Below are 57671 nucleotides of genomic sequence, written 5' to 3'. Positions count from 1 at the left end.
TCTGAGCAATTTAAGGATAAAGCTCTTGATTACTCCTCATGTGTTCTCGAAAGCAGAGCTGAGCACTTTTCTAAGGAAGAAAAGTACCAGCGCTACTTACAATTAAAGGAAAAGCTTAAGAGCGTTCTTTTATAAAGTTTTCAAACAAGTCACATGCTTGGTTAACTGTTTTTATACATCTCTTTCCCTCTTCAAAGTTCTTAGCCTTTAGGATAGAGCAATCGCTAGAGGAGAGAGATGCTTTAAATTCTTCAACGAATTCTCCACACATTGGGATAAAGCCTTCAGTAGCATGTGCTCTTTCCTTAATAAACATTTTTCCTAAGGCTGCTATAGAAGCTGATAGAGCTCCACAGGTAATTCCACAGCCACAGCCTCCGCCAAAGCCTCCAACTAGTAGAAAATCCTCTTCCTTAAGCCCCAAATTATATTCGTCATTAATTACATGTAATAATGTTTCTGCACAGTTTTGATCTTTATCAAAATAATATGATGGTACTTTTTCTTTTAGCATAGGAGAATAATAACACAAAAAGATTATTAAGCTATGGATAAGATTTATATTTTTCTGATACTTTTGAAGTATGCCATAAACTAAATGGGAAGGAGATAAAGATGGTATTTGATAGAAGACCAGATGATATGGTTAGAATCACAACTACTGAGCTTGCAAATCAATTTATCGCAGATCAGGTTGCTGCTCTTAGAGAACAGGTAAAGGATAAGAAGGTTCTTCTTGCTCTCTCTGGTGGTGTTGATTCATCTGTTGTAGCTGCACTTTTAATAAAAGCTATTGGTCAGCAGCTTGTTTGTGTTCATGTTAACCATGGACTTCTTCGTAAAGGAGAACCTGAGCAGGTTATTGAGGTTTTTAGAAACCAGATGAATGCTAACCTAATTTATGTTGATGCGACAGATAGATTCTTAGATAAGCTTAAGGATGTTACAGATCCTGAAACAAAGAGAAAGATAATTGGTGGTGAGTTTATCGAAGTATTTGCTGAGGAAGCAAGAAAGCTTGATGGAATTGAATTCCTAGCTCAAGGTACTATTTGGCCAGATATTTTAGAGAGTGAGCATGGAATTAAAGCACACCATAACGCTGGTGGTCTTCCTGAGGATATGAAATTTGAGCTAGTTGAACCTGTTAAGATTCTTTTTAAGGACGAAGTTAGAGTAGTTGGTAAGGCTTTAGGTCTTCCTGATAACATGGTATTCAGACAGCCATTCCCAGGCCCTGGTCTTGGAGTAAGATGTCCTGGTGCTATTACTAGGGACAGACTAGAGGCAGTTAGGGAATCAGATGCAATTCTAAGAGAGGAATTTGCAAAGAATGGTTTAGAAGGAAAGGTATGGCAATATTTCACAGTTGTTCCAGATTTTAAATCAACTGGAGTTAAAGATGGTAAGAGATCTTTCGAATGGTCTGTTATTATTCGTGCTGTTAATACTTCTGATGCAATGACTGCAGAGGTTGAGAATATACCATTTGCTTTAATGCAACATATTGTAAAAAGAATTACTACTGAGGTTAAGGGTGTTAACAGAGTCTTATATGACTTTACTCCAAAACCAACAGGAACTATTGAGTTTGAATAAAATTCAAAATGACTTGCAGGTGCTTAAAAGAAGAAACTGCAAGTCACTTTTTTTTATAAAAAATGTGTAAAAGAATAAACTGATGTATAGTTATATAGATTCTAATTATTATTTTGATTTAATAAGAGAGTAATGTATGGCATATCCTAAACCTTTATCAAAAAATACAATAGAAAAATGTATCGGCCATTCGCTATTTGGTGTGGGTATAGGGTAAAAAATAGAGAATAAAGACAAAATATGTTAGTCTTCAAATCAGTGAAGGTAAAATAAATCTTGATGAGCTAAAGGCTAAGGCTAAAGAAATGGGTATTAATATTATACTAGATTAAAAGGTGGATTAGCTATGGTATTTAAGGTTTTATATGGAAATGAATTTAAAGAGGATTTAAAAAGCAAATTATAAATCTACTTTAAAAATAGGTAGCTACAGGTTTAGTAAGAAGGCACTTTGTTTCCTTTCTTTCCCAACTGGTGCTAAGTACATTTCTATTTCAGCAATTGATGGAGCTTGGGTTAGAAAAAGTAGACTATCAATTAAAGGTTGTTGTGCAGGTCAAATTCCAGTTTTCATTTTGCACGTGCGATGTGGTACAGATTATTCTAATAACTTAACATTTGATAAAAAGTCAGATGCAAATAGGGCATTAGAACTACTAAAAGAAAATATTTCAAATCTTATAGAAGAACCAAAGGAAAATAATTAATAGTTTTTAATAAATCTATACTACAACAGTTATGCAACATATTATTAGGTATATTAGAAAAAATTGGAGGAGTAGGGATGAAAGCTTTAAAAAAACTACTTTTAATCTTTATAATATTTGCACTATTAATTTCATGTGCAACTAATAAAAGCGTTGATAGTGCTGGCTTAATAGGTATTGCATGGAGAAGTGATACAGATTCTGAGTTTTATACAAATATTACAAAAACCTTAGATAATTTAAATATTCCATATGTTATGGTTGATCAGGTTGTTGATTATAGTCTTTTATATGATGATTGTAATGTTAGTGAATCTTGTATAGACGAAAATGGTATTTTACTTAGTAAGTATGCAGAACTAATAAAAAGTGAAGTATACAGGAACTCAAATATTGAAGAAGTAATCAACAAGAATAACTTTAAAGCAATAATTTTTACAGGAGGAGAAGATATTGCTCCTACTCTGTTAAAGACCCCAGAACCTTGGCATGGAATTGAAGAAGAAAAGGACTATAATGCAACTCGTGATGTCTCTGACTACTTATTAATGTCTTATTGTCTTGATAATAATATCCCTGTAATAGGTTTTTGTCGAGGTTCTCAAATGTTAGGAGTAGTATCGGGTGCTGGTATTATTCAAGACCTAAAAGTTTATTTTAATGAACAAAATGTTGAATATAACGCTGAACATAGAAATGATATAGCATCTGTTGATTCTTATCGTGATTATGCTCCTCATGATGTTAAATTAATTGATGATACTAAAGTTAAGGAAATCTTTGATAGAGATACTTTAAATAATGTTCCATCATGGCATCATCAAGTATTAACAGATTTGGATTGTACAAATTTAATTCTTGCTGGTTACACCGATGTAAATGGAATTACTACAGTTGAAATAATTGAAAGAAGTGATAAGGATTTTGCATTTGGTTTTCAATTTCACCCAGAAGCATCGTATGTAAAACACTTAGAAGATTATCCAAATAAAGATGATTTCTTAAGCCAAGAGGATGCTGCAATTATCTTTAAAGAAATAGGAAAGTTGCTTTAGCTAATTATTAATCCAGCTACAATAATACTTAAGCTTCCTAAAATTCCCCAGAATATTGGAAGAATATCGATTTGAGGAAGTAATAGTTTTCCAAGTAGAGTGCAAATTGGTGCTGCATGTAATTTCACTGACCCTAATAGTGGAAAAACTATATTTTTTTCCTGTATCATTACAGAAATAAAATGAAGTGAAGTAAAGTGAAGTAAATCTACACATCACTTCACTTCGTACTTCACTTGATGTGAACTGAAAGGTATAAATAAGGATTTAGTCAAAACATTAACATTTACTATCGTATTATGTAAAATTTCGAGTTATTATTATCTTGTTTGTTTAAAAAATAACAAAAGAGGTAGACTATGAGTTCTGAAAGAGGATCTTTCTCTGGAAAGATAGGATTTGTACTTGCAGCTGCTGGTGCATCTGTTGGTCTTGGTAATATTTGGCGTTTTCCATATCTTGCTGCAAAATACGGCGGTGGAATGTTTTTGATTATTTATATTTTACTTGTATTAACATTTGGTTTTTCTATGGTGATAGCAGAAACATCAATTGGAAGAATGACCAAAAAGAGCCCTGTGGGTGCATTTAAGACCTTTGGAAATGCAAAGTGGCTTAAAGTTGGTGGTTGGATCAATGTTATTATTCCATTGTTAATTGTTCCATATTACTCTGTAATTGGAGGATGGGTGCTAAAGTATTTAATGGAATACCTCTTTCAAAATGGTTCAACTCTTGCTGATGATGGATACTTTGGCTCATTTATTTCAAATGGATTATCATGTGAAATATACTTTATTTTCTTTGCATTAATTACTTTGTTTATTGTATTTAACGGAGTTAAGAATGGTGTTGAAAAGGTATCAAGGATAATGATGCCAATATTGGTTGTTTTATCAATTTTAATAATGATTTACTCTGTTACTAGACCTGGGGCAATAGAAGGTGTTAAGTATTTGTTAATTCCAAACTTTAAGAATTTCTCATTAATGACAATTGTAGCTGCAATGGGACAAATGTTTTATTCTCTTTCTATTGCTATGGGTATATTAATTACTTATGGTTCATATATAAAGGATGATACCTCGATTGAAGAATCAACAAAGCAGGTGGAAATATTTGATACCTTAATTGCAATTATTGCGGGCTTAATGATTATTCCAGCTGTATTTGCATTTTCAGGCGGAGATGCTGAAAAGCTTCAAGCAGGACCATCTCTAATGTTTATTACTATTCCAAAGGTTTTTGATAGCATGGGATTTGGTAATATCATTGGTATTTTATTCTTTGTTTTAGTCCTATTTGCTGCATTAACAAGTTCAATTGCATTAACAGAGAGTGTAGTAGCAACTATTACTGATGAATTAAAAACTTCGAGGCATAAAGCAACAATAATTACTGGTATTATTACGATAATATTGGGAACTCTATCTGCTCTTTGCTATGGCCCTCTAAGCAATATCAAAATGCTTGGTATGCAATTTTTGGATTTTTTTGATTTTATAACAAATTCAATTATGATGCCTATTTCTGCTATCTTAATTTGTATTTTGACAACCTATGTAATTGGTATTAAAAAAATTGAAAAAGAAGTTTGCTTAAACAATAAAGCATTCAAACAAAAGAAGATATTTGCTTTTATGATTAAGTATTTATGTCCGATTTTTTCAATTATTATTTTAATTAGTAGTATTTTAAATACATTTGGAATAATCCATATGTAAGGTATAGTTAAGGGGATGGCATAGTTTTATCCTCTTAATTTTTTAGTGTTGCAAAAGTATTAGATAATGTTTATTTATAGCTATATGAATTTAAAAAATCTTTTTTCTGATAGACGCTTTAATTCCAAATTATTTCATTTAGCATTACCTATTGCCTTTCAGAACTTTATGCTAGCCTGTGTTGCTGCTTCAGATACAATAATGCTTGGTTCACTAGAGCAAAATGCTATGGCTGCAGTTTCTCTAGCGTCACAAATACAGTTTGTACAAAATGTTACAGTAACAGGTGTAATTGCTGCATTTCAGATATTAGGTGCACAATATGCAGGTAAGAGCGATAAAAAAACAGTTGATAAGCTTTTTTGTATGTCACTTAGAATTTGTGTATTAGTTAGCTTAGTATTTTCTTTTTTATGCTTTTTTATACCAGCAGGAATGATGAAGATATTTACTAATGAAGATGTATTAATTTCTTACGGTGTAAGCTATTTAAAGATTGCAGCTATTTCATATTTAATAACTGGGTTTTCTCAATGTCTCATTGCCTTAATTAAGCTTGGAAAGAATACTGCTGCTGTTGCAAAAATTAGTACTGTAGCTGTTATTTTAAATATAATCTTAAATGCGATATTTATTTTTGGGCTACTCGGAATGCCAAAAATGGGAGTAAATGGTGCTGCTTTAGCAACTGTTATTTCGAGGGTAGTGGAGCTATTTTTAGCTATAATAGTTTGCTCAAAGGATAGCTTTACTAGACCTGATTTAACAAAGCTATTCTATTTCTCAAAAAGACTATCAAGAGATTTTGTAAAACAGCTAATACCATTAATGGGCGCATATTTAGTATGGACTATAGGATTTACCTCCTATTCAGCATTTATGGGACATATGGGCGTTGATGCCGCTGCTGCAAACTCTGTAGCTTCTGTAGTAAGAAGCTTAGTTAGCTGCTTTATGAGGGGCTTAGCTGGAGGAACTGCAATACTAATTGGCTACGAGCTTGGTAGTGGAAAGCTAGATAGAGCTAGAGAGTATGGCGATAAGCTTGTTGTAATATCTATTATTTGTGGCATTATCTCAGCAATATTAACCTTATTAACAGTTTATCCTTCATTAAAAATAGTTAAGCTATCAGAAGGGGCTACTAGAGACTTCTTAGAAATGGCTATAGTGCTTTCTGTATATATGGTTGGCTGCTCACTTAATTCTGTAGTTATTAATGGAATGTTTGCATCTGGTGGAGACACTATGTTTGACTTTTACTCTCTATGTGTAACTATGTGGATGGTAGCTATTCCATTAGCAGCACTAGGTACCTTTGTCTTCTCCTGGCCTGTATTAATTGTATATGGGTGTACCTGTCTTGATGAGGTTGGAAAGATTCCATGGACTATGTACCACTATAAAAAATATAAGTGGGTTAAGGATTTGACGATTTAGCTTTCTTTTCTTATTTTTTCCTCAATGGAGGAAATAATAAATGAATGATTTTGATAAGCTAGTTAAAGAATTTGAAGAAATTGATCCAATTACATACGCAGATATTTTGGTAGAAAAATCAAAAAGGATTTTACCTGTATTAGTTAACTTCTCAGCTGATGGATTAACAGGAGTATCAATCTTTTCATCCTTTATCTTTGCAGCTGTAGCCGCAGATGGAAAGATTTCTGAGGAGGAATATGCACTCCTATATCCAGCTCTCCACGCATTCTTAGGTGATAACCTTGATTACGATAGCTGTGTTAAGGCGTTTAAAGATTTAAGGAAGGAAGGTAAGGAGCTAAAAAGAGTTGTAGACGATATGGTTGATCTTATTGGTCTTTTCTCTGAGGACATTAAAGCCGATATTATAGTTGTTTGCATGTTAATTTGTGCAATAGATGGAAAGATTTCATTTAAAGAAAAGGCTTGGATCAAGCAACTAATTAAATAAACTATAGGCAGGAGTAATCCTGCCTAGTATTTATTAAGTAGTCATTAAATTAAATTCATTTTTAAATTTTCTATAGTTTTCTTCATAGTTATGAGTATGACGGCTCTTAATATCATTTGTATATGTATGTATTCCTAATACACCACCCTCCATTTCAATCATAGTGGCAGCTATATTTGAGCAGTGGTCAGAAATTCTCTCAAAATCACCAACCATATCATTGTAAATGTAACCATTTAACAAAGTACAGCTACCTGCTGTTAAGCGGGCTATATGGTTTGCTTTCATTTTTATGCAGAGCTCATCAATGATCTCCTCTAGAGGCTCTATTTTATATGCAAGCTCTATATCATTATTATTGAAGGCTTCAACTACCATAGCTAGTATACGCTTTAAAGCACCTGTAATATTTCTAATTTCTCTAATAGCATCAGATGTAAAAGTAATGTTCTTATCCTTTATTTCCTTTGCACTTTGAGCAAGATTTAGTGCATGGTCACTAATTCTTTCATAATCTGTAAGAGTGTGTAAAAATTTTGTAACAGAGCGATTTAAATCTGAAGGAAGCTCTCTCACTGCTACCTTAGTAAGGTAGGTACCAATTTTATCTTCATATTTATCAATAATATTTTCTATTCTCTCAACCTCTTTATATCCATCATCACTATAGGACAAAACTAAAAGGTCTAAAGCATCATATATATTTTTGAGAGCTAATTCACCCATCTTCCTTATTGCGAGCTTTGAGTTCTCTACTGCTAATGGAGGATATGAAATAAAGCGTTCCTCTAAGCTATTTATTTCATCAAGCTCTGCTTCACTGCTTACAGCTTCATCCTTAATTAACATAGAAATAATGTTCTCAATAATATTTATTGATGGCATTAGTATTAAAACTATTGCAACTCTAAAGACTGTATTAATTAGTGCTATATTTACACTCCTAAGAGGTGTAGACATAAATGAAAAGTGGAAAAAGAAATTTAGTGAGTAAAATAAAATTGAGAAAATAAGAGAGCCAAGAAAATCGACTACTAAATAGGAAACAGCTGTTCTTTTACCTTCAACTGTTGCGCCAAAGGCTGAAAGTAATACAGGAACTGCAGCTCCAATAGCTATACCCATAATAATAGGTAGTGCAATTTCAAAGGTAATTGCACCTGTAGCAGATAGTGCTTGTAAAATACCAATAGCTGCTGAAGCGCTTTGAATTATTGTTGTAAAAATAAGACCGATTAAAATGCCTAAAAATGGGTTAGTGAATTTAGTGAGTAGGTTGATAAATACCTCAGAGTTTCTTAAATCAGAAACGGAGGAGCTCATGCTCTTCATTCCAAACATCAATATCGAAAAGCCTAGTAGGATATCACCGATGTGTTGCTTATTACGCTCTTTATTAAACATTCTTAAGTAAATGCCAATGATAGCCGTAATTGCAGACAATACCTCTGTGGAGAATAAGCTTAATATTCCACCTCCACCTGAGATATCAGAGAGAGAAATGATCCAACCTGTTACACTAGTTCCTATTATTGCTCCCATAATAATAGAAATAGCTTGATTAATCTTCATCATCCCTGAGTTAACAAATCCAACTACCATTACAGAGGTTGCAGATGATGATTGAATGACTGCTGTAACTCCAGTGCCAAGTAAAATACCTTTTATGGGTGTCCCTGATAGCCTGTAAAGTATTAATTCAAGCTTATTACCAGCAACTAGCTTTAGCGCATCTCCCATTAATGTCATTCCAAATAAGAAAAGAGCAACGCCACCTAATAGGGTTAGTGCATCAACAAAATCCATTTATCTCCTCTTTAGTTTGTACTTTAATTTCAAGTGTAAAATAAAAGTAAAATATTTGTAATAATTATGTGAATTGTTAATGCAATATTTTTATTATTTTCTTAACTTTTTTCTTCAATTTCCTAAAAGTGTCGCTATTTCAGCCTTCCATAGCTCTTCATTTGGAGTTTCCAAGATTAAAGGGATGTTTTGAACTTCCTTTCTCTTTACTATTTGCATGAATGCATCCTTTCCTATTAATCCAAGCCCAATATTGTCATGTCTATCCTTATTAGAGGAAAGAGGGACCTTAGAGTCATTTAGATGCATTCCATATAGCTTATCTGCTCCAAAGATTGAGAAAAAGGAATCGAGGACCTTATCTGGGTCTGCTTTTACATCATATCCAGCACCAAATAGATGTGCTGTATCGAGAGTAAAGCCAACTCTATCTGAGGCGTGAATATTAGAAAGTATTTTCTCAAGCTCCTCAAAGCTTGAGCCTAAAATAGTTCCAGCTCCTGCTGTATTTTCAAGTGCAACCTTAATATTAGGGTGTCTCTCTAGAACCTCATCTAACATAGCAGCACTACGCTTAATACCATCCTCTACAGAGCCTTCCTTATATGCTCCTGGGTGGATATTAATTAATTCAAGCTCAAGCTCATCAATTCTTCTAGCTTCCTCTAAGAATAGATTTAAGGATTTCTCTCTTAGCTCCTCATCTGGAGTTGCTAAATTTATTAAATAACCTGCATGTGGGAGGATAGCAGCCTTTGAGTAGCTATAGCTTTTCATTTTAGCTTTAAAGGAAGCAATGTCCTCATCCTTAAGAGCGGGACTTTTCCACTGTCTTTGATTCTTCGTGAATATAGCAAAGCCTGTAGCTCCTAGCTCTCTTGCTCTATCGAGTGCAAATGAAATAGATCCTGAAATTGATACGTGTGGTCCAATATATAGCATAGCTCTATAATATTTGCAAAAAAATAAGTGTCAATATTATAATTGAATAATGATTTTACAAGATGATAGCAAAGAGAGTGCAGAGAGAATAAGAAATACTCTAAGAAAATATAATAGAGAGTTCTTTACAGATAGTGAAACTATTAATATTTATGAGGAAGATGGTGATAAATTAATTGGTGGTCTTACTGCTACTCGTGATTTTGACTCAATTTATGTTGATTATCTAGTCGTAGATAAGGATTACAGAAAAAAGGGTATTGGACGAAGGCTTATTCTTCAATTAGAGAATATTGCTAGAGAGAAAAAAGTAAAAAGGATAATGCTAAATACATACTCATTTCAAAGTCCAGGGTTCTATGAAAGGATGGGCTTTAAGGCTAACCTAATCATAGATCCTGTCTTCAGTAATTATAAGCATTATCACTTTATAAAAGAAATTTTATAGGTTGAAAACTCCAATCAATAGGACCCAAGCAAGGCCATAGTAGGTTACTATCGCTACTAAATCATTAATAGTTGTGATAAGTGGTCCTGAAGCAACTGCTGGGTCGATCTTTATCTTTTTAAAGAGTAGTGGAACTACAGTTCCTGTGAAGCTTGATAGCACTATTGCAATAATTAATGAAATAGATGCACATGAAGCATAAAGAATTGCGTAATTAATAGGCTGTCCCTTTAAAAGAAATAGGTAAGCAAAAATAATTAATAGCGAAATAATTGATAACAAAAAGCCATTTGCAAAGCCTATCTTAATTTCCTTAAGTACCAAAAGTAGCTTTTGCTTAAAGGAGAGCTTTTCATCCATTAGAACTCTAATTGTTACGGCAAGTGATTGTGTTCCAACGTTACCTGCCATATCTAAGATTAAAGACTGGAAGCTAATAATTATTGTTAACTGTGCAACTACACTTTCAAAAGCACCTACAACAGATGAAACACCAAGGCCTAATGCAAGCAGTATAATAAGCCATGGAAGACGCTTCTTCATACTCATCTTAAGTGGCTCATTAAGCTCCTCCTCTGCAGAGAGACCTGCAAGCTTTGCATAGTCATCACCCATTTCATCATCAATTAATTGACTAAGCTCCTGTCCAGTAAGAGCTCCACATAGCTTATTATCGCTATTTAATACAGGAATTGAGTCCTCTCTATAGTCCTTTAATCTTTCAATACAATCATCGATTAGCTCTGTTGCATAAACATATGGATATGAGGTAACTGTGATTTCATCAAGATTAGTACCTTTTCTAGCTATTATTAAATCCGTTAAATCAATTGCACCCTCAAATAATCCATCGCTATCAACAACATAAATTGTTGAGATGTTATCGTTCTCAGCTGCCTGAGCTATAAGTGAGCTCATAGCCTTCTCAATTGAAATACCCTCTTCAATTTGAATGTAGTTTGTAGTCATCCTACTTCCAATTTCATCTTCATCAAATGAGTTAATTAAGCTTAATTCAGTTTTCCTTTCCTCATCCATGAGATCAATTAGAGTATTTCTTTCCGTTTTAGATAGCCCCTTTAGATATTCAATTGCTAGTGTTGAATCTAAATAGTGAAGAATTTCCTCCTGCTTTTTTAAAGGAAGCTCATCAATATAGATATTTCTATCATCTGTATGAGCGAGAACCTGTGATAGTAATTGTAGTCCAAGTAATGAATATAATCTAAAGCGCTCATCGCTCTTTAGATACTTTAAAGCATCAGCAATATCACTTTCATGATATGTTAATAGCTTTTCCTTCATTAGCTTTGGACTAAGAGTACCTTTAATTAATTGAGAAACCTCAACTGCATAATCAGGGCGTACCTGTAATGTCTTATCCTTGTCGTTCATTTTCTTTTTTCAAGATAAAATGACGCAGAAAAAATGTAAGAGTGATATCACAATAAAGAGACTGTTCTAGATAAAGGAACAGTATCTTCATTTTGTGGCTGTACACTTCTACGACTACTGCCTTCTTCCATCTTTGTCTCCTTATTTTAAAAGTATGTGTTTGGACTAAACACATTTATGATATCGCAATAAATTAAAATATGGTAGCACTTATTTTTACTAATATATTGATAGTGATATAATTTATATTTATTCTTTGAAGAATATGGAGTTTGCTATGGTCAGAGTTGCAAATAAAAGCTTAGATAATTTAGTACTAATTAAGGAAAATGGATATTCAAATACTGTAGAAAAAGAAATTAGACCTTATCTTGATACTATTTGTGATAAAGGCACTATGGTATCAAGCTATGGCCATGAAATTTACTATGAGCACTTTAATAATCCTTCTGCTAAGGGGTGTGTAGTTATCTTACATGGCTTTACTGAAGGTATATTAAAATATAGTGAAATTATCTACACCTTCATTAAGCAGGGCTATGAGGTTTTTATGATAGAGCACTTTGGACATGGTGCTTCTACAAGAAATAAAGAAGTACTCGATGACTTATCAAAGGTTAGTGTAGATGACTTTGAAATATATGTTGATGATGTAATTAGGTTTACTAATACAGTTGTTAAGAAAAGTAAAAAAGCAGAAAAGCTATATTTATTCGGTCACTCTATGGGCGGTGGAATAGCAGCTAGAGTAATAGAAAAGGAGAGCAAGCTATTTGATAAATGTGTCCTCTCTTCTCCAATGATAGGTGTTAATATGGGAGCACTTCCATATCCAATTGGTAGAGCTCTAGCAGCTATTATGGTAAAGCTTGGAAGAAAATATGATTATGTATTAGGACACCATAAATTTTCAGATGATGGTGATTTCGAACACTCTCCAGATAAAAGTAGAGAGCGCTATAACTACTTTGAAAAGATAAAAAGAGAAAATGATAGATATAAAAGTAATGGTGCAACATGGTCATGGGTTAATTCAGCTTTAAAAGCAACCTCCCAGATTGTTAAGGAAGCAAGAAAAATTATAATTCCTACCTTACTTCTACAAGCAGAGGTTGATCACTCAGTTCGAAAGGACTCGCAAGTTAAATTTGCAGCTAAGGTTCCTTCCTGTGATATCGTAGAAATAAAGGGCTCTAAGCATGAAATTATGTTTAGTAGTGATAGTGTAAATCTAATGTTTTGGAGTGAGTTTTTCTCATTTTTGGGTTAACAATTGAAAAAGCTAATTTATTTTTTATTAATTATATTTTTACTTAGCTCCTGTGAGCTTTCAAATGTATATCAAAAGCTTGGAATTGCTCAAAAGGAGAGCTTAAAGATTACTCCAGCTGTAACTAAAGCAGAAATAGAGGAAGGAAAAACCGATATAGTTAGAGGAATGCTTGGTAATGATTTATTTATCCAGTGTAATGTCTCTGTGCCGCAAGACTTTAGCGGATATATACTTCGCTCACAAACTAAAGAGGAGCTTGAAGCATTAACTATAATGATTAATGCAAAATGCTATACAGAAGAAGAGATAGACGCATTTCTCTCTGAAAAGCTAAGTGATAAAGAGAGTATTTTAGCTCTTAAGGGTATGGCAGCGATTTTGAGAGATAGTAAAGATAAAATAGTAAGTTCTATCAAAGCGCTTCTTCCAATAGCTTCTCTAGATAGTGAATTAAGCGATTCAGAAAAAAAATTAAGAGAGCAATATAATAAGCTAGTTGAAAGCATAAATACTTTATTAGATGAAGCTGCAGAAAAGCTTTTTAATCCTATTATAAATATGCTAAATAGTGAAAGCCTTACAAATGGAGATTTAATTAGGTGTCAATTGACTGTTAACCTAATCGATGGCTTAATTTCAAGCATTAATGATATATGTGTATATGTTGTTAAGCAAACTTCTTCTATAAGCTTTGAAAATATTGATATATCTAATATAACAACTGCTCAGCTTGATCAAATGGTAGCTGAAATAGAAAGGGAATTAGAGGAAACTGCTAAGGTTTCAATTTCAGTTCTTTTGAGACACTTGTTATCACCAATAGCTTGCCTTGATAGAATTACATTTAATAATGAGGATGAGGTTGGCCTTCCTAGCTTTGATACTATTTACACATTGCTATCGGAGGTAAATGTATGAAGAAATTAATTTTAATTATTTTAATACTCTCTCTTGTGACATCTATTTTTTCAGCCCCATATATTAGTGAATTAGAGAGTAAAACCTTTAGACCTACCTCCTCAACCTTTATAGCAATGGGCTCAAGTGGTAGAGCTATTGCACTTAGAGAGGATTCTTCCTTTGTAAATCCATCAGCACATGGAGAGGGCTTTAGCTTGATAATCCCTCAGCTTGAGATTTCTATTTCAAATTTAAATTATTTAGTCTCTACAGCTAAGGGAGCAATTAATAGAGATGCAAATCAGCTCCTTGATTCTCTATCTATCTTCTCTGGAAGCTCATATTTTGCAGCATTACAAGCTTCTGGGATGATTTTTATTAATGGCTTTTTCTTAGATGGTGATGCAAGAGCCGGTCTATATACAGATGGTGAAAGTATCTCAGCTTCTATCTCTATTCCAATTGAAGTAGCAATATCCTTGGGCTATTCACACAACTTTGAATTTGAAAATGATTATTCATTAGCAATAGGAGGAGTATCACATTTTAATTATAGAGCATATACAATCCCTGTAGATGTCTCTAGCTTTGTAGATTCCTATATTAATAGAGAAAGGCTTATTGATGGATTAATAAGTGGAAGTAATATTTCCTTTGATCTCGGAGCTACCTTTTATATGCCATATGGTTTTTCAACTGCATTAACAGTTGAGGATTTAGCACTTGATATTAAGTTTAAAGATAGCTTTAGTAATGAATTATGGAACATCTCTATTCCATCATCTGTTTGTATGTCTCTAGGCTATAAGAATAAGCTTGGACCATTAACAATTATGGGTGCTATAGATTTAGTAGATGTGTTTAACATCAAAAATGGTAGTACCCTTTTATACCACTTAAACTTTGGTGGTGGAGTAGAGCTTTGGAAAAATATTGGACTATATGGCGGGCTAAAGGGTGGATATCCTTCATTTGGCTTAAAGCTTAAGCTATTCTTCTTTGAGTGCTTCTTGTCATACAATATTAGTGAGACTAGCCAATATGTTGGATATAATCCAAAGGATAATATTTCTCTTATGATACGATTATTCTTTTGATATTTAATTGACTATTTTTACCTCAAAAATTTGGATTTTAAAGTTATTATCAATTTCTTTCCAAAAAAGGCTTGACCATTGACCCCTCATACTTTATAAGGGTGTTGATTAAATAATTTTTTTAGGTGAGACAAAGTGGGAATTAAGAAGGTCGACAGAGGAAAGTTAGGATACAACTAGTGAGCTTAAAGCTTACCAGGTGTCTTTACATCTCCTTTTTTACTTCTTTTTTTTACAGTGTCATGTGGAGTGAAATGATAGAGATTAAACACTTAAGGAAAGAGTTTGATGATGATACGATTCCTCTAAAGGATATTAACGTAACAATCAACAAGGGAGATATCATATCAATCATCGGACCATCCGGTACTGGTAAGTCTACACTGCTCAGATGTATCAACATGTTGACAGAACCTACTTCCGGTAGCATTATCGTCGATGGCCAGGACATCACAGAAAGAGGCTGTAACCTCAATGAGGTTAGAAAGCACATGGGAATGGTATTCCAGTCCTTTAATCTTTTTGGCCATTTAACAGTTATCGAAAATATTATGAATCCTCAGATAACTCTCTTAAAGAGATCAAGACAAGAGGCTTATGATAAGGCAATGTACTTATTACAATCTGTAGGTCTTGCATCTAAGGTATTTAACTACCCAGATGAGCTCTCTGGTGGTCAGCAGCAGCGTATTGCTATTGCAAGAACATTAGCAATGGATCCTGATATCATTCTTTTCGATGAGCCAACCTCTGCCTTGGACCCAAGTATGATCGGAGAGGTTCAGTCTGTAATTAAGCTCTTAGCTAATACAGGTAGAACAATGATGATCGTTACTCATGAGATGGATTTTGCAAGAAAGATTTCTAATCGTATTTTATTCATGTATGATGGTGAAATATATGAGGAGGGTACTCCTAAAGAGATCTTTGAGAATCCTAAGAAGGAGATGACAAGAAAGTTTATTCAGCGTCTATCCTCTCTTACATATCGTATCGATTCTACAGAGTTTGATATCGAAGCTATGAACGAAGAGCTTCATTCTTATGGTGAAAAGCTCTTAATTGAGGCTGAAAGATTAAGTAAGCTATTACTTGCGCTTGAAGAAATTTGTATCAACAATATTGCTTCATACTCTGATACTCCAGATATTTTGGTTAAAATTGAATACTCTGAAAAGAGCGATATTCTATCTATGACCATTAAATATAATGGTGAGTACTTTGATGTTAATTCATGTGAAAGTAAGCTCTTTAAGCTCTTATTACAGGAGCCTACAACTAGCTTTGCTCAAACAGAGCTAAAGGATGATGAGCTTGGATACCAGCATCAAATTATTATGTCCTTTAAGTGGCAGGAGGAGAGTAAATAATGAAAAAGATATTAATCCTTCTTTTGATGCTTCTATCATTAACATCTCTATTTGCAATCTCATCAATTGATGAGCTCGATGGCAAGAATATTGGTGTTCAAACTGCAGTATTATATGAAGAGCTGATCATGGATCGTCTTCCAAATGCTACATTCCAATATTATACAATGCCTAACGATATGATCCTTGCACTTACATCAGGTAAGGTTGATGCATATTTAATTGAGCAGGTTAGCTTTGGTGTTCAAAAGAAGAACCACCCAGAGCTTACAACCTTAAGTGAGCCTGCAGGATATATCAATGCAACTTGTATTATCGGAAACAATAGCAAAAAGGATCGCTTATTAAGAGAGATTAATGCCTTTATTGCAAAAAGCCGTGCCAATGGAATGCTCGATGAAATCTATGATTATTGGATTGCAGACTTCGACCCTGATACAGATACCTGTGATATTACAGGCTTTACAGGTGAAAATGGAACTATCTCAGTAGCTGTAGAGGGTGGTTATGAGCCATTCTCATTTATCAGCAATGGTAAGATTTCAGGCTTTGACGTTGACTTCATCTGTCGATTCTGCCGTGAATATGGATATACACCAGTATTCTTTGAGGTTCCATTTGAAGCAATCGCTCCAGGCGTTGAGACAGGAAAATATGATGTTGGTATGAATATCGTTGTAAGCGCTGAAAGAAATGAAACAGGCACTTTAACAGATGTTTATTACAAAACACCTATTGAGCTAGTTGTTTTAGGTGAGGATAGCTCAGAGCTAGGCTTCTTTGAAAAGCTCCAAAATAGCTTCTATAAGACATTTATTAAGGAAGATAGATGGAAGCTCTTTGTACAGGGTGCAGGTGAGACTATTTTAATTACTGTAGTATCTATCTTAGCTGGTTCAGCTATTGGCTTTGCAGTTTACATGGCTTGTAGACATGGAAATAAGGTTGCTAATGGTATTACTAACTTTATGCTTTGGTTAATCCATGGAATGCCAACAGTACTACTATTGATGATACTATATTACATAGTATTTGGCTCCTCAAGACTCTCTGGTACATGGGTATCTGTTGTGGGCTTCTCATTGATGTTTGCATGCTCTATGATCGATATGCTAAGAGTAGGGTACAATGCAATTGGTAAGGGACAGCTTGAAGCCTCTATTGCTTTAGGCTATTCAGATCACCAGAGCTTCTTTAAGATTCTACTTCCTCAAGCAGCTCATCACTTCCTACCAATATACAAGAATGAGGTTGTAACACTTATTAAGGAGACCTCTGTTGTAGGTTACATCGCTGTACTCGATTTAACAAAGATAAGTGACTTAGTAAGATCAAGAACCTATGAAGCCTTCTTCCCATTGATCTTAACTGCGATAATGTACTTCGTTATTGCGGCAGTAATGACTAAGTTCGTTGGCTGGGTCGAAAATAGAATTGATCCAAGACGAAGAAGTCAAGAAAAAATCCTTAAGGGTATTAAGGAGTGGGAGTAAGGAATTAAGAGTGCTACTTGCGTGGCACTCTTTTTTTAGCTAACCATATTTCTAACCCAAACTCTTTTCTTAATTAATACGATACCAACAATACAGTTGAAGATGTAGCTCATCTGTACAGTCATAAATAATAGTGGTACAGACATAGCTGTATATCGGCTAAGGATAAATGCTATAGGTACAGGACAAAGCCACATAAATAGTGAGTCTGTTAAGATAGTAATTAATATTTTTCCACCTGAACGAAGTGTAAAATATGATGCATTTCTAAGTGCAAAGAGTGGTAAGAAGCATCCCTGTACGATTAAAAATTGAGTAGCAATTAGTCTTGCTTCTGCTGTTGTGTTATATAGCATTGGGAATATTGGTGATAGTATTATTAAAAGAATACCGGCGCCTAATCCTACCATTATAGAAAAGACTATGAGCTTAACATCTGTCTCTACAGCTTCTTCACTCTTATTTGCACCTAATAATCGACCAATAATAATTCCAATTGCAGAGCCTACTGCTAAAAATGAGCTATTGGCAACCTGTATTAATGTATTTGCTATATTATAACCTGCAACTGCATTGATACCTCTTGTTGAGTAGCACTGAACTAAGGTACTCATAGCAAGTGACCAAAAGGTCTCATTGAGCATTAAAGGAATAGCAGCTTTAAAGATCCTTATAAAAAGAGCTCTTGGAATAATTAAAGTCTTATAAAGACCTTTAAAGTATTCATATCTTTTATGAGCTATAAATATAATAATCATAGCTTCAACATATCTACTAATTACTGTTGCTATAGCTGCACCATTTACTCCGAGCCTTGGAAAGCCAAAGTGTCCAAAAATAAGGAGGTAGTTTAATATTAAATTAGTTAAGATAGCTATTATCCCTGCCTTCATTGGGAGCATAGTCTCTCCACCCTCTCTTAGCGTACTTGCATATATTTGAGAAAGCAAAAAGCCTGGAATTCCTATCGCCATTATCTTTAGATAGTCAAAGCCATAGCTAAGTGTTCTTTCTACACTTTGTAAATCCTTTTCACCAGATAAAAATAGATAAATTAGCTTATCTCCAAAGAATACGAAGCAAATAATTGAGATAGAAATAATTGTAAATCCCACTAGGAGCTTAAATCTTATTGCATTTCTAACACCATTCCAGTCATTTGCTCCAAAGAACTGTGAACAGAAAATTCCGCCTCCAGAGACAGTTCCAAATATACAAAGGTTACACACAAAAATAAGCTGGTTAGATATCGATACACCACTCATTTCAAGAGTACCCATCTGACCTACCATGACGTTATCTAGTAGGTTAACAAAATTAGTAAAACAGTTTTGTATTGCTATTGGAAGAGCTATTGCTAATACAGATAAATAGAACTCTTTACTCCCAAAAAATTTTTTTCTAAAACTTCCCATGGTGGCTATCATATTCAAAAATGATATAATTGAGCAATAATAAAAGAGTATGAGTACTATTTCCTATTATGATTCAAATGCTATTTCCTATGCACATTCAACAGTGAATGTTGACCTAAGTGAGCTATACGATAGATTTCTACCCTTAATAAAGAAAAATGGGCATATCCTTGATGCCGGGTGTGGCTCAGGACGTGATAGTAAATACTTTATAGAAAAGGGCTTTAAGGTTACAGCTATCGATGGCTCTGTAGAGATGTGTAAAATAGCGTCAAGCTATATAGGCCAAGAGGTTAAGCATTTAAGGTTTGAGGATTTTAAAGAAATTAATAAATATGATGGAATTTGGGCGTGTTCTTCGATTTTACATCTAGAAAAAAATACATTAAAAGAAGTATTACTTAACTTATCAAGGGCATTAAAGGATGATGGATATATTTATGCTTCCTTTAAGGTTGGAGATGAAGAAGGCTTTATAGGAGATAGGTATTTTTCTAACTTTACAAAGGAAAGCTTTTCATGCTTTTTAAACGAGATCAAGAACCTAGCTATACATGATGTTTGGATAACTAATGATAAACGCAAAATTCGGTGTGAGGAGCTTTGGCTAAATACTATATTAAAGAAGGTTTAGATATGAAGCAGCTAATTATAAATCCAGGTTCAACATCAACAAAAATATCTCTTTACGAGGGTGAAAGAGAGCTTTTTACAAGAAGTATTTTTCATGATGCTCCACTATTATTGAGCTTTAAAAGTACAAATGACCAGCTTCCAATGAGAAGAGGGGTAATTGAAGAGCTATTAAGGGTATATGGGTATAAGCTTAGTGATATAGATGTATTTATCGGTAGAGGTGGGTGCGCTTATTCACAGCCCTCTGGTGTTATGGTAATAGATGAAAAACTCTACAACGATACGAGAGATGATAGGGGCGGAAGTGACCATAGTGCAAAGCTAGGTGTAATGCTTGCATATATCTTTGCAAAGGAGACTGGTAAAATTGCTTATACTGTTGATCCAACTAATGTAGATGAATTGATAGATGAAGCACGACTTACAGGGATAAAGGGTGTTTATAGAAGAGCTCAATCACATGTGCTAAATCAGAAGGGTGTTGCACGTCTTTGGTGTAAGGAGCATGAAAAGGAATATGAGAAATCAAATATTATAGTTGCTCACATCGATGGTGGCATTACTATAGCAGCCCATGAAAATGGAAGGATGATCGATGGCACTGAGGGCGCAGGTGGTGATGGACCTTTTACTCCAACAAGACTTGGCTCTATACCTGTGCTTGAAGCTGTTAGGTATGCAAAGACTCATAGTGTTGAGGAGGTTGAGGCTATGTGCTCACGCTCAGGAGGCTTTGTTAATCACTTTGGAACCTCTAATTCCGATACAATACATAAGCTTGTAGAAGAAAAAGATGAGCATGCATGCTTAGTTTGGAAAACTATGATTTATCAAATTGCAAAAGAAATAGGTGCAATGAGTACAGTATTAAAGGGCCAGGTTGATGCAATAATTCTTACAGGTGGATTAGTTCGCTTTAATGATATTGTTGATGGAATTAAAGAGCGCTGTGCCTTTATAGCTCCGATTTATGTTTATCCTGGAGAGGTTGAACAGGAGGTGCTAAATAGTGAGGTTCTCAAGGTATTAAATGGAGAAAAGAAAGCAAATACTTATAGCGGAAAGAGTGTTTTTACACCTTATTTCTGGGATAAAACACTATGAGCAGTAATATCAACCTTTTTATAGTAAATTGAAAGAATAATAGTACATAGTAGCCAACCTAGAGGGTAGCCTAGTGCTATAGCAATTGGTGTATTGATAACTCTTGAAATAACAAAGAGATAAATCTGTCTAAAGACTATAAAGCAGCTCATCATAATTATCATTGGAATTTTAGTGTTACCAGCACCCTTTAGAGCACCATTATGGATTTGGTTATATGCAACACATAAAAAGAATGGACTCATAGTCCTAAGGAAGATAGTACCGTAGTGTATTACTTCCTCATCTTGGTTAAAGATATAAATTAGGTATGGAGCAACAACCCATAGGAAGGTAAGAAGAACAATAGCAGTTACTACATTCATCCTAGTAGCTGTCTTTACTCCCTTTATTGCTCTTTCACTATTTCCAGCTCCAATGTTTTGTCCCATAAAGGTAGTAATTGCAAGGCCAATAGATTGGAGAGGTAGTAAGCATACCTTATCAATCTTATTATATGAGGAGTATCCTGCCATAGCAGCAGAGCCAAAGGAATTAATATAGCTTTGAACAAATACATTTGAGAATGCTGTTACCATCATTTGAAGTGCTGTAGGTAAGCCAATTCTAAAAATCTGCTTTAAAAGCTTTGGATATATTCTTATTTTTTTTAAGCTAATTTTGTAGCAATCATTTGTTTTTATAAGAGTGTATAGAACGAGTAGGGCAGATAGTGCTTGAGAAATAATAGTTGCATACGCAGCTCCAGCAACTCCTAAGCGGAGGTTTGCAACAAAGATAATATCTAAAACAGTATTTGATAGCGCTGAGAATATTAGAAAATATAGTGGGTGCTTTGAGTCTCCTACTGCTCTTAATATACCTGAGCCCATATTATAAATTAAAAGACCTACTAGCCCTAAAAAGTATATTCCTAAATATGTCTCTGCCTCTAGCCAAACATCACTTGGAACTCTAGATATTCTTAAAAATATATCTGTTGTAAAGAGTGATATTATAGTTGTGCCTATCGCCATTATTAGAGTTATTGCAATAGTCGTATGAACTGCTTTATGAACATTTTCATCATCTGAGGCGCCATAGTATTGTGATATTACAACACCAGCACCCGCAGAGAGTCCTACGAAAAATCCAATATATGTATTAATAATTGAGTCTACAGACCCTATTGCGGCAAGAGCTTCCTTTCCAACAAAGTTTCCAACTATGATGCTATCAACGGTGTTATAGAGCTGCTGGAAGAAATTTCCAACCATTAATGGAAGCGCAAAATAAAGAAGGCATTTAAATATAGAGCCCTCCGTCATCCTTTTTGCTTTACTACCACTTCCTTTCATTGATAATCAACATAGCTTTTATTGCCTTTTATTTCAAGCGAGAAAATATCTTTAATATTTAATAGTGTACCATCCTCAAGTAATACTCTTTTTTTCTCAATTAAAAGCTTAACAATTTTACTATTAATTGTAAGGTATGTCCCCCCTGATTTACTTTCATCCTTCTTAAAATATGTTATAGCTACATCTCTATTAATTCCATTTTGAAGCTTTCGCTCTATTTCAGAAAATTCATCACTAGTGAGTATTCTTTTTTCCTCTGTTACTCTGCTTTCCTCTTCAATTGCTTTATCATAACCAGTTAAAGCTGCAAATGGAGAAAACTGGGCAGCTCTTTTTGCTCTATCCATAGGAGGGTGCTTCAATTTAGCTTTATAATCTATATAAATTAAATCATCATAGCTCATGCGTTATGACCTCCTATTTGCTTATTCCTAGCTCTTGTTGTTGCCCCCTCTGTATAATCGAGGGCACGCAAAATAGCATTCTTTCCAAATTTTTCCTTTATCTCTATGGTAACCTTTTGTAGAGCTCTTTCCTTATCAAGAGCCTCCTGCTCCTGATCTGTTTCAAATAAATCTAATTGCTTATCCCTTTGTGCTTCAACAACACTTATTAAATCAGTGACTGCGATATTAATTCTTCTAATAGTTAGCTTAGGATTTACTATTTCCTTAAATAGAAAATCAAATTCCTTAATCAAAATAGATGCTGATGAGGTAGGAGTAGCTAGTCTCTTAGCCTTATTAACACTTTTAGGAACACTTCTTCCATAGTGGTCAAATTTTATATCTCCTGAGAATGCTCCAAATTTAATATTATCGATATCATATCCGACATAAAGAGATATTCCAGACGCAACTAAATCCTTTGAGACTAAATCTAATGAGATTAAGTCTGCCATCTCCTTTAATACTATTTCAGCCTTTTCAAATCTATATGCACTAGATAAAACCTGGCCCTGTGTTAGTGATGTATTTTCAGGCCTATAAGATTTTATATCCTTCATTAAGCAGCTTTCACAGCCCCATGCATGGTCGATTAAAAGCTCTGCATTAACTCCAAATTCCTTATATAGTCTATCTTCATTTAAAAAGTCATTCTTACCACCTAAAGAAGCTTTAGCTAAATCACCCATAGTGTAAATACCTAAGCGCTCCAAATGGCTTACTAACCCAGGTCCAAAGCGCCAAAAGTCAGTTAATGGAGTGTGTGTCCAAAGCTTTTTTCTATATGATATTTCATCTAGTGTTGCAATTCTCACACCATTTTTATCTGCTTTAATATGCTTTGCTTCAACATCCATTGCGATTTTAGCAAGGTATAGATTACTTCCAATACCAGCTGTAGCTGTGATACCAGTTTGCTTTAGTACTTCATTTATCAATAGAGATGTGAATGCAAAGGCATCCAGCTTATATAGCTTTAAATAGCTAGTTGCATCGATAAATACTTCATCAATCGAATAAACATGTATATCATCAGGGGACACATAGTTTAAATAAATAGAATAAATACTCTTACTAATATCTATATAGTAACTCATCCTAGGATTTGCGATATGAAAGTCTATTGCAAGATGCGGATTACTATCTAATTCTCTTTTAGATTTAGAGGAGCCATATTGCTTTGCACTACTTGCTCTTTTTCTATTTAAATCCTTTAAGATTTCAACTACCTCAAATAGGCGAGGACGGCCTTTAATCCCATAGGCCTTTAGGGAAGGGGAGACCGCTAAACAAATTGTCTTTTCACTACGTGATGAATCAGCGACCACTAGATTTGCATCTAGTGGGTCGAGAGATCTTGATACGCACTCTGCTGAGGCATAAAAGGATTTTAAATCTATTGCAATATATACCTTCTCGGTCATTTCAGAACTGGCTTTACTACCTCATCTATAACTTGTAGCTCAGGAAGAGTAAAAAGAGTACCTGATGCAGCTTTTATATTATTTAATAGCTGACTCTTTTTGGAAACTCCAACAAGTACACTAGTTACTTTATCATCCTTTAGTACCCATTTTAAAGCCATTTCAGAGAGAGTTTCACCACGTTCTCTTGCAAGATTATTTAGCTTCTTGATTGCAGCAATACGCTCTAGTGTAATATCACTTTCCTTTAAGAAAATACTTCGGGAGTGAGCTCTACTATCCTCAGGAATACCATCGATATATCTATCTGTTAATAGTCCTTGAGCAAGAGGAGAAAATGCAATAATACCTTTCTTTAATCTATATGAGGTATCCTTCAGTCCATTCTTTTCAATTGTTCTATTAAAAATATTGTAGCAGTTTTGGTTGATAATAAATGGAACCCTATACTCATCTAATAGCTTTGCAGCTTGTTCTAGAGTTGGACCATCGTAGTTACTTAAGCCCACATATAGAGCTCTACCACTTCTTACTATATCGCTTAGTGCAAGCATAGTCTCTTCAAGTGGAGTATCCTTATCCATTCTATGGTGGTAGAAGATATCTACATAATCTAATTTAAGACGTCTCAAGCTTTGGTCTAGACTTGCAAATAGATACTTTCTAGAGCCTCCATCACCATAAGGACCTGGATACATCTCATAGCCTGCCTTTGTGCTAATTATTAATTCATCGCGATAGCTTTTTAGCTCTGTAGAAATAACCTTACCAAAGTTTTCCTCTGCAGCTCCTGGGACAGGTCCATAGTTATTTGCAAGATCAAAGTGAGTTATTCCATTATCAAAGGCTGTAAAAAGTATTTCCTTAATATTTGCTTCACATGCATAGCTACCAAAGTTATGCCATAGCCCTAAGCTAACACGAGGAAGCTTTAGACCACTATTTCCGCATCTTGAATATTTCATCTCTGAATAACGATTTTCACTTGCTTGATACATATTATTAACCCCTTTTATTTTAATTATAATATAAGCAAAGTAATTCTGCCAATTGTAAGAATTAATTAACCCCATTAGTTTTGATACCTATACTTGAATTTGGATAATAGTTTTGTAGATAATACTTACGAATAAAGTAATTGTTAGATAAACGGAGAGTAGTAATATTTATTTAAAAAATATTACTGATAAAAATAAATGGTTAATAACGATAAACACTATATAAGGATGACTCAAGCACCTGTCGAGCCATTAATCATGCGCTTAGCTGTACCTACAGTAATTTCTATGCTGGTTTCTTCAATTTATAATATGGCTGATACCTTCTTCGTTTCTCAGCTAGGTACTAGTGCATCAGCTGCAGTTGGTATTGTTTTCTCTCTTATGGCTATCATGCAGGCTATAGGCTTTACTATAGGAATGGGAAGTGGAATCTTAAGCTCAAGAAGATTAGGCGCAGGAAAAAGGGATGAAGCAAACCAAATAGCATCCTCAGCTGTTTTTTTAGTTATTATTATCTCATCATTAATTGCAATATTGGGATTAATCTTTTGTAAAGAGCTAATGGTATTCCTCGGTTCAACACCAACTATTCTACCTTATGCTTTAGATTACGGCTCATTTATCCTTATTGCCTGTCCAGTTATTTGTACCTCCTTCGTTTTAAACAATTTATTAAGAAATGAGGGTAAAGCCTTCTATGCTATGCTTGGTATTACAACTGGTGGTATTTTAAATATCTTTTTAGACCCGATATTTATATTCTATTTTAAGCTTGGAACTAGAGGAGCTGCGATGGCTACAGCCTTAAGCCAGCTAATAAGCTTTATAATACTCCTAACGATGTTTATAAAGAAAAAGAGTAATTTAACTCTTAGTGTTAAATATATCTCAAAAAGTGCTAAAACCTATTTAAATATTCTTAAAACTGGTCTACCTAGCTTATCAAGACAGGGCTTAGCATCTATTGCTACTATGACACTTAATATTCAAGCTGCGGCTTTTGGCGATGCAGCAGTTGCGGCAATGAGTATTTCAGGTAGAATTACATTCTTTTTGTTTTCTGCTTTATTGGGGTTAGGGCAGGGCTTCCAGCCAGTTGCGGGCTTTAACTACGGTGCAAAGAAGTACTCTAGAGTTAAGAGAGCAACTCTATTTACTGCATTCTTTGGAACTGTCGTGATATCAACACTAGCAATAATTTGCTTTATCTTTGCTCGTCCACTAGTTTCATCCTTTAGAAAGGAAGATTTAGATGTAATTATAATCGGCACTAAAGCCTTAAGGTTTCAGTGCCTTACATTAATTTTATGTGGAATTAACGTAGCTACTAATATGTCTCTTCAGGCTACAGGTCATATTGCTCAAGCAACATATCTTGCTTTATGCAGACAAGGAATTTATTTCCTACCATTTATCTTAATTTTACCATCAAAAATTGGTGTTTTAGGTGTTGAGATAGCTCAACCACTCTCTGATATCCTCACATTTATTTCATCATTGATATTTTTTATTAGACTTATTAAGGAGCTTGGTGGAAAAAAAGATGAAGATGTCCTATAGTCACCTATATGGAATTTTCAGATTTTGGTAAAAAGTTAACTTCACGTTCAGGAATACTATTATTGATGGATGATTTAGGTAAGCCACTTCCTCCAGGAGTAAAGCCATATCCACTTGGTGGTGGTAACCCTGCAAGAATAGATAAGGTTGAAAAGGTCTACCGAGAGGAGATGGAGAAGATACTCTCCTCTGGAGAAGCTTTTGAAAATATCTTAAGTCACTATGATGCTCCTCAGGGAAGAATGAGCTTTGCCCGAGCTATAGCAAGCTACTTTTCAAAGAACTTTAATTGGCCTGTAAAGATTGAGAACGTTGCGATATCAAATGGTTCTCAAAGTGCTATGTTCTATTTATTTAATCTCTTTTCAGGAAGCTTTGGAGATAAGAAAAAAACTATACTATTTCCTCTTATGCCTGAATATGTAGGCTATGCAGATCAAGGTATAGAGACAAATACATTTGTAAGTGTTCCATCTAAATGTGAGTACTTTGATGATCATTCATTTAAATATACTCTCGACCAAGACGCTGTTAGAGAATATTTAACAAACCATGAGGAGGTTGGTGCAATATGTGTTACAAGACCAACTAACCCAAGTGGTAATGTACTAACAGATAAAGAGATTAAATTTTTATCAGATATTGCAAAGGAATTTAATGTCCCTTTAATAATTGATAATGCATATGGACTTCCTTTCCCTAATATTGTATTTACAGATGATGCAACTCCAATTTGGAATGAAAATATTATTCTTTCTATGAGTCTTTCAAAGATAGGGTTACCATCATTAAGAACTGGTATTATTCTAGCAAGACCTGAGGTTGTTGAGGCACTTTCTAATATTAATGCAATTGCAGCATTAGCTTCAGGCTCAATGGGACAGGCTTTAGCAGAGGATTTAATTAATAGTGGTAAGCTAGTTGATATGGCAAATAGCTATGTAAAGCCTTTTTATGATAATAAGAGAAAGAATATTATTAACTATATAAATGAATACTTTGAAGGCACTAAGTATCATTACCATAGAATTGAGGGCTCAATTTTCTGCTTCCTATATCTTCCTGATTTAAAGATTTCATCTATTGAGTTCTATAAAAAGCTTAAAGAAAGGGGAGTTATAACCGTTCCTGGTGAGTATTTCTTCTTTGGAAGTGAGGAGCAAAAGGCTGGAAAGCCTTATCCTCATTCACACTATGATAAGTGCTTAAGAATTAATTATTCTGCTCCTGATGATATCGTTATAGAGGGAATAAAAATTATTGCAGAGCTATATAAGGCTTGGTCATAAGAAAAACGGATGCTTTTGGCATCCGTCTCTTTTTATAGAATATGATCTAAGAAGCTCTTAGTTCTTTCACTCTTTGGATGAGTAAACATCTCTTCTGGAGAGCCCTCTTCAATGATCTCTCCTGAGTCCATAAATACTACCTTATCAGCAGCTGCTCTAGCAAAGCCCATTTCATGAGTAACTAGAAGCATTGTTGTTCCATCCTTTGCGAGGGCAAGCATTACATCTAGTACCTCTTTGATCATCTCTGGGTCGAGTGCTGAGGTTGGCTCATCAAATAGCATTGCTTTAGGATTCATCGCAAGAGATCTTGCGATAGCAACTCTCTGCTGCTGACCACCTGAAAGCTGGTTTGGATGGCTCTTAGCCTTATCCTTTAAGCCAACCTTTTCAAGAAGCTCAAGAGCAAGCTTCTCAGCTGAAGCTTTATCCATCTTGAGTACCTTCCTTGGAGCAAGAGTGATGTTATCTAATACTGTAAGATGTGGGAATAGGTTGAAGGATTGGAATACCATACCAACCTCTTCTCTTACCTTTCTTAAATCTGTTTTAGGATCAGTAACCTCAATATCATCGATAAAGATTTGACCACTAGTAGGAGTCTCAAGCATATTAACACTTCTTAAAAGTGTAGATTTACCACTTCCTGATGGTCCGATGATAACTACTACTTCACCATCGTTTACTGTTAGAGATGCATTCTTTACTGCATGTACTGTTTTAATTCCATTAGCAACAAAGTCTTTTGATAGATTTTTAATTTCAATTTTAGCCATTCTTGTGGAGCCTCTCTTCAAGTAAACCGACTAAGCGGGAAAGTACGAGTGTTAAAATAAGGTAGATAAGTGCAACTACTAGCATTGTTTCAAGAGATAAAAAGGTTCTTGAAATGTATTCTCTACCCTTTCTGAGTATATCTGCAAGTGCAAGCTGTGATACTAGAGAAGAATCCTTGAGCATTGAGATAAACTCATTACCAATTGCAGGTAAAATAACCTTTGCTGTTTGAGGTAGAATTACATAGATGAAGGCTTGAGTTCTTGTAAGTCCTAAGGCTGTAGCAGCTTCCATCTGTCCCTTTGGGATAGCTTGAATACCAGCTCTTACAATTTCACCCATATATGCACCAAAACAAATAGAAAGAGCTATGATTGCTGCTATCATACCTTCGATATGGAAGAAGCGTCCAAGTGCGTAGTAGATAAAGATGAGCTGTACGAGTAGTGGAATACCTCTGATGAATTCTACATAAACACCACTTATCATATTAATTATATGGTGCTTAGAAACTGAACCAAGACCTGTGAATACACCGATAAAAACTGCACCAATGATAGCACAAATTGTGACTTCAAATGTTACTGGAGCACCTTTTATACAAACGATGAAGATCTCACGATAAGGATCTGGCTTAAAGATGACAAGACCTAGTAATAACGCTAAAGCTATGAAAAATGTGATTCTCCAGCTAGTCATTAAATGTTTCTCACCCTTTTTAGGAATGAGAGGGCCATCTGTCATTGTAATAGTTTTTACTTTCTCGTCCTTTGATGCATCAACAGAGACTACCCTTTTTCTGATAGTCTCTGTCTTGACGAGAGTTTCTATACTCTTGTTATTATCCATTATTTCTCCTAGATAATGTTGTATTTCTTCATTAACTCATCCATAGTACCATTTTCTTTTAGTTTTGCAAGTGATGAGTTGATTAAATCAAGAAGTTCTTTATCACCCTTCTTAACTGCGATAGCAATTTCCTCGATATCGCTGCTAGCTTCACCTGTGATAATAAGCTTATCCTTGTAGTTAGGGTTTGCAAGTACGAAGTCAGAAGCAATTAAGGAGTCACATACACATGCATCAACGTTACCATTAATCATATCTTCAATTGCGAGTCCGATTGAATCATAAGCCTTGATAACAGCATCCTTATTCTCTTCTACAGCGAAGTGACCTGTTGTACCCATCTGAACACCAACCTTCTTACCAGAGAGAGAATTAAGACTATTTAAATTCTCATTACCCTTAAGTGTGATGATTGATTGCTTAATTGTAAAGAGTGTATCAGAGAAGTCGATAGTCTTCTTTCTTTCCTCTGTTACTGTAACACCAGAAGCAACTGCATCGTATTGACCATTTGCTAAGCCAGCAAAGATTGTATCCCAAGCAGTATTAATATATTTCATTTCAACACCTGAAACCTTGCTCATCTCGATGATAAGATCAACCTCAAAGCCTGTGATGTTACCATTTTCATCTACATATTCAAGTGGTGGCCACTCACAGTTCATTGCAAATGTATATGACTTTGTATCACTTTCCTTTGCACCCTGAGCAAATATGCTAGTTACAGCAATAAGACAAATAAGTAAAAGAGCAGTAAATTTTTTCATCGTTATATCCTTCTTGTGTTTAAGATGCTTGAATAATGCATATATTTACAAATTGTGTCAATAAAAAATGCATAAAAATACAAAAAATTTAATTAATTCTAGAAATTTTGCATTACGAAAGTATAAATATTAAACTCTTTAAACAAAAAAAAGAGGCAAGAATGCCTCTTTTTGCGACTTTAAGCTCTCTTAGAGTAAATTCCACTTAGCCTTTAGCTTGTCGTATGAGCCATCAGCCTTAAGCTCTGCAAGTCCCTTGTTGATTAAATCTAAGAGCTCTTTATTTCCTTTCTTAACTGCGATCGCAATATCCTCTTGAGTGAAAGCAGAGCCAGCAACCTTTAGCTTATCCTTATAGTTTGGATTAGCAAGAACGAAATCTGAAGCAATTAGAGAGTCACAAACACATGCATCGATATTACCATTTAGCATATCCTGAAGTGCAAGTCCGATATCATCGTACTGCTTTCTTACTACATCGTAGTCATCAAGAACCAAGTCACCAGTTGTACCAATCTGAACACCAACCTTAAGTCCCTTGATATCATCAATACCACTAACAGTTGAAGCCTTCTTTACGATGATTACCTGTCCAGCCTCTAAAATAGGAGTAGAAAAGTCCATAGTCTTCTTTCTATCCTCTGTTACTGAAACACCAGAAGCAACACCATCATATTGACCATTAGCTAAGCCAGCAAAGATTGTATCCCATGGAATATTCTTAGCTTCCATCTTTACGCCAACCTTTTCACCAATCATTGGTACAAGCTCGACCTCAAAGCCTGTGAGGTTACCACTTTCATCGATGTATTCAAGTGGTGGCCAAGTAGCATCTGTTGCAAAAACATACACTTTATTTTGTTCTTCCTTCTTTGCACATGAGAAAAGCATAAGAGCTGAAAGAACAATGATAAGTACAATACTTAATTTTTTCATATCTAACCTTCCTTAAAGATTTTTTATTTTTTTATTATAGACGTGAATAAAAAATATAACAGAGAATAGTAAGCCAAAAATTTCGGCAATAGCAAAGCTATACCATACTCCATTTATTCCTATAAGCCTTGATAGCAATAGCGCACAAGGACAAAGTACAACAAGCTGTCTAATAATTGATACCATCATAGATGCAAGGCCAAAGCCTGTTGCTTGGAATGATGCAATCAAAATAATTGAAATAGATGCAGGTATAAAGCATAGACTGATAGTTCGTAGTGCTGGAATACCAATTCTATACATCTCCTCTGTGGCACTAAATAGTGAGAGTAGCTCCTTCGCAAATAATTGAAAGCATATTGTACCTGTTATCATTATTAATAGTGCAACTACTAAACCGAGCTTCATTGTATCAAGCATTCTCTTTTTATTTCTTGCTCCATAGTTAAAGCCTAAGATAGGTATAACACCATTGTTTAGACCAAATACTGGCATAAATACAAAGGATTGAAGCTTGAAGTAAACACCAAATACAGAGACTGCGGTAGCTGAGAATAGTATTAATATCTTATTAATTAATGATACCATTACTGTACCAATACTATTCATAATTATTGAAGGAAGTCCAACCTGGAATATATCCTTAATAATTCTTGCATTTGGCTTTATGTCTTTAAATTTTATTGAGATGTACTCGTTTTTCTTAAAGAAAATTATTGCAAGTAGCATTGAAGCTATTTGTCCAATTACAGTTGCTATTGCAGCACCATTTACTCCTAGCCCAAAGACAAAAATAAATACAGGGTCAAGGATAATGTTTGTTATTGCTCCAGTTAGCTGCATTGTCATTGGCTGTACAGAATTACCAGTTGCTTGAATTAGCTTTTCTATAGTAATTGAGAAAATACAACCAAATGAAACTATTAAACATATTCTTGAATATGATGTTGATAGCTTTAATAACTCTGTATCCTTTGTGAATAGAGCTAGAAATGGCTTAGTAAAAAAGACACCAATAAGAACGAATAGAACCCACATGGCAAAAGCTAAGAAGAGTGAGGTTGAAGCAACATGATTTGCTTCCTCGTGCTTTCCCTCTCCAAGTCTTCTTGATAATAGACTGTTAATACCTACACCTGTTCCTACGGCTGCTGAGATAAGTAGGTTTTGAAGTGGAAAGGCTAGTGATACTGCTGTAAGAGCAGTTTCTGATACCATTGCAACAAAGATACTATCTACTACATTATATAATGCCTGGATTAGCATACTAAGCATCATTGGAAATGACATTTTGAATAAAAGGCGAGGGATTGTCTCGCTTTGCATGATATTAGTTTTTTGCATACCCACTGTATTAAAGCTATTATATTAATTCTTTTCAAGCCAATATAAAGAAAAATCACCTCACCATATTGTATAAATGGAGCATTTTTTAGTAAAAAATAAATATCCTATTCGAGGTTGATAAAATGGTAGTATGTAAGTTTGGTGGCTCATCTGTTGCTGACGAAAAACAGATAATGAAAGTTAAGGCAATCTTGGAAAACAATATTGATAGAAGAATTGCAATTGTATCTGCTCCAGGAAAAAGAAATAAGGAAGATAGAAAGATAACTGATATGCTCTATGAGTGTAATTCTCTTGTTCAGAAAAACTTAAGCTGTAAGAGAGTTTTTGCTGAGATCGGAAAGCGTTATCTTGATATAGCTGTAGCTTTAAAGCTTGATACAAAGAAACTCACTCTAGCTCTTGATGAGGTAAGAAGAAAGATTGATGCAGGAGAGGGTACAGACTATGCAGCTTCTCGTGGTGAGTATTTATCTGGTCTTTTAATTGCTGAATATCTTGGTTGGGAATTTGTAGATCCTGAAAATTACATTGTTATTAATTCTGATGGAACAGTTAATCCTATTAGCTATGAGCGTCTTGGTACTAGACTTTCAACTGGAAGCCACTATGTAATCCCAGGCTTCTATGGTGCTACCCCAGAGGGTAGAATTAAGACCTTCTCAAGAGGTGGCTCAGATATCTCTGGTGCAATAGCTGCTAGAGCAGTTAATGCTGATTTATATGAGAACTGGACAGATGTATCTGGTGTTTATGCAGCAGACCCAAGAATAGTAGAAAATGCAAGAGTAATTCCTGAGCTTACATATGTACAGGTTCGTGAATTAAGTGATGTAGGTGCTTCTGTTTTCCATGAGGAAGCAATTGCTCCTGTAATTCCTGTTCAGATTCCTATTAATATTAAAAATACTAATGCACCAGAGGATCCAGGTACTATTATCTCATCTTCAGTTGATCCAAGAGGGCTTTGCGGTGTTTCTGGTAAGACTGGCTTTTCAAAGCTCAAGCTTAGAAAGCTTATGATGTTTAAAAAGCCAGGAATGCGCCATGCACTATTAACTATTCTACATCTATATGGTGTTAGACCTTCATATTCAATCTTTGGTATCGATTCAATTGTTTGGCTTTTTGATAGTAAGATGGCAAATGATAATGTATTAAAGTCAATGTGTGAGCGCTTAAAGAAGGACTTCGAGCTTGATGATGTAATCTTTGAAAGAAATCATGCAATTATTGGTCTTGTCGGTGGACACATGGATGAGTCAACAGCATTCATTGAAGCTGCATGTGCTCTCAAGGATGCAAATATCAAAGTTAATTTCATGAACTTTGGTGCATCAAGAACAACAGCATTAATTGGTGTTAATGAAGAGGATTGCACTAAGGCAGTTCAAACAATTTATAACAAAGTATTTTAATATTACTAAAAGTATATTAAGCCCATCTCTCTTTCGGATGGGCTTTTTTTACAACCTAAAGATAAAGAAAAAGCACAGCGATTAGCTGTGCTTTGTATTCAAGGTATCCTTTATTAGCGGATTGCGAGCTCTGTCTCAGCATCAAAGAACTTAGCTTTATCCATGTTAGGGATGAGGCTAATCTTTGTGTCAACAGCAGGAATAACTGTACCGTCAATCTTACCGATAACCTTAGCTGTAGATGTTGCAACATATACATGAGTCTCAGCACCGAGAGGTTCAACAACAGAAACGTGACCGTCAATTGTCTTACCAGCTACTGGAGTCTTTGTGAACTCAACATCTTCTGGGCGAATACCGAATGTTACTTGCTTACCAACATATGGCTTGAGAACCTTAGCCTGAGCAGGAGTAACTTCAATCTTGAATGTACCTTCGTTAACGAAGATAGTATCACCCTGAGCTTCTACCTTAGTGTTGATGAAGTTCATTGGAGGTGATCCAATGAAGCCTGCAACGAACTTGTTGTCTGGGTTGTTATAGAGTTCGAGTGGGCCACCGATCTGCTGGATAACACCAAGCTTCATAACTACGATCTTATCAGCCATTGTAAGAGCTTCAACCTGGTCGTGTGTTACATAGATCATTGTAGCCTTGAGGCGGTGATGGAGACCTGAAATTTCAGCTCTCATCTGAACTCTGAGCTTAGCATCGAGGTTAGAGAGTGGTTCATCGAAGAGGAATACCTTAGGCTGTCTAACGATTGCACGTCCTACTGCAACACGCTGTCTCTGTCCACCAGAGAGAGCCTTTGGCTTTCTTTCAAGAAGCTGTTCGATGTCGAGAATCTTAGCTGCTTCTCTAACACGTCTGTCAATCTCTTGCTTGTCGAATTTTCTAATCTTGAGACCGAATGCCATGTTATCATATACGGTCATATGAGGATAGAGTGCATAGTTCTGGAATACCATTGCAATATCTCTATCTTTTGGTGGTACATCGTTTACAACCTTACCGTCGATTGTGAGTGTACCAGATGAGATGTCTTCAAGACCTGCAACCATTCTGAGTGTTGTTGACTTACCACAACCAGAAGGGCCAACGAGAACAACGAATTCTCTGTCCTCGATGTCAATGTTAACGTTATCTACTGCCTTAACGCCACCATCGTAGATCTTGCAGATATTTTCAAGTTTTACTGTAGCCATATCTGCTCCTTTGTTTTGATAGTTAAATGATAAGCTAGATTTATAGCGCACAAAAGAAAAAAATATATTTTTATAGCTTTTTTTAATGAAAAAATGGGTTAAAATCGGTATTTTGCTGACTAAAGAAACAAATATAGTCAAAATAAGAATTTTATGATAATATTCTATATAAGATGCCAAAAATATATAGTGAAAAAGAAAAGGAAAATATAAGAGAATTATTACTTGAGGAAGCTCAAATAGCTTTAGCTCATAGTGGGATTGAGAGTATTACAGTTGACCAGCTAGTTGAAGCTGCAGCTATTCCAAAGGGAACCTTCTATCTTTTTTATCAATCGAAGGAGGAGCTTTTCTTAGATGTTGTTTCTAACTTTAAAAAGGAAAGTGAAGGTAAAATTCTAGCTTTACTTGAGGAGCTTGATGAAAACCATATCGTAACAAGCCTCACTAAGGTCTTTACATACCTTACTAAGGAAGTATATTCAAAGGGTATATATAGAATTTTAGATGAGAAGCAGCAAGCAATAATTAGAAAAAAGGTTGGAAAGGAAAAGCTATTGAGTGTAAGAGAAGAGCTCTTTAGTTATTTTAAGGAGTTATTTGGTTACTTTGCTATAGATGATAAGGAGGACTTAGAGGGCTTTTATTCTGCATACATGCTTTTGCTATATTCATTTTTGCATGGGGATAAAATAGAAGACCTCGAAGCAAGCTCTAAGCTTATCATCCGAGGTCTTATACTTCAATTAGTTGGTGAGTGACTCATCATTTTCATTATCGTGAGGGACTTCTTGCTTTTTTACTATCGCTTCGATAATTCTCTTATCCTCAACACGAGTAACTGTGATATCAAGACCATTAACTGAGACGTTAAATTGCTTTCCATCCTCTGGAATAGTGTGGAGGCAGGAGAAAATCATACCACCAACTGTGTCATAATCTCTATCATCTGTGATTGAAATTCCAAGCTCATCATTTAAATCATCGATTGAAAGAGTTCCTTGAACACGCCATTTATTATCATCAAGCTTCTCAATCTCAGGTAATTCAGCTTTATCATATTCATCATATATATTACCAACGATTTCCTCTAATAGATCCTCAAGAGTAACAATACCTCTTGTTTCACCATATTCATCGATAACAATTGAGATATGAATTTTATTCTTTTGCATATCTGAAAAGAGCTGGTCAGCTTTAATTGTTTCTGGGACAAAATAAGGCTTGCGAAGCATATCCTTAATACTCTTGTCACTATTATCATTTAGATTTATTAAGAATTCTCTAGAGTTTAATACACCAATTATGTTGTTAATATCCTCGCTATAAACAGGGAAACGAGAGTTACCTGTTTCTTTAATAAGCTTTAAAATATCTTCCTTACTATCTTCAATATTTATAGCATTAACATCACTAACTCTAGTCATGATTTCAGAAATGGCAATGTCATTGAATTCAAAGATATTTTGGATCATCTCCTTTTCATCCTCTTCAATTGAACCCGATTGACCACCTACATCAACCATCATTCTAATATCATCCTCAGAGACACTTTCGTCCTCAGCTTCTGTTTTTAAGCGAAGCATTTTTAAGAATAGGTTAGTTGTGCCACTAATTAATACAATAATAGGTTTAAATAGAATTGCCATTACACTTATTACACCACAGCAAGCTTTAGCAACCTCATAGGATTTTTGCTGAGCAATTCTTTTTGGAATAAGTTCTCCAAAAACTATTGTTACAAATGTAAGAATGAGTGTAATAAAGATGACAGATAGGCTATTTAAAAAGCTATAGCTTAGGTTGATACCGAGAGATAGGAACCAATCGACTAAAGGCTCAGATAGTGAGTCTGCAGCAAATGCAGCACCTAAAAAGCCTGATAGAGAAATACCAACTTGAATCGTTGATAAAAAGCCAGCTGGGTTTTCTGCAAACTTTAAAAGCTTATTTGCTTTTTCATCTCCTTCATCAGCAAGCTTTCTAAGCTTAGTAGTATTTAATGAGATAACAGCAATTTCCATCGATGCGAAGAATGCGTTACATGCTATTAATAATGCTTGAAATAATAATTGTTTGGGCACAGAGACCATTTGTTTTTGTTTTTACTCCTTTGATAAATATTTTTCTTGATAATTCTTCTCTTTATCAAAGAAGCAAATATAAATTTTTTATCCTTCTACTGTGAGGATCGTCTGATGAATCATTTAATTCATTAGGTAAAGGGCTTTCGTCCACTATAATTCCTTTGCACTTATATGTGCGAATCAATATATAGGTATATAATATGCACAGTTATTTTACTCGTCAAGGGATTGAAAAGCCTGTCTGTTGTAGAAAAGATACATATTAAAAGTGAATTGTTTATATTTTTTTCAACTTTTTTTTGTATTATTAATATGAAGAATAAAATAGAAATTATTAAAAAGCTTACACCAATGGATGATTGCTTTATGAGAGTTCTCTTTAAAGAAAAAAGTCCAATTTGTAACTATCTCTTACAGACTATCACAGGAATAAAGGACCTAGATATAGTGATGTGGGAAACACAGTCGGATATGAAAGCACTATATGGCTCTCATTCACTTATATTCGATGTTTTGGCTCAAGATAGTAAAGGAGTATTTTATAATATTGAGTTTCAAAATGGTGGAAGTAAAACTATTCTAGATAGAGCTATCTACCATGAAGCACTTTTGATATCAAATAAGGCATTGAAAGAAAATGAAGAATTCTCAAATCTTAGACGTTGTATAACTATCTTCTTAATGCCAAATGATATCTTTGATGGAAAAAAGCAATTATATGAGTTTACGCTAGCAGAGAAGAATAATCGATTGTATGAGAGTGATAAAGTCAGTATTATTTTTATAAATAGTAAGAATAAAGGTAATAAAGAGCTTGATGATTTAATGCATGACTTACTTACTGCTGATCCTGAAGAGATGAAAACAGAGGTATTTAAGAGGGAAGTTAGTAAATTTAAAACAACAAGAAGAGGAGTAAAGAATATGTGTAAAGAACTAGAAGATTATGTAAAGGAAAGGGAAAAACACGGATTTAAACAAGGAAAAATTGAAGGAAAAAATGAAGGCAAGAAAGAAGGAAAAATTGAAGGTAAAATATTAACTTACATCAATTTAATTGAAAAAGGTGCCATAAATGTTGATGAAGCTGCAAGGTATGCAGATATGAGTGTAAAAGCATTAAAAAAGGAAGCAAAAAGGTTAGGAGCTAGTTTATGACTAGTAAGATAAAATAACATAGCTGTCATTTTAGATAATAAAAGATAAATAAACTGTCTAATCTTATTATTGCACTTAAGAATGTTGATGTAGTTTTTTGAGTTCATTCTGTCACGTGTGTAATTATGAATTAGATTCATGATTATCTCGTGATAGAAACTGCTTACTTACAGCTGGTCTTGAAGAGGTGAAAATTGAGGTATTTAAGAGGGAAGTAAGTAAATTTAAAACAACAAGAAGAGGAGTAAAGAATATGTGTAAAGAACTAGAAGAATATGTAAAGGAAAGTGAAAAAAAAGTTAAAATATTAACATACATCAATTTAATTGAAAAAGGTGCACTAAATGTTGATGAAGCTGCAAGGTATGCAGATATGAGTGTAAAAGAATTAAAAAAGGAAGCTAAGAGGTTAGGAGCTAGTTTATGACTAGTAAGGCAAAATATTGTAGCTGTTATTTTAAATAAAAGTTTATAAACTATCTGCCCTCATCATTGTATTTAAGAAGGTTGATGTAGTCTTTTGAGTCCATTCTGTCACGTGTGTAATTATAAATTAAATTCATTATTATCTCGTGATAGAAACTGCTTACTTACAGCTTGTCTTGAAGAGATGAAAATTGAGATTTCTAAGAGTGAAGGAATAGGGATAAAAATATGTGTAAAGAATTAGAAGACTATGTAAAGGAAAGTGAAAAAAAGGATTTGAGCAAGGTAAACTTGAAGGAAAAATATTAGTTTACATCAATCTTATTGGAAAAGGTGTATTTAGTGTTGAAGAAGCTGCAAGGTATGCAGATATGAGTGTAAAAGCATTAAAAAAGGAAGCTAAGAGGTTAGGAGCTAGTTTATAACTAGTAAGCTAAAATAACGTAGCTGTTATTTTAAGTGAATAAAATGTGCATAAACAGAGTAAATTATATTGAATTACATTTTTGCAATGTTATAATGTTAAATAACAAAAACTCAACTTGGAGGTATAATTATGGATATCCAGGAATTGAACAAGATTAGTCCACTTCGTGTCTTTGACGAGGCAATCAATGGTGGTTTAGGTAAAGGTAACATGGGTGTAATTGTTTCACGTCATGGTGTTGGTAAGACAGCATGCTTAGTACACCTTGCTACAGATAAACTTCTTAGAGGTGAAAACGTTATTCATGTTTCATTCTCAGGAAACGTTGAACATGTAATGAATTGGTATAAAGAGGTTTTCAGAGAAATCTCAGAGGTACAAAGCTTAGATGATGCGCACAATGTTTATTCAAGTATCCTTTCTAATCGCGTAGTTATGAACTTCTCTCAGAACCAAGTATCTATTGAAAAGGTTTTAAAGTCACTTAAATCATTAATTGAGCAGGGTGCTTTCAAGGCTGATGCTATTCTTTTTGATGGATATAAGCTAACTATCGCTGAAGATGATGATATCATCAAGATTAGAGAATTTGCTAAGGAAATGAATCTTGAGGTATGGTTCAGTGTATCACCAGTTAGACCTGATGTTGTTTATGATGAATATGGTGTTCCAAACACACTTGCAAAATATATCCCAGCTATCGATGTACTTGTTGGTCTCAGATATAGAGAAGATGTTGATAAGGTAGTTATGACAGTTGTTAGAGCTCATGGCGAGGACGTTGCAAAGCCACTTTCAGTTCGCCTCGATCCAAAGACAATGTTAATCTCACACTAATTTCTGGGTATATTTGATATTAAAGGGAGCTAAATTGCTCCCTTTTTTAATTTATTAGAAGAGTAACCTCAGCAATTATTGCATCCCCTCTTCCTAATTCTCCTAATATATGCTCTGCAGTTTTAGCCTTTACAGAAATATCATCAATTGAAATATTCAAAAGCTTTGATAAATTCTTTCTTATATCATATATATGTGGACCAAGCTTTGGTGTTTGAAGGATTATATTTATATCAATATTAACTATATCAAAGCTAGCTAGCTGAAGAGTTCTTCTTAATAGCTCAACACTTGATATATTTTTATATTCATCATCAGATGGTGGAAAGTGCGTTCCAATATCGCCTAAAGCCTTAGCACCTAAAAGCGCATCAATTAGAGCATGAAGGAGTACATCTCCATCTGAGTGAGCCTCTTCCCCCTTATTCGATGGAATAATAACACCACCTAAGATGAGAGGGCGGTTCTCTACCAGCTTATGAAGGTCAAAGCCTTGTCCAATTCTCATAGCTCATCCTCTACCTGATTTAAGAGTCTTCTAAAGGTTTCATTAGCCTCTCTAGAGGCTCTACCTTTCCTTCTATCCTCAATGTAGCTCTCTATTTGCTTTCTTGCATCAGGAATATCGCGCTCATATGTTATCTTGATATTTGCTTCATCACCCTCACAGACACAGCAATTAAAGCCTGCTTTTACATATATTTCTGAGTCATCGGTAGCTTTGTTTATATCTTGATTTTCATATGCAGCTATAAGCTTATCAAACTCAAAGAATTGAGGTGTTTGCACTCTAACTAATCCACTTCTAGAAGGACATTCAATGATAGAGCCAGTTTTATCAATACGTCTAATAGAGTCTGTTACAGGAAGTGCTGGTACAGCACCTGATGAATTAAACGCAGTTGCTAAAACATTAATTATTAATCTTGGTGTTACATATGGTCTTGCACCATCTTGAATTGCAACATATTCAAATGGAATATTTATCTCTTTTAATTTATCTAGAGCATTCTTAACAGATTCCTGTCTACTCTTTCCACCCTTAACAAAGAACATAGGAATTGTATTTATATCTGCTAAATCCTCTAGAGCAACAATAGTTTCATCAAGTGAATCATCCTTATATGTGACTACTACTGCCTGAAGGGAAGGAATTTCAAAAAATGGTTCTGTAGCACGATATAAAACACTATGTCCATCGAGCTGTAAAAATTCCTTTTTTACACTCTCAGAATTCTCATATGTGGAGGAAAATCTTAGTGATGAACCAGCTGCAGTTACTATTAGGGCAAAACTCGGAATACTCATTAGCTTTCTAATCTTTCAAGGATCAAAGTTGAGATTTGCTCACTATCAAGACTCATAGCAAGAGAAGCCTCTTCAATTAGAAGATTTAATGCGCTTTCATATATCTTTTTTTCTTGAATAGGAAGCTCTTTGATCTTTGAACGATGATACAGCGTCTGAACTACTTTTGCAATGGAACCAATTGAGCCATTGTGTATTAGCTCCTGACTTTTATGTAATCTCTCCTTCCAATCAAGAGTAGAACTATTATCTTTATTTGAAATATTCATTATGGCATCGGTCGCTTCACTTTTTGATACAATTGAGCGAATTCCAATATCCCTAGCACGATCAACAGGAATTAGTAAATTCATGTCTGTATTTTTTAGGTATATGGAATAGTAGCTTTCCATAACACCATTTCGTTTCTTTTGTACTATGTCTTTTACGACACCCATACCCTGTTCTGGATATACAACATGTTCTCCAATGTTAAATTTTTCTGTGATCGCTTTCATGTACTAACTGTATCATGTTTTACTCCCTTTAATCAAGTATATATATTCTATATAAAAAGTTATATGTATATTACTCTCTTGTTTTACTACCAAAAGCAGGGTTAATGATAATCAATTTTACATTAAAATTTGAAAGTGTTTCATTTTTAATATAATTGTAAAACAAATTGCCATGACATATACTCAAAGCTATGAAAAAGAATATTAGAAAAGCAGGAGTATTGCTCCATCCAACTAGTTTACCAACAAAATATGGTGTTGGAACAATAGGTAAAAGTGCTTATGACTTTGTTGATAAGCTCTATAAGGCACATGTAACCTTGTGGCAGATTCTTCCACTTGGACCAACTGGCTTTGGTGATAGCCCATATGCAGCTAGATCAACCTTTGCTGGAAATGAAATATTAATTGATTTAGATTCTCTCTATGAAAATGAGCTATTAGATGTTACTGATCTCGTTGGAAAGGCCTTTAGCTGTGATAGAGTTGATTATGGTAAGGCTAGAGAATTTAAAATGCCTCTTTTGAAGAAGGCTGCAGAGAGATTCTTAAAAAGCCCAAGCCCTGACTATGAGGAGTTTAAAGCTGAGAAAGCTTGGTGGCTTGATGACTATGCTCTTTACCAGGTGTTAGTAGATACATTCAATGATTCAAGATGGTTCTGTGCTTGGCCAAAGGATCTAAAGCTTAGAAAGAAGAGTGCTTTAAATAAGGTTATTAAGGAAAAGAGCTATGAAATAGAGCTATATAAGGTATATCAGTACTTCTTCTTTAAGCAGTGGAATGCGCTAAAGGCATATGCAAATGAAAAGGGTATTGAGATTATCGGTGATATCCCTATCTTTGTTGCTCCAGATAGTGTTGATGCATGGACTAATACAAAGCTCTTAAAGCTAGATGAGAATTGTGACCAGGAAGTATCCTCAGGTGTACCACCTGATGCATTCTCTGCTACAGGCCAGCTTTGGGGAAATCCTCTATATAGATGGAGTGAGCACGAAAAGAGTGACTTTAGCTGGTGGGTAAGTAGAGTTAGAGAAACTCTTAAGATGTGTGATATTGTTAGAATTGACCACTTTAGAGGTTTTGCAGCTTGCTGGGAAGTCCCTGCTGATGAGGATACTGCTTTAAATGGTAAATGGGTTGAGGCTCCGGGTCAGAAGCTTATTGATGCTATAAAATCTGAGCTTGGTGAGGATTTACCTATCATCGCAGAAGATTTAGGTGTAATTACAGAGGATGTAGAGGCATTAAGAGATAATAATAATCTTCCTGGTATGAAGATCTTACAGTTTGCTTTTGCTTATAATGATGATGGCACCTATGATACTACAAATGCATACCTTCCTCATAACTGTGATTACAACAGTGTAATTTATACAGGTACACACGATAACAATACTACTCGTGGCTGGTATTTTAGTCTTAATGATAGAGATAAGGACTATGTAAGACGTTACCTTGAGAGTGGGGATGATGATGTAGTTTATAAGCTTATTAAAGAGGCTATAGCTTCAAGATGTAAATATGCGATTATCCCAATGCAGGACCTACTATACCTCGATAGTGATGGAAGAATGAATGTTCCATCAACCTGTGGAACCTCTAACTGGTCTTGGCTTATGGATCAAAAGGCTTTAGACGATGAGCATAATCTTGATCGTTTCTGCTACTACATCGATTTATATGGTAGGTATGATGCGTGAACATCATTCTTTTTGATAAAGATGTAAGAGAGTTTAAAAAGGGGGATGAAAGGTATGAGCACCTAAAAAAGGTGCTCCATGCTACTCTTGGTTCAGAATTCCGAGGTGGAGAGCTGAATGGAGATGTAGGTGTTTGTACTATCACAGCACTTGATAGTGAGAAAATTACCTTTACCTTTGAAGGAGATAAAGAGGATATAGACCTTTATCCTCTAACTGTATTACTAGCACTAGTTAGACCAATTTGCATGAAGCGTATTTTACGTGAGCTTGTTTCACTTGGAGTTGAAAGAATAATTCTTACTCGCTCCGATTTAGGGGAGAAGAGTTACTCTGAATCCTCTTTATACACCACAGATGAATATAAGAACATAATGATAAATGGCGCTATGCAGGGTGGACACACTGGTGTTAGCCAAGTTATTTTTGCATCCAAGGTTGAAGAAGCCATAAAAAGCGTTGATAATAATTATACAATGCTACTTTTAGATAATGTAGTTGGTGCAAAGAGATTTAAAGAGCTTGAGCTAAAGAATAAAAGAGTTTGTATTGCTATCGGCCCTGAAAGAGGGTGGAGCGATAGAGAAAGAGAGCTTTTGCTCGATGCAGGGTTTATCCCAACAATAATGGGAGACCACATCTTAAGAACTGAGACAGCAAGTGTAGCTGCTGTAGCGCTTTCACTTGAAGCAATGGATATAATTTAAGGAGTTTTTATATGGCACATTGTATTAATGAAGAAGCTGAGAAAATTCTAGATAAAGAGTATAAGGTATTGGATAAGGGCTTTATTCGTTTAGTTGATTATCTAGGAAATGATGAGAGAATTGTTCAAGCAGCTAGAGTCAGCTATGGAAATGGTACTAAGAGCTATAGACAGGATAAGGGATTAATCAATTACCTTTTAAGAAATGATCATACATCACCATTTGAGCAGGTCGTTTTTACATTCCACGTTAAGGCACCTATCTTTGTTGCTCGTCAGTGGGTTAGACATAGAACTGCAAGAATAAACGAAATTAGTGGAAGATACTCAGTAATGAAGGATGATTGCTATGTTCCTTCTCCTGATAAAATTGCTTTACAAAGTGAAGATAATAAGCAGGGTAGAAAGAATGAGTGTGTCCCAGAAGAGGTTAGTAATGAGGTTAGAGATATTTTAATTAAAAATAGTGAGGATACCTTTAAGTCCTATAATGAGCTTTTAGATATGGGAATCGCTCGTGAGATTAGTAGAATAAATCTTCCTCTATCAATGTATACAGAGTTCTATTGGCAAATAGATTTACACAATTTATTCCATTTCTTAAAGCTTCGTCTTGATGCTCATGCTCAATATGAAATTAGAGCATATGCAGAGGTTATGCTTGAGATGGTTTCAAAGGTTTGTCCTATTGCTACTGATGCCTTTAAAAACCTAAAGCTTGGCTCAGTCACCTTCAGCCAGAGAGAGATGGAGGCTATTAAAGCAATGCTCAAGGGTGAAGAGGTAGAGCTTGAAAAGAGAGAAAAGGAAATATTTGAGTCAAAGCTAAAATAAGGTATAGAGTATGCTTACATTAATAGTTTCAAAGGATAACTCTGGCAATTACACATCAATTAGTGAAGCAATAAATGCTGTTAGCTATCGTGAAAAAGCAAGAATTATTGTAAAGGAAGGTATTTATAGAGAAAAGCTCTTCTCTGATAAGAGTAATATCGAGCTAATCGGGGAAGGCAATGTCTTTATTACCTTTTCAGATAGTGGTCGTGAAATCTTAGATAATGGACTTAAAAGAGGAACGTTCAGAAGCTATACAGCATTCTTTTCAGGTGAAAGACTATTACTTGAAAATATAACAATCCATAATGGAGCTGGAAGCGGTAAGGATGTTGGCCAAGCTATTAGTCTATATCTCGATGTAGATAATGCATATTTAAAGAATGTTAAATTATTAGGTCATCAAGATACATTATTTTTATCCCCTCTACCTGAAGAAGAAAGAGAAAAAAGAGGGTTCTATGGCCCAAGATGCTTTTCTCCAAGAGTTAGAAAGCACTCTGTGTTTGAAGAGTGTACAATTGAAGGTAGTGTTGACTTCATCTTTGGTGGAGGAGATGCTGAGTTTAGAAATTGTAATATTGTCAGTAACGATGATGGCTTTGTTACAGCGCCTTCAGGAAAGAGCTCCTGGGATGGGCTTTTATTTGAAGGCTGTACATTCACATCTCCTTTAAATAAAAAGGAGAATGTTTATCTAATGCGTCCATGGAGAGATGAAGGAAAAGCAATCTTTAATAGCTGTACCTTTGGCCCCCACATTAATAGAAGGGGCTTTATCCCATGGCCAGGTAGAGAGGATAAGGCAGAGCTAGCAACCTTTGAAATGAATAATTGTGTTTTTATTTAAAGCTTAGATTTGCATAAATTTTCTCTAAGCGTTCATTTGGAAAGCGGTTATCGAGTATAACCTCTAGCTGGTTTGAGGGTTCTTTGTTATTTATTCTCTCAGCCCATCTATATACTGCTAGGCCTGAGACAGCACTGTTAAAAACTATAAAGACACATAGCACCCAAACTGCTATTTTTCCAGCTTTATCGGGAATAGCTAAAATCCAAGAAGCAATTCTTGGATAAATTTTTTTAATCCAGAGAATTCCTAGTAAGCCCCAAAATACAGAGTATAGTAAACAAATTCTTCCATTTAGATTAAATGGGATATTAGAGTAATCCCAGCTTGTAGAGCCAAAGAGTAGCTCCTGAAAGTATGAACAAAAGTACTCAACAACACTACCTGTGATAAACCCACCTAAAAACGAGAAGGTCCATGATCTATTTCGATATTTATATAGGGCTAGAGTTAGTACTAATGCACCAATACCATATACTAGATTAAATGGACCATATACAAGTCCTGAGCGTGATTCAAGGTATCCATTTCTTAAATAGCACCAAATGAGTTCAATTAATACTCCTACAAAGGAGCCTGTAAAGAAGATTAAAAATAGCTTGTAGAAATTTATTCCTCTTGCAAAGTGCATCTGCTGCTCTTCTTTGAAATCTATAGTGCCATTAGCTGGTGCATTCTTTATTCCAAAGTGCTTTTTATTACTTCTTTCTGTATCCCTAAGCCTTGTTGAGAGCTCATCAGAGGCCTCAACTAGATGCTTATGAGCCTCTTTGTAGCTATCAGCAAGCTTATTTAAACGCTTTATTTCTCTATCTATATCTTTATAAAGCTTTACCTTTTCCTTCTCTGTTAGAGTATCCTCTTGTGCTAATGCCTCATAGTATAGTGTTAATCTATCATTAAGCTTTTCTTCATTAATCATGATGAAAATATAATACAGGAAGAGAAAAAATAAAACTGTTTAAAGCTTAGAGCTTATCTTTGAAAAATAAGCTTTTTTCATATCAAGCTCAAAATCTTTATCGCAGGAGTACTCTCTATTTAAGCAAGGCTTCCAAAGTGATGGATCCTCCATACATAGATAGAAGAATATATTATCCTTAAAGTCTTGTGAAAAATATGAGTAAAGCGTTGAAAACATCTCTCTTTTAATATCGAGAGTATAAGAATACTTTCCAGCGGCCTCAGCTAGAGGAATTTCTAATACTCTAGATGGTGTCCTATTACATCTTAAATGTTGTAATACAGCTTTAGTAAAGGTAAGAGTTCCCATGCTAATCATTACAATATCTTTGTAATCAAAGGTATCCTCTATTCTCTTTACAACCTCCTTATACTCCTTTTCCCATCCCTTAAAGTAAATCATTGGGTGTATATGAAAGCCAACTAAATTACCATTTTTAACAGCTAAGACTGCACTCTTAAGCCTTTCAGCTAAGCTTGCTGTTAGATGCTCCTCCTTTTCAATTATAGTTGGAGCATTTAACGACCAGGTAAAGATCATGTTTTTAGGATACTCTCTATTAAAGAAATCATTTCTAGGACTTTTACTTTTTAGCTCAATAACAATATCACTATGGCTTTTTGCAAAATCAGCTAGAGAGGAAAGCGTATTAAAGCTATCTCCAAATAAAAGAGAGTCTGAGGCTTGTCCTGTTCCAATGTGCCAAATGGAGGAGGTATCGATGTTTTTTAGGTTTTTATCTAAATCGCTTACTACCTTTATTTTATTTTCACTGTAAAAGGCTTGAACAGAGCAATAGGAGCAGCCAAAGGAGCATTGCATAGCTGCATCTAGAGTAGTTAGCTTACAGCACCTAGTTTTTTCTCCATCAACAGGGCAGGGACACTTTCCAAAGAGCTTTAAGCCATCTGAATATATTTTTTCTATAGATTCCTTTTTCCTTACAATTGTTGGAGGAAAGAAGGTTGAATAATCTGTAGGAGTATACCTTAATTCATGCATTCTTTTCTCTATCTGATTAATAAGCTCCTGTCCTCTTCTCTTTCCTATTTGCTTATCAATTTTATTAAAATCTAAAAATGAAAAAATATCACCTTCCTGGAAGAGCTCTAAATCGGCACTTTCCTTAACTAAGATTAATCTCTGTGCTTTTGTAAGCTGGTAAGAAGAGAAAAGATCTTGAAGTCTTTCTCTTTTTTCAACTGAAAATGAGTTAAATAGCTCTTCAAATGCGTCCATCTATATACCTTTTTAATTTCGTCTTTAAGCTGTATTATATATCCTATGAGCGCAAAAGACCAAGCCCGTAGCTTACCTGAAAATCCTGGCGTATATATGATGAAAAACATAGATGACACAGTAATCTATGTTGGTAAAGCGAAGAATTTAAAAAGAAGAGTTAACTCCTACTTCCTTCCAAATCGTGATGCAAAGACTAGTGCTTTAGTTGCTAAAATTGATCATATCGATTACATCATTACAGGTAATGAATATGAGGCGTTGGTATTAGAAAATAACTTAATTAAGAAATATAATCCTCACTACAACATCCTACTTAAGGATGGAAAGAGCTATCCTTTAATTAAGATTACTAATGAAGAGTTCCCTAGAGTTTATAAAACTAGAAGAATACTTCCAGATAATTCTAGCTACTATGGTCCATTTCCAAAGGGTAAGCAATTAGAGGATTATATTGAGCTAATTAGGAGTACATATCATCTAAGGCTTTGTTCAGGGCCATTAAAAAAACGTGAAAAGCCTTGCTTATACTATCATATTCATAAGTGCTTAGGCCCATGTGTCTTTCCAGATTGCAAAAATGATTATTTAGATGAGATTGCTGAGATAAAGGAGTTTTTATCTGGTAATGATCAAAAGGGCTTAATTAGATTAAGAAACCTTATGATGAAGGATGCTAAGGAGCTTAGGTTTGAAGAGGCTGTTAAGAAAAGAGAGCTATTAAAGTCCTTAGAATCTGTTATGAGTGAGCAGGCTGTACAGGATAATAGTGGAGAAAGCCGAGACTATGCTGCAATTGAGATGAGAGGAACTCTATGTAGTGTTGCTATTATGCAAATTAGAAATGGTAATCTAATTGGTAAAGCTCTATACCGTGCTGAAAGTATGGGTGATGAAACTGAAATCCTCTTAAGCTTTTTAATTCAATACTATTGTGATGGAGAATCACTTCCTTCAGAGCTTTATGTCTCACATGAAATTGATACAGAGCTAATTAGTAGATACTTTAAAGAAGAGCTTCATATGCCAATTTATATTGGCTTTCCTAAGGAGGGTAAGCACTATAGAATATTGAGAATGGCAGAGGTCAATGCTCAAGAGGATGTTGAGAAGAGAATGTGTGCAATAAATAACTCACCAGCTCTTGAGAGAATGAAGGAGCTTCTAGGTTTAGATAGAGTTCCAATCCACATTGAGGGCTTTGATATTGCCCACCTTGCAGGTAAATATACAGTTGCATCATTAATAGTTTTTAAAAATGGAAATCCAAGTGTTAAGGACTATAGAAGGTTTAATATTAAATCTCTTGATGGAAAAATCGATGACTTTGAGTCGATGCGTGAGGCTGTAACTAGAAGATATACAAGATTAGTAAATGATAATCTTGAGCTCCCTGATTTAATCTTAATCGATGGTGGTAAGGGACAGGTCCATGCAGCTGTTGAAATGCTTGAGGTTATTGGCTTAGATGATATTCCAGTTGTTGGTCTTGCAGAGAGAAATGAGGAGCTAGTATTTCCTGATGAAAGGCCAAACCTCGTCCTTGATAAGGCCGATAGTGCATTAAGAGTTTTAATTGCTGTGAGAGATGAGTGTCACCGCTTTGCAACTAGTGCAAACCAAAGAATGAGAAGTAAGGAAGCTACCTTTGCACTCCTTGAATCTATCGAAGGAGTTGGAAAGGTAAGAAGTAAAAGAATTATGGAAGTGTGTGGTAGCGTTGAAAAAATCCTTGAGCTTGATAGCCAAAGTCTTGCTAAAAAGTGTTCAATACCATTAGATGTTGCTGAAAGAATTATCCATAAGCTCACACTCTAGCTTCTCTGAGCTCTCTTTTCCCTTATTAACAATAATAGTGTAAAGCATGCATTCTAGCATTGTTCTTACAAGCTCTTGAGGTGCCTTTCTTATTTCAGCATCTATCATCTCTATATATGAAATAATATTGTCACAATCGGTAGCTGAATATTTTTTTAATGCCTTTGAGTAGGTAGCTTGGTCATTTGGGTTAAAGATACCCTTATAGTCAAATGGTGAGGTTTTTAAGGAGCCAACTAATTTAAAGGCTTCATACAGCTTATTCTCTTTAGCCTTTATGTGTAAATCCTCTAGCATTCTAAAGCTCTTACCTAGAGCTGAAACAGTTGAAATAGCTCCATCAGAGCGAGTAGTCATTATCCTTGCTAAGGATGCAATTGAGCTAGGTAAATCACCATTTGCAATATGAGAAAAGAGTGTTGCTGGAGTTTCCTCTCTAGTATGAGCTAAAAATTTAGAAACATCCTCCTCTGTAATTACTTTATCTGTTTTCTTTGCAAAGAAATCGATTACAGGGTAGCAAAAGGTTCTAATTTCTAGAGTATTATTTTCTACTAAGGATAGAATAAGAGTAACAGCCTCAGGAGTAATTCTGAAGCCTTCTTTTTTAAAAAGAGTAGTTACATAGTATTTCTTTTCATCCTCTTTCATCTCATAAAAAGCAACAGTATTTTCTTTTTTTATTAGTGCTGTTAATTCAGCTGGAAACTTCCTTACAGAATTTTCACTTGAAATTATAAATAAAAAGGAGTCATCGCTTGGGGTTTTTAAATATTTTATAAGTGCATTGACCAAGGCTCCCTTCTTTATATCATCGAAGCTTTTAAGCTGTACTATTTTAGAGGATGAAAAGAGTGAAGAGGAGTTGAGTGCATCTGTAAGCACCTCAGGAGTTGTTTCAAAGGTAAATAATAATATTTGCTCAGCATCGGGATAGCTTTTAAGAATCTCTCTTTTCTTTTCATTTATCCAATCCTGCTTCTTTCCTTCCTCTGGACCAAATAGTAAATATGCTTCACTCATAAAATCTAATTACCCTTGTTAAAATTCCATATATTTCGATATCCATACAAACCTTAAGATTTGAATCAATATTTATGTTCGTTAACAATATCCTGCCAGCCTGTATTTGATATCTTCTTATTAATACTTCGTCTGTACTTTCAACCTTACAAAGAATAATATCATTTTCTTTAGCTTTTTTCTCTTTTCTAAAAATTAAAGTATCATCGGGTAGTATTCCGGCATTTATCATAGATTCATTTGGTGCTTGAATAGCAAAATACTCATAGCCTTCATCTAGGATGAGGTTGCTAAGTGTTAGCTTAGTACAGCTTCCATCCTTTTTATAGTAGTTAATATTAATACACCTTAGCTTTGGTTCATCCTCTTCAAGCAGCAAAATAGAACGTGCAGTATTATCTCTTTGGATATAACCCTTCTTTTCTAATGCCTTTAGATGATCATGGACAGAGGAAGCAGCAATAGAGAAATTATCTCCTATCTCCTCAAGAGATGGAGAGCGTGAATACTCACTCTTATATGCTTTTATATAGGAGAGTAATTCTTCCTGTCTTTTTGTTAGCTTTCTTCTTCCTTCCATGAAAAATAATGATAACACGAAAGATATATCATTTACAAACAAGAGAGTTCATTTGCTCACTTTGATAATATCATATATACTGTTAGAGATATGAAGGTTTTAATTATTGGTGCTGGTAGACGTGGTTTAAGGCTAGCACGCCATTTGATTGAGGAAAAAAAGTCAGTAACTTTTTTAGATAGCTCTAGTGATAGATGCCAAAGTGCTGTAAGTAAGCTTGATTGCTTAGCTATATGTGGCTCTGCAACTAATATTGATAAGCTTATAGAGGCAGGTGTTGAGGATTCAGAAATAGCTGTAGCAGTAACTGACTCAGATGAGGTTAATTTAGTAAGCTGTGGTTTAATTGTTGCAAATTTCCCTAATGTTAAGAAGACAGTTGCAGCTATAAGATCTATCTCATATCTATCAAATAATGATGATGAGCATGGAACTTCCTTATTAGGTATTTCCGATATAGTAAACCCAGATAGTGAAGCAGCTAGAAGAATTATCGACGTAATTAGAAGTGGCTTTTACCATGATACAATTATCTTCCCTGATACAAATTTTTTACTTTTTACAATGCATATTTCGAAGAGAAATCCTTATGTAGGAATGTCTCTTGCACAGTTTAGAGCGAGCTTTAAGGGAAATATTGTTGTTACAGGAATAGAGAGAAAGGGTAAAGCAATATTACCTTGAGGTGATACAGTTTTAAAGCATGGAGATGAGGTTGCGATTATTTGTGATAGCGAAGAAACTCTCTCTATCTTTAATATTGAGGGTTCTAATGGAAATACGAAGAAGCTTTCTAGAGTTGTCTTAGTTGGAGGTACAGGTGTAACAAAGGCTCTCCTTGCAAGGATAACTCCTGAGGAAAGAGCTGTTATGACTCTAATTGAAAAGGATGGTGCAACAGCAGAGGAGTTTTCAAAGCGCTTTTCAGATATTTTAGTTATCCATGGCTCAATTACAGATGAAGCTATTTGGGATGATGAAAACCTTGTAGATAGTGATCTATTAATAAGTCTTACAGAGAATGATGAGCTTAATATTATTACAGCCTCATATGCAAAGAAGCTTGGAGTTTCAAGATCTATTGCTCTAATTAAGACCAATCCAAACTATTTATCTCTTGCAAGACAATTTGATATAGATGTTCCTATTTCAACTACTGAAGCAACAGTAGATACAATTGTTAAGCATCTAAGAAGTGGTACTATTAAGAGTCTACATACTCTATTTGATGGAAAGCTAGAGGTATATGAGTATGTAATAAATGAAAACTTCGAATATCTTGGAAAGGCATTAAAGGATGTTAATCTAAGAGGTAAAGCAATTATTGCTAGTGTAAAGAAGAGTAATGGAGAGGCGTTTGTTCCTAGCGGAAACTACGTTTTTGAAAAAAATGATACAGTTCTACTTTGCTCTAACCATGATTACAGTGAATTTATTCAGGGGTTATTTGCGTGAATTTTAAATCTGTTATTAAGCTACTTTGCTTTATCCAGCTATTTATTGCGCTTTTAATGTGTATACCTTTTGCTTTATCGATTGTATATAAAGAGCAGGTAGCAACTGAAGCCTTTTTATTTACTATCTCAATAATGGTAGTATTTCATGTTATTTTACTACTATTTCTTAGAAAGGAGCCGATAAAGATTAAGGCTAAGGATAGCTATCTATTTGTTACCTTAACTTGGGTAATAGCTACAGCATTTGGAGCATTACCTCTATATTTAACAAAAACTCTACCAACCTACAGTGCCTCATACTTTGAGATAATGTCTGGTTTTACTACAACTGGAGCGACAGCGCTACAAACGATTGAGGATCAATTAAAGTCAATCCTCTTTTGGCGTGGAATGACTAACTGGCTTGGTGGTATGGGTATCGTTGTACTATTTGTAGCAATTCTACCATTTATGGGAGTTAGAGGTGCAAACCTAGTTTCAGCAGAATCTGTTGGACCAACTAAGGATAAGCTTACTCCTCATATCCAGCATACAGCTATGATTCTATGGGGAATTTATGTTGGCTTCTCTGTTTTAGAGGTGCTTTTCCTATTACTTGGAAAGCTTTCTATCTTTGATGCTGTTACAGTTACCTTTGGTACAATGGGTGCAGCCGGGTTCTCAGCAAAGAATAGCTCAATAGGAGGGTATAACTCTGCATATGTAGATTGGGTAGTAATAGTTTTTATGACAATTGCAGGTATGAACTTCGCTCTCTTTTTTAAGGCTATACAGGGTAGAATCGATAAGGTAATAAAGGATGCTGAGTTTAGAGTATATATCTCTTTGATATTTGTTTTTTCATTAGTTGGAAGTGTATCTTTATTAATTAATAGAGTTTATCCAAACTTTTTTACAGCTATTAGATACTCTGCATTCCATGTAATAAGTGTATTAACTACAACTGGCTTTGCTATTTGTGACTATACCTCTTGGCCGGTATTTAACCAGATGCTTTTATTCCTACTATTCTTTGTTGGAGGGTGTGCAGGCTCTGCAGGTGGTGGTATGAAGGTAGTAAGAATTTCTACATTAATGACACTTGCTAAAAACACAATTAAGAAGCGATTACACCCAAGAGCAGTAGTACAAACAAGGCTTGGAGGGGATATCATTGCGCAAGATACAACACTATCTATTGCGGGCTTTATTGGTGTATATCTTTTAACTGGCTTTGTTGGCGCATTAATTATATCTACCTCAGGACGCTCACTTGAAACATGTCTATCTGCTGCATTCTTATTTGTCGGAAATATTGGTATTGGTTTAGGTGATGTAGGACCTGCAGGAAACTTTTCTATATTTTCACCAATTCTACAGTGGGTAGCTTCCTTTTTAATGCTAGTTGGAAGACTTGAGCTATTTACTGTTTACGCTTTATTCTCAAAGTCCTTCTGGAAGAGGGGTTAAAGAAAGGAGTGCAGCATTACATTGCACTCCAAAAATATTAATTATCACTATTTTTCCATTACCTTTTCTTTTTCTTTCTTTGCTACTGCTTGAATTTTATCTGCAATAAGCTCGATTCCTTCATATAGCTCGTAGCAATCATAACTTACTATCTTCTCAGTTTTCCACTTGAAGTGAAGAATCGCATCGATATGAAATCCTATTCCTTTACTCTCTCTCTTGATAGCGATATCAAGGTCATGGAGATAGTCATCTGCAAATGATAGCTTTTGTAGCTTCTTGTCAATAAAGTCCTTAGTCTCTTGACTTGGTACGTAGTTAATGCCTCTGACTGTTAGATTCATGTCTTACCTCCCGATAAAATAGTCTATATATAAAGTATACTATCAAATGGGCTAAAAGCAAAACAAAATCAAAATAATCTATACTCCTCTAATATATGATGAGTCTATATCGAGCTCCTTACGATATTTATTAACAGTTCTTCTTGCACAGGAAATTCCCTTTTGAGCAAGCATATCACTAATCTTTTGGTCTGATAGAGCTTTACCAGTTGTGTTATTTTCGATAATCTCTCTTACCATATCCTTTACAGCTGTTTTACTAAAGGTAACTCCTGTATCCTCATTTTGAATACCACTCGGAAATAGCTCCTTAAGCTGGAAGAGTCCCCAATCGGTATCGATATACTTACTTGTTGTAATTCTACTTACTGTAGTTTCGTGAACACCAATCTCATCTGCAACCTCTTTTAAAGTAAGTGGCTTTAAGCTTCTTGGCCCAAAAGCAAAGAATGACTTTTGCTTTTCAAGAAGGACTCTACCTACCTTTTCAAGGGTACTTCTTCTTAAATCTAGCTGGTTAATTAAGCTTTCAGCAGATGATACCTCTGCTTTTAGATATTTACTTGCTTCCTTCTCTTCCTTGTTTTTCGAATCTGAGTACTCATCTAACATCTCACGATATTGATTATCTACAGAGACAACTGGTAAGGATGAGTCATTTATTCTTAATACTAATTTATTACCATCTTCATTTTTTATAGATAAATCAGGAATTATTGATCTATCCCAAGAGACACAATATTTTAATCCAGGGTAAGGTGTTAGAGTCTTTAGAAAATCAAATAGGGCTACTAGGTCCTCTTCATCAATCTTAAGTGCCTTTGCAACCTCCTTACTCTTCCCAGCTCTCATCTTCTCAAGATAGTTATTTACTAATTCTGTAAATGCTACTAAATCATCACCCTTTAAGCCTGCATCAATAGCTTGTAGTACTAACGATTCTTTATAATCCTTACATGCTATACCTGCTGGCTCTAGCTGATGTAAGACCTTTAGTGCTTCATCTAAATATTGAATATCGTTTTCAGATACTAAGCTACTAGGCTCCCTTGTGAAGAAACCCTTTTCATCAAGGGATGAAATAAGAATTTCTGCAACTCTACTTACATTCTCATCTAGCTTAATTGTACCTAGCTGGGAGAGTAAATGCTCCTCAAGAGTTTCTTCCTCCTTCACAGTACCTTCAAGCCAATTTTGATGGTTATCTGATAAATCAGAGCCATATGCTGAGGAATCTGAGTAATCCTCATAGCGATCTCTACGGGAATATTTATCTAAATATTCTTCGTAGCTAACTCCATTACTTTTCTTTGGCTCTTCAACAACTATAGTAGGGTTTTTACTTGCTTCATCCTCTATTTTTTGAATTAATTCATTTAGAGGTAATGTCATAAGCTCCAATGATTGGAGCATCTGTGTATTAAGCTTTAGCTGTTGCTTCTGTGTTAAGGAGAGAGAGGAGGCTATCATCTTATCTCCTCTTTCATAAAGTCATTACCAAAATAAATCTCTCTTGCGAGCTCATTGTTGATAAGCTCCTCTTTAGTTCCATAAACTAAAATATTACCTTCATTAATTATGTAGGCACATGTAGTTATTTCAAGAGTGTCTCTGACATTATGATCTGTTAATAAAATACCAATTCCTTGGTCCTTAAGCTTACGAATTATTTGTTTAATTTCATATACAGCCTTAGGATCGATTCCAGCAAAGGGTTCATCGAGTAGCAGAAACTTTGGGTTTGTAGCAAGGGCTCTTGCTATTTCTGTTCTTCGTCTTTCACCACCTGAAAGAGTGTAGCCATATTGCTTTCTAAGCCTAGAGATACCAAACTCCTCCATTAGGCTCTCAGTTAACTCTTTTTTCTCACTCTTTGATAAATCACTACGTGTTTGTACAACTAGCTTAATATTATCCTCGACAGTAAGCTTTCTAAAGATACTACTCTCCTGTGGAAGGTAGCTTAGTCCTAGCTTTGATCTTTTATGCATAGGGAGGAAGGTGATATTCTCTCCATTAAGTAATATCTTTCCACCATTACTTTTGATAAAGCCTACTATCATATAGAAGGTTGTAGTTTTACCAGCACCATTAGGACCAAGTAGGCCTGTAATAGAACCATTCTCCATAGAAAATGAAATTCCCTTTACTACCTGCTTTCTTCCATATTTTTTTGTAAGAGCTTCTACAGCAAGAGTATTAGCCATTAACCGCTCCTTTGATCTTACCTTCAAGTCTAATTTCTTCACTATCTAGATCAATTGAGAGTAGTGCTGAACTATAGCTATTATTATTCCAATCAACACTAGCATTTCCAGCTAAGACTAAAGTATTTTCACTTCTATTGAATGTAATCTTCTCTGCTCGAGCATTTAAGATATCTGAATCTGTATTCATCAATAATCGAGCTGACATTTCAAGAGAGAGTATTTCATTTTTAAGGTCATATACTACAGAAAATGATGATGCTTCTAACTCATTTATGCTATCAGAGACTTCACACCAGGAGCTAATAATTAAACGCTCAGCTACTCTATCGTAGAAGAGATTTGAGGTTTTAATTAAAAGTCCCTTTTCCTCATCCTTTATAGTAATTGCACCTGTACATGTAATTTGAGAGTAATCATCACCTGCTAATACAATTTCATCGGCAGTAATCTCCATGCCCTCAGCACTAACCATAGCATTGTTAGTTAGACTAA

General features: G+C 34.8%; 56 protein-coding genes and 1 pseudogene (1 of these 57 running past the window's edge). 29 read left to right on the top strand and 28 right to left on the bottom strand.

All coding sequences use genetic code 11. From position 1 onward, the window contains the following. A protein-coding gene (locus FYJ80_RS06685; protein ID WP_154425432.1) for a GNAT family N-acetyltransferase crosses the window boundary here: on the top strand, positions 1-135 show its 3' end. Its footprint begins 552 nt before the window's first position; 135 of the gene's 687 nt are visible here — the last part of the coding sequence; the start codon falls outside the window, past its left edge; the stop codon is at positions 133-135. On the opposite strand, the gene FYJ80_RS06680 is transcribed toward FYJ80_RS06685, so the two are convergent. Continuing rightward, positions 116-514, bottom strand: coding sequence for a C-GCAxxG-C-C family (seleno)protein (locus tag FYJ80_RS06680; RefSeq protein WP_154425431.1), 399 nt, complete (start codon positions 512-514; stop codon positions 116-118). The genes FYJ80_RS06685 and FYJ80_RS06680 overlap by 20 nt on opposite strands. A 77-nt stretch (positions 515-591) precedes the next feature. On the opposite strand from FYJ80_RS06680, the pseudogene guaA reads away from it, so the two are divergent. Together guaA and FYJ80_RS06670 are read left to right on the top strand one after the other, a co-directional pair. After that, positions 592-1599 (top strand): annotated as a pseudogene (guaA, locus tag FYJ80_RS06675) (glutamine-hydrolyzing GMP synthase); the annotation flags it as partial. 784 nt (positions 1600-2383) lie between these two features. Then, the gene (locus tag FYJ80_RS06670) at positions 2384-3361 is read left to right on the top strand and encodes a gamma-glutamyl-gamma-aminobutyrate hydrolase family protein (RefSeq protein WP_154425429.1); all 978 of its coding nucleotides are present in this window, start codon (positions 2384-2386) and stop codon (positions 3359-3361) included. On the opposite strand, the gene FYJ80_RS06665 is transcribed toward FYJ80_RS06670, so the two are convergent. Beyond that, on the bottom strand, positions 3358-3531 hold the full coding sequence (locus FYJ80_RS06665; RefSeq protein WP_154425428.1) for a hypothetical protein: 174 nt from the start codon (positions 3529-3531) through the stop codon (positions 3358-3360). The two genes, FYJ80_RS06670 and FYJ80_RS06665, sit on opposite strands and share 4 nt — an antisense overlap. 189 nt (positions 3532-3720) lie before the next feature. On the opposite strand from FYJ80_RS06665, the gene FYJ80_RS06660 reads away from it, so the two are divergent. The 3 genes from FYJ80_RS06660 (at position 3721) to FYJ80_RS06650 (ending at position 7018) form a co-directional block, all read left to right on the top strand. Continuing rightward, entirely contained in the window at positions 3721-5085 is a 1365-nt protein-coding gene (locus tag FYJ80_RS06660) for a sodium-dependent transporter (protein WP_154425427.1), read from the top strand. 84 nt (positions 5086-5169) lie between these two features. Next, positions 5170-6525, top strand: coding sequence for an MATE family efflux transporter (locus tag FYJ80_RS06655; RefSeq protein ID WP_154425426.1), 1356 nt, complete (start codon positions 5170-5172; stop codon positions 6523-6525). A gap of 40 nt (positions 6526-6565) precedes the next feature. After that, complete coding sequence (locus FYJ80_RS06650) at positions 6566-7018, top strand: tellurite resistance TerB family protein (RefSeq protein WP_154425425.1); 453 nt, start codon at positions 6566-6568, stop codon at positions 7016-7018. 33 nt (positions 7019-7051) lie between these two features. On the opposite strand, the gene FYJ80_RS06645 is transcribed toward FYJ80_RS06650, so the two are convergent. Both FYJ80_RS06645 and FYJ80_RS06640 read right to left on the bottom strand, forming a co-directional pair. Beyond that, positions 7052-8824, bottom strand: coding sequence for a Na/Pi cotransporter family protein (locus tag FYJ80_RS06645; protein WP_154425424.1), 1773 nt, complete (start codon positions 8822-8824; stop codon positions 7052-7054). A gap of 114 nt (positions 8825-8938) precedes the next feature. Then, positions 8939-9766, bottom strand: coding sequence for a deoxyribonuclease IV (locus FYJ80_RS06640; RefSeq protein ID WP_154425423.1), 828 nt, complete (start codon positions 9764-9766; stop codon positions 8939-8941). Positions 9767-9815: 49 nt separating this feature from the next. On the opposite strand from FYJ80_RS06640, the gene FYJ80_RS06635 reads away from it, so the two are divergent. Next, positions 9816-10214 (top strand): GNAT family N-acetyltransferase, encoded by a 399-nt coding sequence (locus tag FYJ80_RS06635; protein ID WP_154425422.1) that lies wholly within the window; start codon positions 9816-9818, stop codon positions 10212-10214. On the opposite strand, the gene mgtE is transcribed toward FYJ80_RS06635, so the two are convergent. Beyond that, a complete protein-coding gene (gene mgtE, locus FYJ80_RS06630) occupies positions 10209-11609 on the bottom strand; it encodes a magnesium transporter (RefSeq protein ID WP_154425421.1) in 1401 nt (466 codons plus the stop codon). The two genes, FYJ80_RS06635 and mgtE, sit on opposite strands and share 6 nt — an antisense overlap. Positions 11610-11886: 277 nt before the next feature. On the opposite strand from mgtE, the gene FYJ80_RS06625 reads away from it, so the two are divergent. The 5 genes from FYJ80_RS06625 (at position 11887) to FYJ80_RS06605 (ending at position 17742) form a co-directional block, all read left to right on the top strand. Next, complete coding sequence (locus FYJ80_RS06625) at positions 11887-12879, top strand: alpha/beta fold hydrolase (RefSeq protein WP_206361001.1); 993 nt, start codon at positions 11887-11889, stop codon at positions 12877-12879. Between the two features lie 3 nt (positions 12880-12882). Further along, a complete protein-coding gene (locus tag FYJ80_RS06620; protein WP_154425419.1) occupies positions 12883-13800 on the top strand; it encodes a hypothetical protein in 918 nt (305 codons plus the stop codon). Continuing rightward, positions 13797-14879, top strand: a complete 1083-nt coding sequence (locus FYJ80_RS06615) for a hypothetical protein (RefSeq protein ID WP_154425418.1) — start codon at positions 13797-13799, stop codon at positions 14877-14879. Before FYJ80_RS06620 ends, FYJ80_RS06615 begins: the two co-directional genes overlap by 4 nt. Before the next feature lie 254 nt (positions 14880-15133). After that, a complete protein-coding gene (locus FYJ80_RS12370) occupies positions 15134-16249 on the top strand; it encodes an amino acid ABC transporter ATP-binding protein (protein ID WP_154425417.1) in 1116 nt (371 codons plus the stop codon). Next, the gene (locus FYJ80_RS06605; RefSeq protein ID WP_154425416.1) at positions 16249-17742 is read left to right on the top strand and encodes an ABC transporter substrate-binding protein/permease; all 1494 of its coding nucleotides are present in this window, start codon (positions 16249-16251) and stop codon (positions 17740-17742) included. The genes FYJ80_RS12370 and FYJ80_RS06605 overlap by 1 nt, the downstream gene beginning before the upstream one ends. 35 nt (positions 17743-17777) lie before the next feature. Here the strand turns inward: FYJ80_RS06605 and FYJ80_RS06600 are convergent, their stop codons facing one another. After that, entirely contained in the window at positions 17778-19157 is a 1380-nt protein-coding gene (locus tag FYJ80_RS06600) for an MATE family efflux transporter (RefSeq protein ID WP_206361000.1), read from the bottom strand. 49 nt (positions 19158-19206) lie between these two features. Between FYJ80_RS06600 and FYJ80_RS06595 the strand changes: the two genes are divergently transcribed. Both FYJ80_RS06595 and buk read left to right on the top strand, forming a co-directional pair. Then, positions 19207-19791, top strand: coding sequence for a class I SAM-dependent methyltransferase (locus FYJ80_RS06595; protein ID WP_154425414.1), 585 nt, complete (start codon positions 19207-19209; stop codon positions 19789-19791). Further along, a complete protein-coding gene (gene buk / locus FYJ80_RS06590) occupies positions 19761-20897 on the top strand; it encodes a butyrate kinase (RefSeq protein ID WP_206360999.1) in 1137 nt (378 codons plus the stop codon). The genes FYJ80_RS06595 and buk overlap by 31 nt, the downstream gene beginning before the upstream one ends. On the opposite strand, the gene FYJ80_RS06585 is transcribed toward buk, so the two are convergent. Genes FYJ80_RS06585 through FYJ80_RS06570 form a run of 4 tightly spaced genes read right to left on the bottom strand, consistent with a single transcriptional unit; the run spans position 20873 to position 25105 of the window. Beyond that, complete coding sequence (locus FYJ80_RS06585) at positions 20873-22234, bottom strand: MATE family efflux transporter (protein WP_154425412.1); 1362 nt, start codon at positions 22232-22234, stop codon at positions 20873-20875. The genes buk and FYJ80_RS06585 overlap by 25 nt on opposite strands. Next, entirely contained in the window at positions 22231-22641 is a 411-nt protein-coding gene (locus FYJ80_RS06580) for a hypothetical protein (RefSeq protein WP_154425411.1), read from the bottom strand. The genes FYJ80_RS06585 and FYJ80_RS06580 overlap by 4 nt, the downstream gene beginning before the upstream one ends. Next, a complete protein-coding gene (locus FYJ80_RS06575) occupies positions 22638-24107 on the bottom strand; it encodes a Y-family DNA polymerase (RefSeq protein WP_154425410.1) in 1470 nt (489 codons plus the stop codon). Before FYJ80_RS06575 ends, FYJ80_RS06580 begins: the two co-directional genes overlap by 4 nt. Continuing rightward, a complete protein-coding gene (locus tag FYJ80_RS06570; protein WP_154425409.1) occupies positions 24104-25105 on the bottom strand; it encodes an aldo/keto reductase in 1002 nt (333 codons plus the stop codon). The genes FYJ80_RS06575 and FYJ80_RS06570 overlap by 4 nt, the downstream gene beginning before the upstream one ends. 228 nt (positions 25106-25333) lie before the next feature. On the opposite strand from FYJ80_RS06570, the gene FYJ80_RS06565 reads away from it, so the two are divergent. Continuing rightward, the gene (locus FYJ80_RS06565; protein ID WP_235899601.1) at positions 25334-26668 is read left to right on the top strand and encodes an MATE family efflux transporter; all 1335 of its coding nucleotides are present in this window, start codon (positions 25334-25336) and stop codon (positions 26666-26668) included. A gap of 8 nt (positions 26669-26676) precedes the next feature. Continuing rightward, positions 26677-27957: a valine--pyruvate transaminase gene (locus FYJ80_RS06560; protein WP_154425407.1), complete on the top strand. Its 1281-nt coding sequence runs from the start codon at positions 26677-26679 to the stop codon at positions 27955-27957. 32 nt (positions 27958-27989) lie between these two features. On the opposite strand, the gene FYJ80_RS06555 is transcribed toward FYJ80_RS06560, so the two are convergent. The 5 genes from FYJ80_RS06555 to FYJ80_RS06535 all read right to left on the bottom strand — a co-directional run bounded on the left by FYJ80_RS06555 (position 27990) and on the right by FYJ80_RS06535 (position 32630). Then, entirely contained in the window at positions 27990-28733 is a 744-nt protein-coding gene (locus FYJ80_RS06555) for an amino acid ABC transporter ATP-binding protein (RefSeq protein WP_154425406.1), read from the bottom strand. After that, positions 28726-29583, bottom strand: coding sequence for an amino acid ABC transporter permease (locus FYJ80_RS06550; protein WP_154425405.1), 858 nt, complete (start codon positions 29581-29583; stop codon positions 28726-28728). The genes FYJ80_RS06555 and FYJ80_RS06550 overlap by 8 nt, the downstream gene beginning before the upstream one ends. Before the next feature lie 8 nt (positions 29584-29591). Then, entirely contained in the window at positions 29592-30350 is a 759-nt protein-coding gene (locus FYJ80_RS06545; protein ID WP_154425404.1) for a basic amino acid ABC transporter substrate-binding protein, read from the bottom strand. A 189-nt stretch (positions 30351-30539) separates the two neighbouring features. Then, positions 30540-31286, bottom strand: coding sequence for a basic amino acid ABC transporter substrate-binding protein (locus tag FYJ80_RS06540; RefSeq protein ID WP_154425403.1), 747 nt, complete (start codon positions 31284-31286; stop codon positions 30540-30542). Between the two features lie 12 nt (positions 31287-31298). Continuing rightward, positions 31299-32630, bottom strand: a complete 1332-nt coding sequence (locus FYJ80_RS06535; protein ID WP_154425402.1) for an MATE family efflux transporter — start codon at positions 32628-32630, stop codon at positions 31299-31301. 125 nt (positions 32631-32755) lie between these two features. Here FYJ80_RS06535 and FYJ80_RS06530 point away from each other — a divergent pair, with 125 nt between their 5' ends. Beyond that, positions 32756-34051 carry an aspartate kinase gene (locus FYJ80_RS06530; protein WP_154425401.1) on the top strand — a complete coding sequence of 432 codons (1296 nt, stop codon included), beginning with the start codon at positions 32756-32758 and terminating at the stop codon, positions 34049-34051. A 113-nt stretch (positions 34052-34164) separates the two neighbouring features. Here the strand turns inward: FYJ80_RS06530 and FYJ80_RS06525 are convergent, their stop codons facing one another. After that, a complete protein-coding gene (locus FYJ80_RS06525; RefSeq protein WP_154425400.1) occupies positions 34165-35259 on the bottom strand; it encodes an ABC transporter ATP-binding protein in 1095 nt (364 codons plus the stop codon). Positions 35260-35432: 173 nt separating this feature from the next. Here FYJ80_RS06525 and FYJ80_RS06520 point away from each other — a divergent pair, with 173 nt between their 5' ends. Next, entirely contained in the window at positions 35433-36020 is a 588-nt protein-coding gene (locus FYJ80_RS06520; protein ID WP_154425399.1) for a TetR/AcrR family transcriptional regulator, read from the top strand. Here the strand turns inward: FYJ80_RS06520 and FYJ80_RS06515 are convergent. Beyond that, a complete protein-coding gene (locus FYJ80_RS06515) occupies positions 36006-37352 on the bottom strand; it encodes a hemolysin family protein (RefSeq protein WP_154425398.1) in 1347 nt (448 codons plus the stop codon). The genes FYJ80_RS06520 and FYJ80_RS06515 overlap by 15 nt on opposite strands. A 306-nt stretch (positions 37353-37658) precedes the next feature. Here FYJ80_RS06515 and FYJ80_RS06510 point away from each other — a divergent pair, with 306 nt between their 5' ends. From FYJ80_RS06510 to FYJ80_RS06500, 3 genes are all read left to right on the top strand, one after another. Then, complete coding sequence (locus FYJ80_RS06510) at positions 37659-38504, top strand: Rpn family recombination-promoting nuclease/putative transposase (RefSeq protein ID WP_206360997.1); 846 nt, start codon at positions 37659-37661, stop codon at positions 38502-38504. 187 nt (positions 38505-38691) lie between these two features. After that, a complete protein-coding gene (locus tag FYJ80_RS06505; RefSeq protein ID WP_154425396.1) occupies positions 38692-38931 on the top strand; it encodes a hypothetical protein in 240 nt (79 codons plus the stop codon). A gap of 555 nt (positions 38932-39486) precedes the next feature. Beyond that, positions 39487-40194, top strand: a complete 708-nt coding sequence (locus FYJ80_RS06500) for a hypothetical protein (protein WP_154425395.1) — start codon at positions 39487-39489, stop codon at positions 40192-40194. Between the two features lie 46 nt (positions 40195-40240). Here the strand turns inward: FYJ80_RS06500 and ispF are convergent, their stop codons facing one another. The 3 genes from ispF to FYJ80_RS06485 are packed head-to-tail and all read right to left on the bottom strand — an operon-like array spanning position 40241 to position 41999. Next, positions 40241-40702 (bottom strand): 2-C-methyl-D-erythritol 2,4-cyclodiphosphate synthase, encoded by a 462-nt coding sequence (gene ispF / locus FYJ80_RS06495; protein ID WP_154425394.1) that lies wholly within the window; start codon positions 40700-40702, stop codon positions 40241-40243. Beyond that, positions 40699-41502 carry an IspD/TarI family cytidylyltransferase gene (locus tag FYJ80_RS06490; protein ID WP_154425393.1) on the bottom strand — a complete coding sequence of 268 codons (804 nt, stop codon included), beginning with the start codon at positions 41500-41502 and terminating at the stop codon, positions 40699-40701. The genes ispF and FYJ80_RS06490 overlap by 4 nt, the downstream gene beginning before the upstream one ends. Then, positions 41502-41999: a CarD family transcriptional regulator gene (locus tag FYJ80_RS06485; RefSeq protein WP_154425392.1), complete on the bottom strand. Its 498-nt coding sequence runs from the start codon at positions 41997-41999 to the stop codon at positions 41502-41504. The genes FYJ80_RS06490 and FYJ80_RS06485 overlap by 1 nt, the downstream gene beginning before the upstream one ends. Positions 42000-42190: 191 nt before the next feature. On the opposite strand from FYJ80_RS06485, the gene malQ reads away from it, so the two are divergent. From malQ to FYJ80_RS06465, 4 genes are read left to right on the top strand one after another with little or no spacing between them, the layout of a single operon-like run. After that, positions 42191-43705 carry a 4-alpha-glucanotransferase gene (gene malQ / locus FYJ80_RS06480; protein ID WP_154425391.1) on the top strand — a complete coding sequence of 505 codons (1515 nt, stop codon included), beginning with the start codon at positions 42191-42193 and terminating at the stop codon, positions 43703-43705. Beyond that, complete coding sequence (locus FYJ80_RS06475; RefSeq protein WP_328596762.1) at positions 43702-44412, top strand: RsmE family RNA methyltransferase; 711 nt, start codon at positions 43702-43704, stop codon at positions 44410-44412. The genes malQ and FYJ80_RS06475 overlap by 4 nt, the downstream gene beginning before the upstream one ends. 11 nt (positions 44413-44423) lie before the next feature. Further along, a complete protein-coding gene (gene thyX, locus FYJ80_RS06470; protein WP_154425390.1) occupies positions 44424-45245 on the top strand; it encodes an FAD-dependent thymidylate synthase in 822 nt (273 codons plus the stop codon). A gap of 10 nt (positions 45246-45255) precedes the next feature. Continuing rightward, entirely contained in the window at positions 45256-46095 is an 840-nt protein-coding gene (locus FYJ80_RS06465; protein WP_154425389.1) for a pectinesterase family protein, read from the top strand. Here the strand turns inward: FYJ80_RS06465 and FYJ80_RS06460 are convergent. Together FYJ80_RS06460 and FYJ80_RS06455 are read right to left on the bottom strand one after the other, a co-directional pair. Further along, positions 46088-47017: a putative ABC transporter permease gene (locus tag FYJ80_RS06460; RefSeq protein WP_206360996.1), complete on the bottom strand. Its 930-nt coding sequence runs from the start codon at positions 47015-47017 to the stop codon at positions 46088-46090. The genes FYJ80_RS06465 and FYJ80_RS06460 overlap by 8 nt on opposite strands. A 39-nt stretch (positions 47018-47056) precedes the next feature. Beyond that, positions 47057-48298: a spore photoproduct lyase family protein gene (locus tag FYJ80_RS06455; RefSeq protein ID WP_154425388.1), complete on the bottom strand. Its 1242-nt coding sequence runs from the start codon at positions 48296-48298 to the stop codon at positions 47057-47059. Positions 48299-48343: 45 nt separating this feature from the next. Here FYJ80_RS06455 and uvrC point away from each other — a divergent pair, with 45 nt between their 5' ends. After that, positions 48344-50116, top strand: coding sequence for an excinuclease ABC subunit UvrC (uvrC, locus tag FYJ80_RS06450; RefSeq protein WP_154425387.1), 1773 nt, complete (start codon positions 48344-48346; stop codon positions 50114-50116). Here the strand turns inward: uvrC and holA are convergent. Both holA and FYJ80_RS06440 read right to left on the bottom strand, forming a co-directional pair. After that, complete coding sequence (gene holA / locus FYJ80_RS06445) at positions 50075-51139, bottom strand: DNA polymerase III subunit delta (RefSeq protein WP_154425386.1); 1065 nt, start codon at positions 51137-51139, stop codon at positions 50075-50077. The genes uvrC and holA overlap by 42 nt on opposite strands. Next, complete coding sequence (locus FYJ80_RS06440) at positions 51132-51719, bottom strand: LexA family protein (protein WP_154425385.1); 588 nt, start codon at positions 51717-51719, stop codon at positions 51132-51134. The genes holA and FYJ80_RS06440 overlap by 8 nt, the downstream gene beginning before the upstream one ends. 27 nt (positions 51720-51746) lie before the next feature. Here FYJ80_RS06440 and FYJ80_RS06435 point away from each other — a divergent pair, with 27 nt between their 5' ends. From FYJ80_RS06435 to FYJ80_RS06425, 3 genes are read left to right on the top strand one after another with little or no spacing between them, the layout of a single operon-like run. Next, positions 51747-52403, top strand: a complete 657-nt coding sequence (locus tag FYJ80_RS06435; RefSeq protein WP_328596764.1) for an NAD-binding protein — start codon at positions 51747-51749, stop codon at positions 52401-52403. 36 nt (positions 52404-52439) lie between these two features. Next, the gene (locus tag FYJ80_RS06430) at positions 52440-53174 is read left to right on the top strand and encodes an NAD-binding protein (protein WP_328596763.1); all 735 of its coding nucleotides are present in this window, start codon (positions 52440-52442) and stop codon (positions 53172-53174) included. Next, on the top strand, positions 53171-54625 hold the full coding sequence (locus tag FYJ80_RS06425; RefSeq protein ID WP_276998615.1) for a TrkH family potassium uptake protein: 1455 nt from the start codon (positions 53171-53173) through the stop codon (positions 54623-54625). The genes FYJ80_RS06430 and FYJ80_RS06425 overlap by 4 nt, the downstream gene beginning before the upstream one ends. A gap of 47 nt (positions 54626-54672) precedes the next feature. Here the strand turns inward: FYJ80_RS06425 and FYJ80_RS06420 are convergent, their stop codons facing one another. The 4 genes from FYJ80_RS06420 to FYJ80_RS06405 form a co-directional block, all read right to left on the bottom strand. After that, positions 54673-54969, bottom strand: coding sequence for an HPF/RaiA family ribosome-associated protein (locus FYJ80_RS06420; RefSeq protein WP_154425382.1), 297 nt, complete (start codon positions 54967-54969; stop codon positions 54673-54675). Between the two features lie 78 nt (positions 54970-55047). Beyond that, complete coding sequence (rpoN, locus tag FYJ80_RS06415) at positions 55048-56439, bottom strand: RNA polymerase factor sigma-54 (RefSeq protein ID WP_154425381.1); 1392 nt, start codon at positions 56437-56439, stop codon at positions 55048-55050. Next, a complete protein-coding gene (gene lptB / locus FYJ80_RS06410) occupies positions 56436-57176 on the bottom strand; it encodes an LPS export ABC transporter ATP-binding protein (RefSeq protein ID WP_154425380.1) in 741 nt (246 codons plus the stop codon). The genes rpoN and lptB overlap by 4 nt, the downstream gene beginning before the upstream one ends. After that, a partial coding sequence (locus FYJ80_RS06405) for an LptA/OstA family protein (protein WP_154425379.1) occupies positions 57169-57671 on the bottom strand: 503 nt, incomplete at its 5' end. The genes FYJ80_RS06405 and lptB, both read right to left, overlap by 8 nt.

Source organism: Bullifex porci, from assembly GCF_009695635.1.
Classification (GTDB): domain Bacteria; phylum Spirochaetota; class Spirochaetia; order Sphaerochaetales; family Sphaerochaetaceae; genus Bullifex; species Bullifex porci.
This window is presented reverse-complemented; position numbering and strand designations above follow the sequence as displayed.

Coding starts and splice junctions, on each gene's coding strand:
- FYJ80_RS06680 (WP_154425431.1), bottom strand. CDS start 514: ATGCTAAAAGAAAAAGTACCATCATATTATTTTGATAAAGATCAAAAC.
- FYJ80_RS06670 (WP_154425429.1), top strand. CDS start 2,384: ATGAAAGCTTTAAAAAAACTACTTTTAATCTTTATAATATTTGCACTA.
- FYJ80_RS06665 (WP_154425428.1), bottom strand. CDS start 3,531: ATGATACAGGAAAAAAATATAGTTTTTCCACTATTAGGGTCAGTGAAA.
- FYJ80_RS06660 (WP_154425427.1), top strand. CDS start 3,721: ATGAGTTCTGAAAGAGGATCTTTCTCTGGAAAGATAGGATTTGTACTT.
- FYJ80_RS06655 (WP_154425426.1), top strand. CDS start 5,170: ATGAATTTAAAAAATCTTTTTTCTGATAGACGCTTTAATTCCAAATTA.
- FYJ80_RS06650 (WP_154425425.1), top strand. CDS start 6,566: ATGAATGATTTTGATAAGCTAGTTAAAGAATTTGAAGAAATTGATCCA.
- FYJ80_RS06645 (WP_154425424.1), bottom strand. CDS start 8,824: ATGGATTTTGTTGATGCACTAACCCTATTAGGTGGCGTTGCTCTTTTC.
- FYJ80_RS06640 (WP_154425423.1), bottom strand. CDS start 9,766: ATGCTATATATTGGACCACACGTATCAATTTCAGGATCTATTTCATTT.
- FYJ80_RS06635 (WP_154425422.1), top strand. CDS start 9,816: ATGATTTTACAAGATGATAGCAAAGAGAGTGCAGAGAGAATAAGAAAT.
- mgtE (WP_154425421.1), bottom strand. CDS start 11,609: ATGAACGACAAGGATAAGACATTACAGGTACGCCCTGATTATGCAGTT.
- FYJ80_RS06625 (WP_206361001.1), top strand. CDS start 11,887: ATGGTCAGAGTTGCAAATAAAAGCTTAGATAATTTAGTACTAATTAAG.
- FYJ80_RS06615 (WP_154425418.1), top strand. CDS start 13,797: ATGAAGAAATTAATTTTAATTATTTTAATACTCTCTCTTGTGACATCT.
- FYJ80_RS12370 (WP_154425417.1), top strand. CDS start 15,134: ATGATAGAGATTAAACACTTAAGGAAAGAGTTTGATGATGATACGATT.
- FYJ80_RS06605 (WP_154425416.1), top strand. CDS start 16,249: ATGAAAAAGATATTAATCCTTCTTTTGATGCTTCTATCATTAACATCT.
- FYJ80_RS06600 (WP_206361000.1), bottom strand. CDS start 19,157: ATGGGAAGTTTTAGAAAAAAATTTTTTGGGAGTAAAGAGTTCTATTTA.
- FYJ80_RS06595 (WP_154425414.1), top strand. CDS start 19,207: ATGAGTACTATTTCCTATTATGATTCAAATGCTATTTCCTATGCACAT.
- FYJ80_RS06585 (WP_154425412.1), bottom strand. CDS start 22,234: ATGAAAGGAAGTGGTAGTAAAGCAAAAAGGATGACGGAGGGCTCTATA.
- FYJ80_RS06580 (WP_154425411.1), bottom strand. CDS start 22,641: ATGAGCTATGATGATTTAATTTATATAGATTATAAAGCTAAATTGAAG.
- FYJ80_RS06575 (WP_154425410.1), bottom strand. CDS start 24,107: ATGACCGAGAAGGTATATATTGCAATAGATTTAAAATCCTTTTATGCC.
- FYJ80_RS06570 (WP_154425409.1), bottom strand. CDS start 25,105: ATGTATCAAGCAAGTGAAAATCGTTATTCAGAGATGAAATATTCAAGA.
- FYJ80_RS06565 (WP_235899601.1), top strand. CDS start 25,334: ATGACTCAAGCACCTGTCGAGCCATTAATCATGCGCTTAGCTGTACCT.
- FYJ80_RS06560 (WP_154425407.1), top strand. CDS start 26,677: ATGGAATTTTCAGATTTTGGTAAAAAGTTAACTTCACGTTCAGGAATA.
- FYJ80_RS06555 (WP_154425406.1), bottom strand. CDS start 28,733: ATGGCTAAAATTGAAATTAAAAATCTATCAAAAGACTTTGTTGCTAAT.
- FYJ80_RS06550 (WP_154425405.1), bottom strand. CDS start 29,583: ATGGATAATAACAAGAGTATAGAAACTCTCGTCAAGACAGAGACTATC.
- FYJ80_RS06545 (WP_154425404.1), bottom strand. CDS start 30,350: ATGAAAAAATTTACTGCTCTTTTACTTATTTGTCTTATTGCTGTAACT.
- FYJ80_RS06540 (WP_154425403.1), bottom strand. CDS start 31,286: ATGAAAAAATTAAGTATTGTACTTATCATTGTTCTTTCAGCTCTTATG.
- FYJ80_RS06535 (WP_154425402.1), bottom strand. CDS start 32,630: ATGCAAAAAACTAATATCATGCAAAGCGAGACAATCCCTCGCCTTTTA.
- FYJ80_RS06530 (WP_154425401.1), top strand. CDS start 32,756: ATGGTAGTATGTAAGTTTGGTGGCTCATCTGTTGCTGACGAAAAACAG.
- FYJ80_RS06525 (WP_154425400.1), bottom strand. CDS start 35,259: ATGGCTACAGTAAAACTTGAAAATATCTGCAAGATCTACGATGGTGGC.
- FYJ80_RS06520 (WP_154425399.1), top strand. CDS start 35,433: ATGCCAAAAATATATAGTGAAAAAGAAAAGGAAAATATAAGAGAATTA.
- FYJ80_RS06515 (WP_154425398.1), bottom strand. CDS start 37,352: ATGGTCTCTGTGCCCAAACAATTATTATTTCAAGCATTATTAATAGCA.
- FYJ80_RS06510 (WP_206360997.1), top strand. CDS start 37,659: ATGAAGAATAAAATAGAAATTATTAAAAAGCTTACACCAATGGATGAT.
- FYJ80_RS06500 (WP_154425395.1), top strand. CDS start 39,487: ATGGATATCCAGGAATTGAACAAGATTAGTCCACTTCGTGTCTTTGAC.
- ispF (WP_154425394.1), bottom strand. CDS start 40,702: ATGAGAATTGGACAAGGCTTTGACCTTCATAAGCTGGTAGAGAACCGC.
- FYJ80_RS06490 (WP_154425393.1), bottom strand. CDS start 41,502: ATGAGTATTCCGAGTTTTGCCCTAATAGTAACTGCAGCTGGTTCATCA.
- FYJ80_RS06485 (WP_154425392.1), bottom strand. CDS start 41,999: ATGAAAGCGATCACAGAAAAATTTAACATTGGAGAACATGTTGTATAT.
- malQ (WP_154425391.1), top strand. CDS start 42,191: ATGAAAAAGAATATTAGAAAAGCAGGAGTATTGCTCCATCCAACTAGT.
- thyX (WP_154425390.1), top strand. CDS start 44,424: ATGGCACATTGTATTAATGAAGAAGCTGAGAAAATTCTAGATAAAGAG.
- FYJ80_RS06465 (WP_154425389.1), top strand. CDS start 45,256: ATGCTTACATTAATAGTTTCAAAGGATAACTCTGGCAATTACACATCA.
- FYJ80_RS06460 (WP_206360996.1), bottom strand. CDS start 47,017: ATGATTAATGAAGAAAAGCTTAATGATAGATTAACACTATACTATGAG.
- FYJ80_RS06455 (WP_154425388.1), bottom strand. CDS start 48,298: ATGGACGCATTTGAAGAGCTATTTAACTCATTTTCAGTTGAAAAAAGA.
- uvrC (WP_154425387.1), top strand. CDS start 48,344: ATGAGCGCAAAAGACCAAGCCCGTAGCTTACCTGAAAATCCTGGCGTA.
- holA (WP_154425386.1), bottom strand. CDS start 51,139: ATGAGTGAAGCATATTTACTATTTGGTCCAGAGGAAGGAAAGAAGCAG.
- FYJ80_RS06440 (WP_154425385.1), bottom strand. CDS start 51,719: ATGGAAGGAAGAAGAAAGCTAACAAAAAGACAGGAAGAATTACTCTCC.
- FYJ80_RS06420 (WP_154425382.1), bottom strand. CDS start 54,969: ATGAATCTAACAGTCAGAGGCATTAACTACGTACCAAGTCAAGAGACT.
- rpoN (WP_154425381.1), bottom strand. CDS start 56,439: ATGATAGCCTCCTCTCTCTCCTTAACACAGAAGCAACAGCTAAAGCTT.
- lptB (WP_154425380.1), bottom strand. CDS start 57,176: ATGGCTAATACTCTTGCTGTAGAAGCTCTTACAAAAAAATATGGAAGA.